Source organism: Stenotrophomonas sp. TWI819, from assembly GCF_039673075.1.
Taxonomy (GTDB): Bacteria; Pseudomonadota; Gammaproteobacteria; order Xanthomonadales; family Xanthomonadaceae; genus Stenotrophomonas; species Stenotrophomonas rhizophila_B.
In genome coordinates this window covers 1-57671 of record NZ_JBDJKY010000007.1, presented here as the reverse complement: position 1 = coordinate 57671, position 57671 = coordinate 1, and the positions used below count along the sequence as shown (strand labels likewise).

The following is a 57671-nucleotide window of genomic DNA, read 5'->3' as shown; positions in this document are numbered from 1 at the left end:
GAGGCCTGGCCCGGGATCGGGTTGTCCGGGTGGGTCGGGCTGAGCACGGTGGCACCATCGCCGCTGTTGGCATTGACCGGGCCGCCGGGATAGCCCCAGCCACCGGACACGCCGGAAGGCGTGTTGCTGAAGGTGGTTTCTTTCTTCGAGTAGCCGATCTCGGTGTAGATCTCACCGCCCTCGCCAAAGGCGAAGCTGGCGCGGCCGAACACGTTGACGTACTTCTCTTCAGGGGTCAGGTCACGGTACAGCTGCGCGGGATCCCACAGGCAGCCCTGTTGCTGGGCAGTGACATCGTTCTGGCCGGGGATGGTGGTCAAGCCGGCGCAACCTGGCAGCGCGACGAGGAAGGCCGGATCGTCATCCGTGACCGCACGGTCGTCGAACACCGAACCGGTCGGGCCGACGCCGCCACGGGTACCGCCGGACAACGCGGCGCCGCCCAGGAACTGCGCATTGTTGCCATAGCCATACCGGCGGATGTCACCGGTGCCGATCCACTTGCGGTCCTTGCGGTCGCTGATCTTGATCGCGTCGGTCTTGCCGACGTCCAGGCTGAAGAACGCATTCCAGCCGTCGGTGGCCAGATCGCCGGTACCGGCGGTCAGGGTGGCCTTCTTGGCATCGCCGTCGCTGTCGCCGGACAGGCCGTAGGAGGCGCGCAGGATGGCGCCGTTGAAGTCGCTGCGCAGGATGATGTTGACCACGCCGGCGATCGCGTCCGAACCGTAGATCGCAGAAGCGCCGTCCTTGAGGACTTCAATGCGCTCGACCGCATCCAGCGGAATGGTGCTCAGATCGGTGAACACTTTCTGGCCGTCATCGGCCAGGCCATAGGTCGCCATGCGGCGGCCATTCAACAGCACCAGCGTGGAGCCGGCGCCCAGGCCGCGCAGCGAGATGCCTGCGCCACCACCGGCAAAGCCGTTGCCGAAGGTCTTGGGAATGGAGCCCGACCCATCCGCGGTCAGGGTCTGCAGGTACTCGGCGACAGTCGTCTTGCCGGTACGGTCGATCTCCTGGCGGGTGACCACCTGGACGGGGGAGGGGGTTTCGGTGTTGGTGCGGGGGATGTTCGACCCGGTGACGGTGATCCGGTCAAGGTTGGTCGCCTGCTCCTGCGCGAACGCGGAGGACGACGCCATGGCACCCACCAGCAGCAGGGCGCCGCCGGTAAGGATCGTGGAAATGGAGGTGGCCAGGCTGGTGCGGCGGCTGTCGTCGCGGCGTTGGATCGGGTGTTTCACAGCATCTCTCCTGACTGGGAAAACCTAGATGTCAATAAGTCGACACCAGGACGGTGGCAACGGCGCCAATCTAGGTTTGCTGCAGGTGACGCAAGAGTGAAAAATTGCTTAATTGGGGAAAGAAGCTGCGCGTCTCATTGTGTGAATGGGGAGCCCCGTCACGGGGCTCCCGGATCACTCAGCGCGGCAACGTAAAATCGATGGGCACCAGGCCATCGGCCGCAACGGTCTGCCCATCAACGATGGCCGGCACGAAGCGCCAGCGGCGCAGGACCTGCTGGCGGGCCGCCTGGTCAAGCACCCGCGAGCCGCTGCTCTTCTCGATGCTCACCGACAGCGGGTTGCCCTCCGTATCGACCCGGATGCGCAGCAGCACGGTTCCCTGCTGGCCGAGGCGGATCGCTGCGACCGGATACGGCGGTGGAGGTGCGCTGCGGTACTGGAGCTGTGCACCGGCGGCCGGTGCGGGTGCTGCGGGGGCCGACGCCAGTGACGGTGCGGCGGTCTCGCTGGCCGGTAGTGGTGCCACCGCCGGTGCATCATCGAAGGTGGCGGTCGGGGGCGGCAGCGGTGACGGCACGCGTTGCGTGTTCACCGGCACGGTCCGGGGCGGCACCGGGTCCGGATGGCGAGGGGTCAGATCCATCGGTGGCGGTGGCGGAAGCACCCACCTCACCTGAAGGCGTTCGCGCGGTGCCTTGATCAGCGGCTGGGTGGCGGGGATCAACAACAGCATCAGGGCCAGCGCGTGGACAGCGATGGCGGTGCTCCACCCGAGCACGCGGGAGGCGTCGAGATGCAGCGGGACAACCGGGGACGGCGTACGGACCATGCTCCACTTTCCTTGCCAGATGTGCGGGAACATCAACGTGCCTGCGCGGCGCATGGGGTCAGACGGGGCCGCGCAATGACAGCAATACCCGAGCGCGGCGTGGGCCGGAAGTCAGGAGCCGGGTGGGGAGTTGGCTGGCAGTCAGCATCGGGAAGCGCACAGCATGACGGCGCCTTTCGGCGCCGTCATGGAGGACTGACCGGGGCGCGGATCAGCGGCCCAGATCGAACACCACGTCCAGGTTGACCGACACGGTCGATTCGCCGGGCGATACCGGGGTGGATTCGTCGGCGGACATCGGCGCGGCGGCCGCGCGCATCATCATCATCGGGCGGACGTTGCCGCCACTGCCCTCGGAGATGCTCACGATCCGGCGCACGCGCAGACCCAGCGCCTTGGCGTAGGTCTCGGCACGCGCCTGCGCCTTCTTCAGCGCAGCCAGGCGAGCCTCGTCATAGACCGGCTCGGGCTGGTCGATCTCGAACTGCGGGCCGTTGATCTGGTTGGCGCCCTGCGCGGCCAGCACGTCGAGCACCTTGCCGAGCTTGGCGATGTCGCGCACCTTCAGGCTGACCGTGTTGCTGGCCTGATAGCCGGTGATCTTCGGCGCTTCGTTGTCGGCGTAGCGGTACTGCGGGCTCAGGTTGACGCCGCTGGTCTGCACGTCGCGCTCGGCGATGCCGGCAGCCTTGATCGCGGCGAGCACCTTGGTCATCTGCTCGGCGTTCTGGCGCATGGCGCTGTTGCCGTCCACGGCCTGGGTGACCACGCCGGCCGAGAGCGTGGCCACATCCGGCACGCGCTTGGCGTCGGCATTGGCCGAGATGTTGAGCAGGGTGCCGTCAGCCGGTGCGGCGATGGCGGGCAGGGATTGGGCGTGGGCGGTCATCGACGCTCCCAGGGCAAGGGACAGAGCGAGCAGCAACGGGGACAGGGACGGGCGGCGCATGTACATCTCCTTGTGAAGACGTTGAGGTTGGTGTCGGGGCGATGAACGCGTGGTGAGGTTTGATGGGGTTGATCACGATTCGAGCGTGTTGCTCGCGATTCAGACAGTAGGCACAGGTTATGCTTCCTCGATGCTTTATCTTGCCTCTCGATCCCCCCGACGGAACGAACTGCTTGCGCGCCTGGACCGACCGTTCCGGGCGCTCGATCTCGACGTGCCCGAACACCGTGCCGCCGACGAATCGGCGGCCGATTACGTGCAGCGGGTCGCCGCCGACAAAGCGCGCGCCGGGCTGGCCCTGGTCGCGGAGGACCCGGAGGCGGTCGTGCTGGGTTCGGACACCGAAGTGGTGCTCGACGGGCGCGTGTTCGGCAAGCCGGTGGATGCCGCCGACGCCTGCGCGATGCTGCGCACCCTGTCCGGGCGCACCCACCAGGTGATGACCGCCGTGGCGCTGGTCGCTGCGGGCCGGGAGCAGGGCGTGCTGGTGGTCTCGGAGGTGACGTTCGCGGCGATCGATGACGATCGGATCGCGGCCTACGTGGCCAGCGGCGAGCCGATGGACAAAGCCGGTGCCTACGCGATCCAGGGGGGCGCTGAACGATATATCCGCCATCTGGCGGGAAGCTATTCGGGTGTGATGGGTTTGCCCCTGCAACAGACCGAGCAGTTGCTGCAGACGTTCGAACTGAAGGGAGTCGCCCATGTCTGAAGAAATCCTGGTCAATGTCACCCCGCGGGAAACCCGCGTCGCCGTCATCGAAAATGGCATGCTGCAGGAACTGCACATTGAACGTGGCTGGCGCCGCGGCGTGGTCGGCAACATCTACAAGGGCAAGGTGCAGCGGGTCATGCCGGGCATGCAGGCGGCCTTCGTGGAGGTGGGGCTGGAACGCGCGGCGTTCCTGCACGCCAACGATGTGATCCGCCCGGCGCCGGTGGCCAGCCCGGATACCGAAGGCACCACGTTGCCGCCGCCGTCCTCGGTGCCGATTGTCGAGCTGCTGCGCGACGGCCAGGACATCGTGGTGCAGGTGGTCAAGGACCCGATCGGGACCAAGGGCGCCCGCCTGACCACCCAGATCAGCATTCCCTCGCGTTACATGGTGCTGCTGCCGCAGTCCAAGGTGGTGGGCGTGTCGGCGCGGATCGAGGACGAGGCCGAGCGCGCCCGCCTGAAGACCCTGGTGACCGAACTGTCGGCCCAGCACGGGGGCTACGGCTACATCGTGCGCACCAATGCCGAAGGCCAGCCGGCCGAGGCGATCGCCGAAGACGTGGCCTACCTGTCGCGGGTCTGGAACGTGGTGGAGCGCCGTGGCCGCGATGCCGCCCCGCTCAGCGTGATCTATGAAGACCTGAGCCTGCCGCTGCGCTCGGTGCGCGATCTGATCCGCAAGGACGTGGACAAGGTCAAGGTCGATTCCAAGGAGACCTTCAACCAGTTGCAGGCGTTCGTGGCCAAGTACATGCCGGTGCTGGCCGAGAAGCTGGAGCTGTACAGCGGTGATCGCCCGATCTTCGACATGTTCGGGGTCGAGGACGAGATCGGCCGCGCGCTGGACAAGCAGGTCCCGCTGAAGTCGGGCGGCTATCTGGTGATCGACCAGACCGAGGCGATGACCACGATCGATGTGAACACCGGTTCGTTCCTGGGCCAGCGCAACCTCGAAGAGACCGTGTTCCGCACCAATCTGGAGGCCGCGCAGGCGGTGGCGCGCCAGCTGCGGCTGCGCAACCTGGGCGGCATCATCATCATCGACTTCATCGACATGGACGATGCCGAGCACCGCCGCCAGGTACTGCGCACGTTGGAGAAGGCGTTGGCCCGCGACCACGCCAAGACCACCGTCTACGACTTCTCGCCGCTGGGCCTGGTCGAGATGACCCGCAAGCGCACCGTGGAAAGCCTGGAGCGCCAGCTCTCCGAGCCGTGCCCGGAGTGCAGTGGCCGTGGCTCGATCAAGACCGCCGAAACCGTCACCTACGAGATCTTCCGCGAGATCACCCGCGCGGTCCGTCAGTTCGATGCGGCGCGCCTGCTGGTGATCGCCTCCTCCAAGGTGGTCGCGCGCATCACCGACGAGGAATCCACGGCGGTGGCCGAACTGGAGGAGTTCCTCGGCAAGAGCATCCGCTTCCAGGCCGATGAGCAGTACCTGCAGGAGCAGTTCGATGTCGTGCTGCTCTGATCGCGGCCGGTCCGGCAGTCCCACGTTCCGATGAGCACACCGCTGCGCCTGCGCCTGCGCCGGATCCGCCGCCATGCTGTGTATGCGGTGGCGATCCTGCTCGTGGGCGTGGCCCTGCTGGTCGGCACTGCCAGCCAGCTGCTGCCGCTGGCTGAGCGTCACCCGGACAGGGTGGCGGCCTGGTTGAGCGCGCGCGCCGGTCAGCCGGTGCGCTTCGATGCGCTGGAGACCGCCTGGACCCGGCGCGGCCCGCTGCTGCAGCTCAAAGGGCTGCGCATCGGTGAAGGGCAGGGCCTGCGCATCGGCGAGGCCGAAGTGCTGGTGTCCATGTATGCCGGCCTGCTGCCGGGCCACTCGCTGACCGAGCTGCGGTTGCGGGGTCTGGCATTGGTGCTGCAGCGGGCAGACGATGGCCGCTGGTCCGTGCAGGGCCTGCCGCAGCCCAGTGCGGGTGACCCGCTGGAAACACTGCGCCGCTTGGGCGAACTGCAGGTGATCGGTGGGCGCTTGAGCGTCGATGCCCCCTCGCTGGGCGTGAAGGCCGATCTGCCGCGGATCGACCTGCGCCTGCGCGTCAATGGCCAGCGCCTGCGCGTCGGCGCGCGGGCCTGGGCCGACCCGGCCGCACAACCGCTGACGGCGGTGCTGGAGTTCGAGCGCAAGCGTGGCGATGGTCAGGCCTGGTTCTCGGCCGACCCGGCCGATTTCCGGGCGTGGTCCTCGCTGCTGCAGTTCGGCGGCATCGGGCTGCAGCAGGGCACCGGCGAGTTCAATGCCTGGGTGGATCTGCGCGATCACCGGGTGGTGATGGTGACCACCGATGCGGATCTCCAGAATGTCCAGGTGCGCGGCGTCAAACTTGCTGACGGCACCCACCCGCAGCTGGCGCTGGACACGCTGGAGCTGCGCGCGCGCTGGCGCTGGGTGCAGGGTGGCTGGCGCGCTGATGCGCCACGCCTGCGGATCGGCATGGAAGGCAGCACCCAGCAACTGGATGGGCTGCTGCTGGCCGGCGGGCAGCACTTCGCGCTGGCCGGCGACAACATCGATGCCACCGCGCTGCTGCGCGGCCTGGCGCTGACCGACCGGATCGATCCCGACCTGCGCGAGTGGCTGCACGAGGCCGCACCGCAGGTGCGCATGACCCGCGTGCGCGTGGCCGGCGAGCAGGGCGGGCCGCTCTCTGTGGAAGGGGATCTGGAAGACATCCGCTTTGCTGCCGTCGGCCATTCGCCCGGGCTCAGCGGTGTGGGCGGGCGCTTCAACGGCGATGCCGATGGCTTCACCCTGGATCTGCAGCCGCAGCAGGTAATGCATTTTGATTGGCCGAGCGGCTTTGGCGAGCGCCACGACGTGCGTCTGGCCGGCCAGCTGGTGGGCTGGCGCGACGAGGCCGGTGGCTGGCGGATCGGCACCCCGGCGCTGCGCGTACAGGGCACCGATTACGCGGCCGATGTGCGCGGCGGCATCTGGTTCCAGAACAACGGCACGCGCCCGTGGCTGGAGTTGGCGGCCAAGATCGACGATGTGCCGATGACCGCCGCCAAGCGTTTCTGGATCCATTCCAAGATGAGCAAGGCCGCCACCGATTGGCTGGATGCCGCGCTGGTCTCCGGGCAGGTGCGCGATGGCGTGGGCCTGGTGACCGGTGATCTGGAAGACTGGCCGTTCGACAAGAACAATGGGCGCTTCGAAGCGACCGGGCACATTGACAGCGGCAGCATCCGCTTCCAGCACGACTGGCCGGCGATGGACAAGGTGGATGCGGACATCGCCTTCATCGGGCCGGGCTTTGAACTGCACGGTAAAGGCGATCTCGCGGGCGTCGCGGTGGACCACTTCGACGCCGGCATTCCGGATTTCGGCGTGACTGCGCTGTACGTCAAGGCGACCAGCCGCAGCGATGCGGGTGCCCTGCTGGCCATGCTCAAGCAGAGCCCGCTGCAGGCCACCTATGGCGAGACCTTGACCAACCTCACCGCGAAAGGACCCGCAGCCGTCAGCTTCGATCTGCTGCAGCCGCTGCACCACGACGAAGGCGGCGGTCACCTGCAGGGCACGGTCGATCTCAATGGCGCGACGCTCACCGAGAAGCGCTTCGACCTGCTCTTCGAGAACATGCGCGGCAAGGCCCGTTATGGCCATGGCGGCTTCGATGCGGAGCGCCTGGCGGTACGTCACCAGGGCCAGGACGGGCTGCTCAGCCTGCGCGCCGGCGAGTTCGTGCGCGATCCGCAGCAGGCCTTCGAATCCGAACTGACCGCCTCGCTGGAGGCGGGGGCCCTGCTGGACCGCGCCCCGGAATTGAACTGGCTCAAGCCTTACATCCAGGGCACCTCGCGCTGGACCATCGGGGTGACCTTGCCCAAGGTCGCCGCCGGCAGCAAGGTCGAACCGCCGACGGTGCTCAAGCTGCATTCGGATCTGGTCGGCACCACGCTGGAACTGCCGGCGCCGCTGGACAAGCCCGCCGCTACGCCGTTGGCGACGGACGTCACCGCACAGCTGCCGATGGGCAGCGGCCGTGTGGATGTCGCCTTCGGCCAGCGCCTGGCCTTGGCCGCGCGCACGCATGACAACCAGACCGGCGTACAGGTCACCCTCGGCAGCGACCGCGTGGATCGCGATCCGCCGGCCAGCGGGCTGGTCGTGAACGGTCGCAGCGGCTCGCTGGATGCGCTGGAGTGGATCGCGCTGGCCCGCTCGCCGGACGGTGGCGACGGCAAGGACCCGATGCCGCTGCGGCAGGTGGACGTGCAGGTCGGCCAGCTGCTGCTCGCCGGCGGTGTCTTCCCGCAGACCCGGCTGCAACTGCGCCCGACCGGCAACAGCGTGGACGTGCGCATGGACGGCCCCTCGCTGGCGGGCAGCCTGAGCGTGCCCAATGCCGACGGCGGCACCATCGTCGGCAAGCTCAGCCGCGTCCACTGGCAATCGCTGCCGACGCCGGTGAAGCCGCCCAGCGATGGCGCCCCGATCCTGCTGCCGCCGGACGTGGCCCTGCCGGCGCGGGTCCAGGCCAGTGCCAATGACACCAATCCGGCCAAGATCCCACCGCTGTCGCTGGATATCGACGACCTGCAGTTCGGCAAGGCCAAGCTGGGCCAGGCGGTATTGCGCACGCGGCCCATGGCCAACGGCCTGAGCGTGGATCAGCTGCAGTTCCGCGCGCCCAAACAGGAAATCGACGTCAATGGCCGCTGGATGGGCATGGGCGAGGCCGCGCGCAGTCAATTCAACGTGCAGGTCAAGAGCGAGGACCTCGGCGGGCTGATGCAGAATCTGGACTATGGCGGCCAGCTGCGTGGCGGCCAGGGCCAGCTGACCATGACAGCCGGCTGGCAGGGCGGCCCATCCGACTTCCAGCTCGGTGCGCTGCAGGGCCAGCTCGATGTGCAGGCCCGCAACGGCCAGTTGCTGGAACTCGAACCCGGTGCCGGGCGCGTGCTCGGTCTGCTCAGCGTGACCCAGCTGCCGCGCCGGTTGATGTTCGATTTCCGCGACTTCTTCTCCAAAGGCTTCGCCTTCAACCAGGTCGAGGGCAGCGTGGCGTTCGGCGACGGCATGGCCACCACCGACAAGGTCCTGATCGAAGGCCCGGCGGCGAACATCACCATCCGTGGCAAGACCGACCTGCGCCAGCAGCGTTTCGACCAGACCATCGACGTCAATCCGCGCGCGGGCAATCTGCTGACCGTGGTTGGCGCGGTGGCCGGCGGCCCGGTGGGGGCGGCGGTCGGCGCGGCCGCCAATGCGGTGCTGTCCAAGCCGCTGGGCGAGATCGGCGCCAAAACCTATCGCGTGACCGGCCCCTGGGCCGAACCCAAGGTCGATGTGATCGACCGCGACGCAGCGCCCAAGCCGGCCCCGGCCGCACCGGCGCGCTGATCCCTTTCCCGCGCCCGGGTTGCGATTGCGCCCGGCGCCCACAGATCAAAGAGCATGAACAACAACGCACTTTCGCTGGCCACCGACCGACTGCTGCTGCCCGCCGGGCTGGATGCGAACGGTCTGGAACGCACGTTCGGCACCCTGTTGGGCCCGGGCATCGATTTCGGGGATCTCTATTTCCAGCACGCGCGCCGCGAGAGCTGGAGCGTGGAGGACGGCATCGTCAAGGACGGGGCGCATTCGATCGAGCAGGGCGTGGGCGTGCGCGCCATCGCCGGTGAGAAGACCGGTTTCGCCTACTCCGACGACATCCACAGCGACGCGCTGCTGGCCGCGGCCAACTCGGCCCGCGCCATCTCCCGCGAGGGTGGGGCGCAGTCGGCCCGCTCGCTGGTGCGTGGCAGTGGCCGCGCGCTGTACCCGGCACTGGACCCCATCGATGGCATGGGCAACGAGGCCAAGGTCGAGATGCTCAAGCGACTGGACCGCTACCTGCGCGCCGCCGACCCGCGCGTGCAGCAGGTGATGGTCAGCCTGTCCGGCGGCGTGGACACGGTATTGATCGCGCGCAGCGATGGCGTGCTTGCGGCCGACATCCGCCCGCTGGTGCGCTTGAACGTGCAGGTGATCGTCGAGCAGCACGGCCGGCGCGAGTCCGGTTACTCCGGCGGCGGCGGTCGCTACAGCTATGAAGACCTGTTCGCCGAGGGACGCCCGGAAGGTTTCGCCCGCGAGGCCCTGCGCCAGGCGCTGGTGAACCTGGAGGCGATTCCGGCCCCGGCCGGGGTGATGACCGTGGTGCTGGGCCCGGGCTGGCCCGGCGTGCTGCTGCACGAAGCGGTCGGTCACGGCCTGGAAGGCGACTTCAACCGCAAGGGCACCAGCGTCTACGCCGGCCGGATCGGCGAGCGCGTGGCCGCACCGGGCGTGACCATCGTCGATGACGGCACCCTGGACGGACGCCGCGGCTCGCTGAACATCGATGACGAAGGCCACCCGACCCAGTGCACCACGCTGATAGAGGACGGCATCCTGGTCGGCTACATGCAGGATTCGCTCAATGCGCGCCTGATGGGCGTGGCCCCCACGGGTAACGGCCGCCGTGAATCATTTGCGCACATGACCATGCCGCGCATGACCAACACCTACATGCGCGCCGGCCAGCACGATCCGGAAGAGATGATCCGCTCGGTCAAGCGTGGCCTGTACGCGGTCAACTTCGGTGGTGGCCAGGTTGATATCACCAGCGGCAAGTACGTGTTCTCGGCCACCGAGGCCTATCTGATCGAAGACGGAAAAATCACCGCGCCGGTGAAGGGCGCCACCCTGATCGGCAACGGGCCGGAAACCATGCAGAAAGTGCGCATGATCGGCAACGATCTGGCCCTGGACGAGGGCGTGGGCATCTGCGGCAAGGATGGCCAGAGCGTGCCGGTCGGCGTGGGCCAGCCGTCCCTGCTGATCGATGGCATCACCGTGGGCGGCACCCAGGCCTGAGCCGGGATGCAATCGCCTGCGCTGCCTGATCACGCGGCCGCCAGCGGAGTGCTGGCGCCGCCGCGTGAGCGCCGGGACTCAGTCCTCGGCGTTCTCGTCGCTGTCGCTGTCCGTGTCGACCGCGTCGTCCAGCGCGTCTTCGGCGGCGGCATTCACGCCTTCCAGGCCGAGCGCGGCCGGCAGCAGCAGCGCACGCAGCAGCTGGAAGATCTCGCGGTAGGCGCGCGGCGGCTTGTTCTTGGCTTTTTCGGCCTGGGCATTGCGGACCAGCGTACGCAGCTGCTGGCGGTCGGCATGCGGGTACTCGTCCAGCAGCGCGCCCAGTGCCTTGTCGCCGTCCTTGAGCAGGCGCTCGCGCCAGTCTTCCACGCGGTGCATGGTCGCCACTTCACGGCGCGAGGTCTCGCTGTTGGCATCCAGCGCATCGCGGATCGCATCCAGCACGGCGTCGTCTTCGCGGCGCATGTGCTTGGCCAGGAACGCCAGCTGGCGCTTGTGGGCGATATGCGCGGTGATGCGCTTGGCCTCGGCGATGTGCGGCAGCAGATCTTCGGGCACCGGCAGGCGCGCCAGCTGGGCCGCGGTCAGCGAGACCAGCTTCTCGCCCAGGGCCAGCACGTCCAGCGCAGCCCGGCGGTTCTGGCTGCGGCTGATATCAAGGAATTCACCGGTTTCTTCGTCGCGTCCGCGCATCGTCTTATTTCCACATCCGTAAACTGTGCCGGCGTCGCGCCGGGCACTCACCTGTACAGGATAAAGCATTGAACGTGATCTCCCCTGAAGTCTCCCCGGCCGACGACAGCCTGCAGCGCCTGGAGCAGCTGGCCGACATCTCCCAGCGCCTTCTGGAGCGGGCCAAGGCCCTGGGCGCCACCCAGGCCGAAGTCAGCTGCAGCGATGAGCGCGGCCTGGATGTGAACGTGCGCCTGGGCGAGGTCGAAACGGTCGAGTCCACCCGTGACCGCGGCATCGCCGTGACCGTCTACTTCGGCCAGCGCAAGGGCAGCGCCAGCACCGCTGACCTGCGCGAGAGCAGCCTGGAGTCGACCGTGGCCCAGGCCTGCGCGATCGCCCGCCACACCGAGGACGACGAGGCCGCCGGGCTGGCCGAGGCGGCGCTGATGGCCCGTGAGTTCCCGGATCTGGACGGCTGGCACCCCTGGGAGCTCAGCGCCGATGCGGCGCTGGATCTGGCGCTGGCCTGCGAAGCGGCGGGTCGCGAGGCCGACACCCGCATCAGCAATTCCGACGGTGCCTCGGCGGCGACCGCGCAGAGCCTGTCGGTGTATGCCAACTCGCATGGTTTCATCGGCCGCGAGCGCAGCAGCCACCACTCGATCGGCTGTGCGCTGATCGCCGGGCAGGGCGATGGCATGCAGCGCGACGGCTGGTACAGCAGCGCGCTGGCCCGCGAAGATCTGGACGATGCCGCGTCGATCGGCCGCCGTGCCGCCGAGCGCACCGTCGCCCGGCTGGACCCGCGCTCGATGACCACGGCGCAGATGCCGGTGCTGTATTCGCCGGAGGTGGCCCGCTCGCTGATCGGCCATCTGCTCGGTGCCGTGTCCGGCGGCGCGCTGTACCGTCGCGCCAGCTTCCTGCTCGACAGCGTCGGCACGCGCCTGTTCCCGGACTGGTTCGGCATCGAAGAGCTGCCGCTGCTGCGCCGTGGGCTGCGCTCGGCCGCTTTCGATGGCGATGGCGTGGCCACGCGCAATTCGGCGCTGATCCGCGATGGCGTGCTGGAGCGTTACGTCCTCGGCAGCTACTCGGCGCGCAAGCTCGGCCTGCCGACCACCGCCAACGCCGGTGGCGTGCACAACCTCAAGGTCACCGCCAACGCAGGTGATCTGGTCTCCATTGCCCGGCAGATGGGCAACGGACTGCTGGTCACCGAACTGATGGGGCAAGGCGTCAACAGTGTCACCGGCGACTACTCGCGCGGCGCCGGCGGCTTCCGCGTGGAGAACGGCGAGATCAGTTACCCGGTCGATGGCATCACCATCGCCGGCAACCTCAAGGACATGTTCGCCAGCATCGAAGCGGTGGGCACCGACATCGACACGCGTTCGCACGTGCATACCGGCTCGATCCTTGTAGGACGAATGACCGTTGCCGGTAACGATTGACGTATTCTATGGGGGCTGCCCTGGCAGGCGGGGAGCCTGCCGCGTGCACTACCCATTACCTCGAACAAGGAGTTTCACGTGAGCGATTTCGACAACGTCACCACCCCGCCGCCGCCGGTGAGCGCACCGGCCCCGGCCGAACAGCGCACCATGGCCCTGGTGGCCCACCTGCTGGGTATCTTCACCTGGTTCCTCGGCCCGCTGATCATCTGGCTGATCAACAAGGACGACAGCAGCAAGAGCTTCGTCACCGATCAGGCCAAGGAAGCGCTGAACTTCCAGATCACGATCACCATCGCCATGCTGATCTGCATCGTGCTGACCATCGTCATCATCGGTGGCCTGCTGGCCCCGATCGTCGGCCTGCTCAACGTGATCTTCTGCATCATTGCAGCGGTCAAGGCCAACAACGGCGAAGCCTACCGCTACCCGTTCGCCCTGCGCCTGATCAAGTAATCGATCCGCAGCGCTGGAACGAAAAAACGCCCGGGATTCCCGGGCGTTTTTTTGTGTCCTGGCGTTGTAGGGCCACGCCATGCGTGGCGGCCTGCGTGATCGCTCAGTGATCCCGCTCAACCGCCAGCCTGGCCAGCGCACGCAGGGCATCGGCCGCCTCGCCATAGCCGGCCAGACCGTCGAACATCTGCTCGGTCAGGGTGCGCAGATGCGCCTTGGCGCCGTCCATGCCCAGCAGCGCCGGGAAGGTCGACTTGGCCTGCGCCTCGTCCTTGCCGGCGGTCTTGCCGAGCTGTTCGGAACTGGCTTCGACATCGAGGATGTCATCGCGCACCTGGAAGGCCAGGCCCAGCGCGGAGGCAACCGTATCCAGCGTCGCCAGATCAGCCGCGGGCGCCTGCCCACACAGCGCGCCCATGCGCACCGCAGCGCGGATCAGCGCGCCGGTCTTGAGCGCATGCATGCGTTCAAGATCCTGCAACGGCTGCTGATGGCCAGTAGCGTCGATATCCAATGCCTGGCCGCCGCACATGCCGGCAGCGCCGGAGGCGTGCGCCAGGGTCTGCAGGCAATCCACGCGCAGCTGCGCCGGCAGAGCCGCATCGGCCAGCAGGCTGAACGCACGCGTCTGCAGGGCATCACCGGCGAGGATCGCGGTGGCTTCATCGAACGCGATATGCGTGGTCGGGCGGCCGCGCCGCAGGGCGTCATCGTCCATCGCCGGCAGATCGTCGTGCACCAGCGAGTACGCATGGATCAGCTCCACCGCCATCGCAGGCGCATCCAGCGCGCTCTCGTCAGCGGTGAAGATCCGGCCGCTGGCATACACCAGCAGCGGTCGCATCCGTTTGCCACCACCCAGCACCGCATAGCGCATCGCCTGATGCAGACCACGCGGGGCGTCGGAGGGTGAGGGCAGGCGGGCGTCGAGCTGGTGTTCGATCCGGTCGCGCCACCGCGCGAACGTGGCCTCAACCGTCATGGCTGGGGCGGGTCGAAGGGTTCGGCGGTCTCGGGCTGGGCCGGATCGCTGAGCAGGCGCACGCGCAGTTCGGCCTGTTCCAGCGCCTGCTGGCACTGGCGGTACAGACCGACGCCACGTTCGTAGGCGCTGAGCGATTGTTCCAGGCTCATTTCGCCGGTTTCCATCTTCTCCACCAGTTGCTCCAGTTCTTCCAGCGACTGCTCGAAGTGGGCGACCGGGGAGGTTTCATTGGGGGACTTTTTTGCCATGCGACAAGTGTGGGCCGCTGGCCCGGCGGGGTCAATTCACGCCGCGCCCGGGGTCCACTGCAACTGCGCATGATGGGCCAGCAGCCACGGCTGCAGTGCCGCACCGATCACCCGGTCACCCGCGGCCAGCAGCGTGTCTTCATCGAACAGCAGTGGCAGCTGACGGCGCTGCCACGGTGGCAAGCCCTGCTGCTGCAGCAGATCCTTGAGTGCGTGGGAATGCGTGCGCCCCGGCAGCTGGATGCGCTCGCCGCCGCGACGGGCGCGGATCTGCACGGGCGTATCGAAACCGTCGGTGGTGCCGAGCAGGCGCAGCTCGCCGCCATCGGGCAGCGCAAGCGGCGCACGGCCATCCCAGTGCACGCTCCAGTCGGCCGGCAGCGCCAGACTGGCCGAGAGCAGGTGAAGCTGCCCGCGCCAGCGGCGGATGCGGGCACCCTGCCAGGCAAACTGCGCGTCGGCATGGTGCGCGGCCGGGAGCAGTTCGCGTTCGACCGCCTCGACCCCGGCGGCCGGCAGTGGCGGCAGTCCGCTGCCGCGCACCCAATGGCGCAGCAACCGCGCGCGCCGCTCGACCGGTTGGCGCATCAGGCGCGCGCAGTCGATCACGCCGGGGCCGACGCTGCAGCGTTCCAGCGCGTCGCGGTCGGCACTGTCGAGCAGATGCTGGGACTGTGCGGACAATGCCGCGCTGCGCGCGAATGCAGCGTCGGCCTGTGGCCAACGCTGACGCAGTTGCGGCAGCACGTGCAGGCGCAGGAAATTACGGTCGGCGTCATCGCTCGCGTTGCTGGGGTCTTCGATCCACTCCAGACCTTCGGCCTGCGCATGTGCGCGCAGGGCGCTGCGCGGAACCTCCAGCAACGGCCGCCACACGGTGCCGGCGCCGAATGCGCTGGTGACCTGCATGGACGCCAGCCCATCCACGCCGGAGCCGCGCAACGCCCGCAGCAGGAAGGTCTCGGCCTGGTCCTCGCGGTGATGGGCCAGTGCCAGCCGCTCGCCAGGCAACAGCTGTGAAGCGAATGCGTCGCGCCGGGCATGCCGCGCGGCAGCTTCCAGCCCCTGGCCCTGGTGACGGGGTACCTGCACGCGGATCACCCGCAGCGCAATGTTCCAGCGTGCGCAGACCTGCGTGCAGTGCACGGTCCATGCATCGGCCTGCTCCTGCAGGCCATGGTGGATATGCACGGCGCGCAGGCCGGCGGTGCGCTGGGCCGCCGAGGTGGCCAGCCAATGCAGCAGGACGGTGGAATCGAGCCCGCCGCTGAAGCCCACCAGCACGGGGTGGACGACAGAGGGCGGTGGCGGCAGCAGGGACGTCATGGGCAGTGCGATCTCAGGCAGACCGGCAGTATCGGTGCTGCGTGGCGACGATGCCACGCGCGGGGATCACGGCGCGTCGGCATCCATCGCCGGACGCCCCTGCCGATCGATGCGATACCAGGTGCCACCGACCATCGCGGTGTGGCCATGATCATCCGGCGTGCCTGGCCGGCAGCCTTGGCAGACCCGGGCGACCCCGTCATCGAACGCCCAGCCGAAATCGAACGTGCCCGGGAACGCCTGGCGCAGCTGCGTATCGAAATAGCCGATGCGCGCGCCCACGCGGCCGCGCACCAAGCCTTCCACGACGTAATCCGGGCCGTTGTCGAAGGTGATCACCGGCAGTTGACGGCCATCGGCACGGACATAGTGGAATCCACCGCCAGCGTAGACCGCTGCCAGCCCGTCCTGATCGTAGGACAGCGACGCCAACGCGTTGGTCTCAAGCGCAAGACGGCCGTTGAGCCACTGGCACCCGGCCAAGGGCTGCAGGCCGTCTTCCTCGGTGAAGGCGGTGCACGCGGTGCCGGCGCCCCAGGCCATGCCGGAGCCAAGCAGACCGGCCACCAGCAACAGGGGCCGCGCGAGGCGGCCCCTGTTGGTTGCGTGGCGAAGAAGCCCACGCATTACTTGCTGTCGCCGGCCGGGCGCTCGAACGCGGTCGGCTTGGGCAGCTCGACCGGCACGCCCTTGGCGTCGCAGGTGCCGGCATCGCACAGGCGCTGACGCAGGCGCGGTGTGGCCTGCACGATCATGTGGTAGATCGCGTTCTGCTCCATCGTGCCGCGCACGGCCTTGCTGCCCGGGCCACGTGCCCAGATGCCGACGTCTTCGCCGCCATGCGATTCGCTCTTGGCGGGTACCAGCGCTTCCTGCATGTAATCAGGATGCTCGGTATCCACCGCGGTCAGGTCCGGCCGGCCGGTGCTCGGATCGAAGCTGCTCGGGTTGTGCGGGTACTGCTTCGGGCCGACCGGCTGCTGGTTGGTGGCACCGGTGTAGCCCGGGCCGTTGGCGTAGGTCAGGGTGGTGTAGGGCAGGCCCAGGCCATCGCGGGCCAGGTCCAGCTTGCCGGCCCCGTCTTCGCCGCCCTTGTCCTTGACCTTGCCCAGGATCGGGTTGCCACGTGCCGGGTAACCGACGAAGTTCAGCGTGTGCGAATGGTCGGCGGTGACGATGATCAGGGTGTCCTGGTCGGAGGTCGCCTCGACGGCCGCGCGCACCGCATCGGACATCGCCACCGTATCGGTCAGTGCGCGGTAGGCGTTGCCGCTGTGGTTGGCGTGATCGATGCGCGCGCCTTCCACCATCAGCACATAGCCTTCCTGGTGGCGCGACAGGTTGGCGATCGCCGCCTGGGTCAGCTCGGCCAGGCTCGGCTCACCGGCCGGATCGTCCTTGCGCTCGGCCTCGTAACGCATGTGGTCCGGTTCGAACAGGCCCAGGATGGCCGGTGCCTTCGACGCGGCCTGCAACTGTTTGGCATTCCACACGTAGGCACCCTGCGGGTGCGCCTGCTGCCACTCGGTCACCAGGCTGCGCCCGTCCAGGCGCTGGCCGACCTTGTCGTCGTATTCCGGATCGCGTTCTTCAACCGTGGTGAATTCACCACGACCACCGCCGAGGGCGACCAGCGGGCCGCGCCCGAAGCGCGAGGTCGACAACAGCTGCTGGGCGATATCGCGGCAGCCGGCGGCCTTCGCCTCTTCCGGCACGTCGGTATCGTTTTCCCAGTTGCGCTCCGGCGAGTGGGCGTAGGTCGCCGCCGGGGTGGCATGGGTCAGGCGTGCGGTGGAGACCACGCCGGTCGCCATGCCGGCGCTGTCAGCCAACTGCAGCCAGGTCAGCAGCCCCTTGTTCAGGCTGTCGGCGCAGTCGTTGCGGGTGCCCGCGCTGACGCCGATCGCGCCCATGTGCGTCTTCACGCCGGTGGTGATCGCCGTCATCGTGCCGGCCGAATCCGGCGTCTGCGAATCGGTGTTGTAGGTCTTGCTGAACGCCGTGGCCGGGAACTGCTCCCAGGACAGCAGGTTTTCCTCGCCCGGGCGGCCATTGCGCTGGCCTTCGAAGATGCGCGCCGCCGCCACCGTGGTCAGGCTCATGCCATCGCCCAGGAACAGGATGACGTTTTTGGCCTTGCCGTCCATGGCCCCGGTGCTGGCTGCACGCGCCGCGCCGCTGCGGTACCACCACTGCGGGGTCTCCCCGGCGGGGTGGGCAATGGCCGGCACATCGACCTGGACCGCGCCAACAGCGGCGCTGGAGGAGGGAGCGGTACTGGCGCAGGCGCCGAGCAGCAGGGTGGTGACGGCGGCCACCAGAGGCGTGAAACGGGACATGGACGGGCAAATCTCGCATGTGAAACGGGCGTTCATTATGCAGAACGCCGCAAGGCACGCCGATGACACGCTGATTTTCCGTGTACGCCTCGTTCCAGCGCCCCGCTTGGGCTAAGGTGCCTAGCTGTCAAATCATCTCTGGAACGCGCATGAAGCTGGTCTCTGCCTGGCTGCGGATCCCCTTCTGGCAACGGGTCCTGGGCGGCTTCGTGCTGGGTGCCTTGGCCGGCTGGCTGCTCGGGCCCGCGGCTGAAACCTGGTTCGGCCCGCTGGGCGATCTCTACGTCACCCTGATCAAGATGATCGCGGTGCCGCTGGTGTTCTTCGCCGTGATCAATGCCATCTCCTCGCTGCACGGGCAGAAGTCCGTGGCGGCCCTGGGCGGGCGCACCTTCCTGTGGTTCATCATCACCGCCGCCCTGGCGGTCTGCGTGGGCCTTGGCGTCGGCACCGTCATGCAGCCCGGCAGCGGCGCGCTCAGTCTCAGCATGGACCACGGCTACACCCCGCGCGAAGTGCCCAGCGTGATCAAGGTGCTGATGGATGTCGTGCCCTCCAACGTGTTCTACGCGTTGACCGGCATCGGTACCCGCATCAACAGCGCCGGTGAAACCGTCCTGGCCGCCGGGCGCGGCTCGATCCTGCCGGTGATCTTCTTCGCCGGCCTGCTCGGTTTTGCGATGGTCAAGCTCGGCGACAAGGTCAGCGAAGCGCGCAAGCTGACCGGGCAGATGAGCGAGATCATGATCCAGGTGACCCGCTTCGTGCTGGAGATCACCCCGCTGGGCACCTTCGGCCTGATCGCCGGCCTGGTCGGCAGCTACGGCTTTGAAAAGCTGCTGCCGCTCGGCAACTTCGTCCTCGCCCTGTACATCGCCTGCGCCGTGCACATCGTCGTGGTCTACGGCAGCCTGCTGCTCATGCACGGCCTGAACCCGCTCAAGTTCTTCCGCGGCGCCGCCCCCGGCATGCAGGTCGCCTTCGTCAGCTCCTCCAGCTTTGCGGCCATGCCCGCGGCGATGCGCTCGATCACCCACAACCTGGGCGTCAACAAGGACTACGCCTCCTTCGCCGTTCCCCTCGGCGCCAGCATCAAGATGGACGGCTGCGGCGCGATCTATCCCGCCCTGTGCGCGGTCTTCATCGCCCAGTACACCGGCGTGCCGCTCACCCCCGAGCAGTACATCGTGGTCCTGATCGCCTCGGTCCTCGGCAGCTTCGGCACCGCCGGCGTCCCCGGCACCGCGGTGGTCATGGCCACCGTCGTGCTCAGCGCCGCGAACCTGCCGCTGGAAACCATCGGTTACCTCTACGCCATCGACCGCATCCTGGACATGATGCGCACCATGACCAACGTCACCGGCCAGATGCTGGTCCCGGTCATCGTCGCCAAAGAAACCGGCCTGCTCGACCGCGAGATCTACGACAACCCATCCACCAACCTCGGCGTGGATGAGGGCGAAGAACGAACGTCCTGATGCAGGCACGAACGCAGCACCCAAAGACCGGCGAGAGCCGGTCTTTTTTTCGGCTTGGGGTCGTCGCGAGCGTTACGCCCCGAAGCGACCGGCAGGCCCCTCGGCAAATGTCCCCCGGCCGCCGCCTGGCGGCGACGGCCTCCTCCTTGATTTTGCCCAGGCGCCTACCGGCCGCTTCGGGGCTCGTGCGCGGTGGTAGGCGTACTGCAAACCGGTTGCCGTGAGGCGCCAGTGACTGGACACGATGGGCCGCGCTGCGCTTGTGGGCGAAATCAAGGAGGAGGGGACGGACGCAGGCCGGCGCCGGGGGACATTCGCCGGCAAGCGTGGCGTGGCCCAGCGCTCGGCGCACCGGCCGCCTCCGCCAGTAAGTGAAGCGCTACGGTCGCCAGGAAACCACCCTGAACCCGCACCGTAAACCCCTGTATCACCCGGTGTAACACCCCTGATACACCCGCACCACGCTTGCCTGTCAGCACCACGTGATCACCGCATCACCCTATTCATTGCCTCGGACACCAACGTTGCTGTAACAGCAATGTTGCGCGCCATTAACCCGACTCCCACGAAAACCCCGGAAACACAGGCATCCGGAACTTGGCACGAATGCTGCTCCAACCCCTCGCATGTAATCGGAGGTCGCCATGGACAGCGTTGCCGCACACCGCACACGACACACCACACTCTGGCTGCTCGCCGTTGCACTCATCGTGCCGGCGGCCGCCAACGCCTCCGGCGCACGCCAGGGCGTCAAACCCCAGCCCGGCGAAATCGTCCTCCTGCGTGACGTCTCCGCACGGCCGGCTTACCGTCCGGCACCGCCCGGCATGGCGCTGATCGCCGACCCCTCGCCGCGGCGCGAAATCGGCCAGGCCCTCGGTACCTCCACCGGCATGGACGAACTCAGCGACGATGACTACGCCTCGCTCGGTTCCAACACCGGCGCCGGCATCCCGCGCAGCGCCACCACCATCGAGCGTGTCACCGGCCACACGGTCAGCGGCACCCTCGGCAAGGTCACCGACAGCGGCATGCTCTCCAGCGGCCAGCTCAGCAACACCATCGGCGGCCCCATGGGCGCGGTCGGCAACGCCACCCGCGGCATCGGCGACCAGGTCCGCGGCGCACTTGCCCAGTTCCCGCTCGGCCAGCCTGCAGGCGGACCCGGCAAATGAACACCGTCCTGCGCACTGCACTGCTGACCGGCCTGCTGCTCGCCCCGGTGGCCGCACACGCACAGCAGGCCAACGACTACGCCGCGATGCTCTCCTACCTCAATCAGAGCCGCATCGACGGCCGCACCCTGGCCGGCGCCGACGGCGCCATGACCGTCAACATGGTCGCCGGTGATCTCAACCAGCAGGCCAACCTGATGGGCATCGCCAACGGCCGCAACGCCAGCATCACCGTGGATGCGCGCCAGCAGCAGTCCAACAACCTCAGCCTCAGCGACACCGCCATGGACGCCAGCGCCACGCTCGGCGGCCAGGCACTCAACGGCGCCCGAGGCGTGGCATCGATCAACCAGGCCAGCGGCAACGGCAACGCGACGCTCAACGTCGTCACTGCCACGCTGGCGCAACAGGGCATACGCGAAACGAACGACGAGGCTTTGGCCGCGTCGGGCGCACTCGCGTCAGCAGGGGGGCAGGGGGCCGTCAACAGCGGTCGGTCGGCCGGAACTCGCAGGGTGGCGGTCGAAGCCTCCGCACTGCAGGGATTCGACGGCGTCCTGCAACTCAATCAGATCGCGGGATCCGGCAACGCCACCGCAAACCAACTGAGCATTTCGGTGCAGTCCACCCCGTGAGTAGTCACATCCACCCGATTGTCTGTGATGAGAGAGAGGGCACCATGAACACCAACATGAAACGGACCGTACTGGCCATCGCCGTCGCCGCTGCATCCGCCTCCGCCGGCGCCAATGGCTGGGGCAATGACCGCGACAACCAGAACCAGAGCGCCAACATCAACCACCTGCACAACGTGGCTGAAACGCGCACCAACACCAACACCGATACGAACACCGAAACCAATACCACCACCAACACCGATACCGATTCGCGCACCTGGAACCGGACCTGGAACAACACCCGCAACAACAACAGCACCACCAACACCACCATCAACGACAACGTGACGAGCAACACCAACGTCACCAGCAACCGCGACGTGACCAGCAACCGCAACGTCACCGAGAACGTCAACAAGACCAGCAACATCCAGGCCGACGAACGCCAGGAAAAGAACAACCACGGCGTTGACGTGAACATCGAGAAAGACCTGCGCCTGAGCTCGGACATCAGCTTCTCGGGTGATCCGGAAATCACCGGCTCGATCGATATCGACTCGGCCGCCATCGCCATCATCGACAACCGCCAGTCGGTCACCAACAATCTGGCCGGCAACACCCTGGTGACCAACAGCGCCTCGATCGCCGATGACGTCGGTGCCGATGCCTCCGGCAACCTGGGCTTCAACGTCGCCGCCGGTGACAACAACGCGCAGGACAACGCCGCGTCGCTGTCCGCGGCCGATGCGTCCTTCAGCTTCGGCATGGCCGATGCGGAGGTCTTCGTCAACCAGTACGGCGGTGGCAACACCACCATCAATTCGGGCGTGACCAACGCCGCGGGCCTGGGTGGCAATGCCTTCAGCGGTGCGTCCGGCAACATCGGCGCCAACGTCGCCTCGGGCAACAACAACGAGCAGAAGAACGCGCTCGCCGCCTCGGTCGCCACCAGCGCCTATGCAACCTCGAGCATCAGCTCCAACCAGGTGTCCTCCGGCAACACCGTCAGCAACGCCGGCTACCTGCAGTCGATGACCGACACCGTGGACGTGAACCTGAGCGGTCGCGTTGCCGGTGCCACGTTGGCCGTCGGTGCGGGCCGTTACAGCGGTTCGGGTAGTGCCTACCAGAAAGACAACTACTACCTGGATACCTGGAGTGGCGCGCTGGATCACCCGAGCGGCAGCGAAACCGGTCATATCGACATGGATAGCGATATCCAGAATGCCACGGCCAACCCGAATCGTCCGGGCGTAGGCGGCATTGCGTTCGACACCGAAGAGCGCGGCACCAGCCAGTTCGTTGAACTGGGCATCGCCGACCTCTACGCGAGCCTGAGCGGCACCGTCTCCACCACCCGCTGGGTGAACGTGGATGCCACCAACACCGCGGCATTGTCCGGCAGTGCGTTCTCCGGCGCCTCCGGCAACATCGGGGTGAACGTGGCCTCCGGTACCGGCAACCTGCAGGCCAACAGTCTGGCCCTGGCGGTTGCGCAGCCCTCCACCGGCGGCGGTGGTGGCGGCGGTCCGGAACAGTAAGTCTGTCCGTTTTCGCAAGCAGTACGCGTTGAGCGCAACAAACCCGGTCATCCGCCAATGACCGGGCTCCCCGGGAGCCCCTGTCCCTTCTCCCCCTTGGGGCAGGGGCTCCTTCCTGAGCCGGAGTACTACATGTCCAGTCGTATGCGCACGTGGATGCTGGTGTGGACACTGTCGATGCTGATGATGCCGATGGGCAGCGTACGCGCCGGCGATGTCGGCTTCAGTGGCGTACTGCCCAACGGGGCGGTGCTCACCCAGCGTGTGGAAAGCATGCAGGAACGGCGCTTCCGCAATGTCGTACGGCAACACACCGATTACAGCTGTGGCGCAGCTGCCCTGGCCACGATCCTGCGCTATGCCTACCACTTGGAGGCAGATGAGAGCACGGTGATCGAAGGGATGATGGGGGTCTCGGATCCACAACTGGTCCACCAGCGCGGTTTCTCGCTGCTGGACATCAAGCGTTACGTCGAATCGATGGGCATGCGTGGACGCGGCTACCGCGTCAATGAAGAGCGCCTGCGCTCACTGCGCGTGCCCGGGCTGGTGCTGATGGATGTGCGGGGCTTCCGCCACTTCGTGGTCCTCAAACAGGTCCGTGGCGATGTGGTGGATGTGGCCGACCCGATCCTGGGCAACCGCAGCATTCCCGTCAGCGAATTTCTTCAGGCGTGGCCGTCGCGCGCCGTGTTTGTCGTGATCGGCAGTGACTTCGATCGCAACACGGCACTGCTGCAGCCCGGCGAACGGCCGAGTGCCCGTTCGCTGTATGCCAGGCAGGGGCCGATCACCGACGCGGAACTGGTCGATTTCGGATTCACCCATGCCGATCTGTTTTAAGGAGGCACCATGAACATCGCAACCTGGACGCCCGGCATTATGTTGCTCGCCCTGCTGGGCACCGCGCCGGCGCATGCCGACGAGAGCCGACCCGGCAAGGGGTTGAGCGAAATCCCCGATCCGGAATTGAATCTCATGCGGGGGCGCTACACCGTCGGTGGCAACACCGTGGCGTGGTTCGGCGTCACCATGGTCTCGCAATGGCAGACCTCCGGTGGGCAGTCCGCACAGAGCGCGCTGAAGCTGGGCATGGACTTCAGCCACGGCGGCAGCACACCGAAGATCAGCTTCGCACCGAGCGTGAGCGTGACCGCCGCTGATGCGCCGCTGCCGGTGACACCCGGGCGCAGCGTGGATTCCACCGGGCTGCAGAACGTGGCCGGCCTCAGTCAGAGCATCCAGGTGGCCGGTGACGGCAACCTGGCCAGCAACGCCACCCAGCTCACCGTACGCGATGGCGTGGCACCCACGCCTACCGGCGAAGGCGTGAACCTGGCCAGCGTGCAGCAGGGCGGCGTCAGCGCGCTGGCCCAGCTGGAAGGCAACACGGCCAAGGTGCAGTTGCAGATCGAGGGTGTCGGTGCGGTCCAGCAATGGATCCGCAATGGCAGCGTCGGCCAGAGCATCGCGCTGGGCAGTGATGGACAGTCGGTCACCAACCGGCTGCAGATCGACCTCGTGAGGCAATCGCTGGCCAACAACGTTCCGCTCAACCAGAACGTGGCGCAGGCGATGACGCTGGTACGCGGCGTAGGCATGGGACCGGGCCAGTGATCCATCGGCCCGGCAGGGGGGAGCGTCAACACAACAGTGGGCCAAGGCAATGCACACGATGATCCGCGCGACACCGCTGGCGCTGGCGGCGCTGGCACTCATGGCGGCTGCGTCCGCCCAGGCACAGGCGCAACAGCCTGCGCCCAATGACGAGGCCGATGTCAGGGCACTGATGGCGCAGCTGGAAAGCCTCAAGGCCAACTATGCGCAGGAAGTGCGACGCCTGCGCGAGCTGGACATGCAGGTGCAGGCGATGCAGGCAAGGCTGACCGGCAAGACCGCGCCGGTCGCCGGTGCCGCACCTCCACCGCAACAGGCCTTGCCGGCTGGCACGCCTGCAGCACCGGCCAGCGCCGACGGTTACGCCAGCTCGGCGGCCGAAGCGCAGCAGGCCAAACAGGAATCGCGACGCAGCGTGGATGACGTCAAACAGCAGCAGGCCGCGCTGTTCAGCCGCCGCTTCACCATCGAAAACAGCCTGTCCTATGCGCGCTATGACCGCAAGCAGCTGAGCCTCAACGGCTTCCTCGCGCTGGACGCGATCTTCCTGGGCAACATCGCCATCGAGAATGTCGAGTCGGACACGCTCACCTACAACCTGGCCGCGCGCTGGGGCGTCAGCCCACGGCTGACCTTGAATCTTGATGTCCCGTATCTGGCGCGCAAGACGGTGTTCCAGAAGGGCGGTGCCGGCGGTTCTGCGGCCGCCATCGCGCAGGAGGAAACGACCGGCAATGGTATCGGCGACGTTGGCGTGAGCGCCAACTACCGGCTGTTCGCCGAGCGTGGGCGGCTGCCGGAAACCGTGCTGACCGTGGGCGCGACCGCGCCGACCGGGCGTGCGCCGTATGGGCTGGACTGGAAGGTGCTCGAACGCGATGACGATGACTTCATCCGCTTCGCCGTGCCCGAACAGCAGCCCACCGGCAATGGCGTCTGGCAGGCCAACGTCGGCCTGTCGGCGGTGAAGACGGCCGATCCGGCGATCCTGTTCGCCAACATCGGCTACATCCATTCCTTCCCGCGCAGCTTCGATGACATCGACGCCAACCCGGACACCACCAACCCGGGGGATGTGAAGCTCGGCGGTTCGTATTACTTCGGTGCCGGCGTGGCGTTCGCGTTCAACGAGCGCACCAGCCTGAGCATCTCCTTCAGCGACAAGCTGAGCGCGCGCGCGTCCACGCGGTACAAGAACGGACAGTGGCTCAAGGTGATCGGCAGTGATGCCAACGCCGCTACGCTCAACCTGGGCATCACCTACGCGCTGAACCAGAAGACCACGTTGGTGAGCCTGCTGGGTATCGGCCTGACCCCCGATGCACCGGACTTCACCCTGGCCTTCAAGGTGCCGTATAGCTTGTGAGCCAACGGCAGGGTCGCGCAGTCCACGGGTTCTACGCGACGGTCCGCGGGTCAGCGCAGTTCGGGTAGTGCCAGTTGGTGCTTGCGGCAGAGCCGGTAGACGGTCACCCGGGAGACCTGCATCTGGCGGGCGCAGGCGGTGATGTTGAAATCCGCCTGGCGCAGCGCATGCAGCAACGTCTCGCGTTCGGCCACCTGCTTTGCGCCTTGCAGGCCGCGCTCGGCGGTGGCCATCAGCGGTTGCGTCAATTCCAGGTCCGCTGCGGTGATGAGCTCGGCATCGCTGACGATCGCCGCACGCTGCACCCGGTTGAGCAGCTCGCGCACATTGCCCGGCCAGCCGAACCGCTCCAGTGCCTGGACCGCATCGGCGGTGAATCCGCGCGCACGGGTGACATGGCGGTGCCGGAAGCTGGCGAGGAAATGGTGGGCCAGCAACGCGATGTCGCTGCCGCGCTCGCGCAGCGGCGGCAGTGGCAGGCGCAGTACATTGAGGCGATAAAAGAGGTCGCGACGGAAGTGGCCTTGTTCGACCGCCTTCTCCAGATCCACGTGGGTGGCCGCGAGCACGCGCACATCCACTTCCAGCGGCCGGTTGCTGCCGACGCGCTCGACGGTCCCTTCCTGCAGCACGCGCAGCAGATTGGTCTGCGCATCCAGCGGCAGATCGCCGATCTCATCCAGGAAGACGGTCCCACCACTGGCCGATTCGAACAGGCCCAGCCGACGGGTCGCTGCACCGGTAAAGGCGCCGCGCTCGTGGCCGAACAGCTCGGACTGGACCAGCGCTGCCGGGATCGCGCCGCAGTTCACCGCCAGGAACGGACGCGCATGACGTGCGGACAGCGCGTGCAGGGCCTGGGCGGCCAGTTCCTTGCCGGTGCCGGTTTCGCCGGTGATCAGCACCGGCAGATCCACCGGCGCGTACTTGCGGATTGCCGCGCGGGTGACCTGCAGCACGGCGCTGTCGCCGATCAGGGACTGCGTACCGTGGGTGGCGGGCAGGGGCTCGGCACCCGCCAACTGCTGCAGGCGTTGGACGACGCGCGGCAGATCGATCGGCGCGGTGTAGGTATCCACGCAGGCGGCGAGCAGTGCATCCAGCACCGGCGAGGGACGCAGTGGGGCGGCCGGCAGCAGGGCCAGCAGGCTCATGTGACGGTGGTCCACCAGTAGCTGCTGCAGATGGGCCAGGTTGGCCGGGACCACGGTGCGCAGGTCCAGCAGGCCCACGACCTGGTCGCTGCCGCGCATGCCGATGCCCGCGCATTGTTCCGGGGCCACGCCCCGCACCTGCCAGCCGGCCGCAGCCAAGGTGGCCCGTTCAAGCGGGAGAGGTTGCCCAAACCAGATCACACACCGGGCAGGAAAATCGGGGACAGCCGCCATGCGTCACCTTGTCGACGAGAAGCTCGGGCGGTGTCTGCTGCCTGATCGGTTGCCGCGCACGTGCCGCCCCACGTCCGGGTCCGTCCCCCGCCGCAGCGCACAGGCGCCCGGCGTGTCGCCGGCCGGGAAATAGACGGTGACAGAGAAGGGAACGCGGATTGGGTGGGTCAGCGGCCATCGCCGGGCAGCCCAAAGAAAAAGGCCGCTGCGGGGCAGCGGCCTTCGATCTGTGGGTTCAGCAGGGCGCGTCAGAGATCGACGCGGCGGGCCTGCATGAACTTGCCGCCCCAGTAGCCGCTGACCAGGCTGTCGACGCGGACGTCCTTGCCGGTGCTCGGGGCATGCAGGAAGCGACCTTCGCCGACATAGATGCCGACATGATCCACCCGGCCCTTGCGGCCGAAGAACACCAGGTCGCCAGCAGCCAGGGCGTTGCGGTCATTGATCAGCTCGGCGGCGCCGTCATGGGCCATCTCGCGCGACACGCGCGGCAGCTCGACGCCCAGCGCGGTCCGGAACACATAGCCAACCAGGCCGCTGCAGTCGAAACCACTGTCCGGCGAGGTGCCACCCCAGCGGTACGGGGTGCCGAGCAGGGTCATCGCACGGCGCAGCAGGGACTGGACCTTGCCGTTTTCGGCGGCGTCGCCGGCCACGGTAATGGCGCCGGTGCTGGCGTCGTAGTTGGCGAGCAGGCGGCTCAGATCACCGGCGAACATCGCCGAGCGATCCATGAGCGGGATGGTGTCGTTGGCCGCCAGGTGCGGAAGCAGGGCGGCGAGGGTGGCGCTGGCAGCGGCATCGGCCTTGCTGCGGGCCGGCGCATCAGCCTTGGGCTTGGCCGGCGCGGGTGACTCGGATGCGACAGTAACGGGGGTTGCAGCGACCTCGGGGGCCGTCGTCGGTGCGGACTGGGCCCATGCCGGAAGGCTGGCCAGGCAGAGCGCTGCGGCGATGAAGGCGGGTCGGGCGCGACGCCGAAGGGCGGCGGTCTGGCCTTTGCAACTCAGGTCGTCTGTCGTCACGCGGCGGTCACTGAATAAAAACGATGGGTGATGATGCCGTGTAAGCGCAGTGATTAGGTACAAATTCCGTTAATTTTTCGTTTACAACTATGTGATCTATGTCACAAATTTAGCCCTTACCCCTGTTCAGCTTAGTTAAGGACGCGTTTCGCCCCGGTGTAGTGGTCCTTCCAGTAAGGTCCGCCCAGCGAATCCAGCCGGACCGTGCCACCGGTGCTGGGGGCGTGCACGAAGCGGCCTTCACCCACATAGATGCCGACATGGAAGACGTTGCCCTTGTTGCCGAAAAACACCAGGTCGCCTGGTGCCAGGCGCTTGGGCTCGATCTTCGGTCCCTGCACGGCGGCCAGATCACGCGAGGTGCGGGGCAGGCGCAGATCCAGCATCTCGCGGTACACGTAGGCGACCAGGCCGCTGCAGTCGAAGCCGGATTCCGGGGTGTTGCCGCCGTAACGGTACGGCGTGCCCACCAGTCCGATCGCGCGCATCAGCACCGCGTTGGCCGCCTGCGGGTCGTTCGGGGTCACGCTGGGCCAGACCTGGGTGGAGGCGGGCGGTGGGGCCGGGCGGGTGGTCTTGCCGCCGCCACAGGCACTCAGCAGGGCGATGATCGCCAGCAGGGCCAGGCGGCCGGGCAGGCGGGTCAGGCGCGAAACTGGCGTCATGTGCATGTTGTCCGGATAATGCGCGACCTTAGAAGGCCGTCATGATGGCGGCGTATCCGGCAGGCCACAACCCGCCTCACCCGTCTGCCCTCGGCAGTCTCCAGACCAGAGTTGCGCATGAAGATCGAAAAAGACCGCGTCGTCCGTTTCCATTACACCGTCGCCGAGCAGGGCCAGGAGCCGATCGAGAGCTCCAAGGACCGTGATCCGCTGGCGATCCTGATCGGCCACGGCAACATCATCCCGGGCCTGGAAAACGCCATGATGGACAAGGAAGCCGGCGCCACCTTCGAGGTGGACGTCAAGGCGACCGACGCCTACGGCGAGCGCCGCGAAGGCCTGACCCAGCGCGTGCCCAAGAAGCACTTCGGTACCTCCAAGCTGATCCCGGGCCAGCAGGTCGTGCTGCAGACCAACTTCGGCCCGCGCGCCGTGACCGTCGAGAAGGTCGGCATGAGCGTGGTCGACGTCGACCTGAACCACCCGATGGCCGGCAAGGACCTGCACTTCAACGTCGAGATCATCGACGTGCGCGAAGCCAGCAAGGAAGAGATCGAGCACGGCCACGTGCACGGCGACGGCGGCCACCAGCACTGAGTGCTGCGACCCCTCGTTGATCCAACGGCCCGCTTCGGCGGGCCGTTTTCGTTTGTGCGGCAGGCCCTCGTGCGCACGGCATAATGGCGGCCCTGGTCAGCGGATTGCCTGTGAACGCAGCTTCTTCTCCTTTGCAGCCGGTGGGTGCCCACGAGCGCATCGCCGTCATCGACATCCTGCGCGGCTTCGCATTGCTGGGCATCCTGCTGATGAACATGGAGGCGTTCAGCGGTCCGCTGGACCTGTCCTTCACCGGCATCGATCCGCATTGGCAGGGCGCGGACTATTGGGCCGATGCGGCCATTTACGTGCTGGTCCAGGGCAAGTTTTTCACCCTGTTCTCGCTGCTGTTCGGCGCGGGGTTCTCGGTCATGGCGCAGCGCGCCGAAGTGGCTGGCCGCGCATTCGCACCGTTCTATCTGCGCCGCAGCGCGGCCCTGCTGTTGATCGGCCTGTGCCACGCGCTGCTGGTGTGGTCCGGCGACATCCTGGTGATTTACGCGTTGATCTCGATGCTGTTGCTTGCCTGTCGCGAGGCACCGCGCAGCTGGCTGCCGGCGATGGGCGCCATCAGCTATCTGGGCGCAGCCGCCCTGGTGATGTTGCTGGGCGCGTTGATGAGCTGGATGGCCAGCATGGAGCATGCCCAGGAACCCCTGCGCGAGGCCATTGCCCAGGCTCAGCGGACGATCGAACTGCAGCGGCAGGCCTACGCGCACGGCAGCTGGGGCGAGGCGGTCGGCCAGCGCGTGCGTGACCTCGGCGCGATGCTGTCGGGCATCTTCGTGATCGGCCCGGAAGTGCTGGGCATGTTCCTGATCGGCAGTTGGTTTGCCCGCAGTGGCGCGCTGGCCGCGCCGGATCGTTTCGCGCGGCTGTATGCACGGCTGCGCTGGATCGCGTTGCCGGTGGGCCTGGTGCTGATGCTGGGCAGTGCGATCTGGCACCCCTATCAGGCGCCCGGCACGCTGGATCTGCGTGGCGGCGTGGCGTATGCGATCAGCGCGTTGGCCGGGCTGCTGATGTGCCTGGGCTACCTGGCCTGGATCGTGCACTGGCGCGCGCGCCTGCAGGTGCTGGCACCGATGGGGCGGATGGCGCTGACCCATTACATCGGCCAGTCGCTGGTCTGCACGTGGGTGTTCTATGGATACGGACTTGGCGTGTTCGAGACGATGCCGCGGCTGTGGCAGATTCCGTTCGCGCTGGCGCTGTTCGCGCTGCAGGTCCTGATCAGCCATGTATGGCTGCGCTACTTCCGCTTCGGGCCACTGGAATGGTTCTGGCGTGCGATGACCTATCTGCAGTGGCCGCCGCTGCGCCGGGCCTGAACCCGTGGGCGCCCCCGCGGCACCCTCACGTCTGGATCGCGGCCGGCCATGGCATGCTCGGAACGCGCATGCGCGTCGGCACCGGCCAGTGGACGGCATAGCTGATCCACGGCCGCACGCCGACGATCGATCCTGCCCCTTACCGAGTTGAGCGATACCAATGACGACGCACTACGACTATGACCTGATCGTGCTGGGCGGCGGTTCCGGCGGGCTCGCCGCGGCCTTCCGCGCGGCGCAGCACGGCCAGCGCGTGGCGATGCTGGAGCCGGGCGAACTGGGCGGCACCTGCGTCAATGTCGGCTGCGTGCCGAAGAAGGCGATGTGGCTGGCGGCCGATCTTTCCGGCCGTATTGGTCTGGCCGCCGCAATGGGCTTCGATGTGCCGGTGCGCCCTTCGCTGGACTGGAAAGAACTGGTGGTGCATCGGCAGGCCTACATCGCCAACATCCATGCCAGCTATCTCAAGCGACTCAATGAGAACAAGGTCGTGCGTGTACCGCGCCGTGGTCGGTTGGTGGATGCGCACACCGTGGAGTGCAGCGATGGCGTGCGCATCAGTGCGGCTCACATCCTGATCGCGACCGGTGCGTATCCGCAGCGGCCGGAGATTCCCGGGGCCGAGCTGGGCCTGGTGTCCGATGACTTCTTCAACCTGTGCGGCGCGCCCGAGCGCGTGGCCATTGTCGGCGGTGGTTACATCGCGGTGGAACTGGCCGGGCTGCTGCAGGCGCTGGGTAGCCGGGTGACACTGCTGGTACGTGGCGAGCGGCTGCTGGAGCGCTTCGATGCAGAACTGACCGCACAGCTTGCCGAGAACCTGCGCCACCAGGGCGTGCAGATCCATTTCGGTTACCGCCTGCGCGAGCTGCAGCGTGACGGCGATGCCGTGGTCGCACTCGGCCATGATGGCCCGGCCGATGCGCATTTCGATGCGGTGTTCTTTGCCACCGGCCGACGCGGCAACAGTGCCGATCTGGGGTTGGAAGCGCTCGGCGTGGTGATCGGTGACAAGGGCGAGGTCGAGGTCGACGCGTGGCAGACCACCGCGGTACCCAGCGTGCACGCGGTGGGCGACATCGCCGGCAAGGTTGGCCTGACCCCGGTGGCGATAGCCGCGGCGCGCAAGCTGATGGACCGCCTGTTCGGTGGCCAGCCGCAGGCCAAGATGGACTATGAGAACGTGGCCAGTGTGGTGTTTTCACACCCGGCGCTCGGTGCGGTGGGCTTGAGCGAAGAAGAGGCCTGCGCGAAGTACAGCGACGTCCGTGTGTACCGCAGCAACTTCCGCCCGATGCTGCAGGCCTTGGCCGATGGCACCCAACGCAGCCTGTTCAAGCTGGTCTGCGTGGGCGAGGACGAGCGCGTGGTCGGCGTGCACCTGCTTGGCGAGTCTGCGGATGAAATCCTGCAGGGGTTCGCGCTGGCGGTGAAGATGGGCGTGACCAAGGCCCAGTTCGACGACACCGTGGCGATCCATCCAACCTCGGCAGAAGAAGTCGTACTGATGCGTTAGCCGTGGGTGTGGGGCATGCGACAATTGCAGGCCCCCCTGCTGCCCAGCCGCCTCCGCGCGGCTGTCCGTCGTCCTGATGACTTCACCCGCCTCCTCGCTGCCCACGTCCTCCAGCCGCATCGCCGCCGGCGGCATCGCCTTGGCCGCGATCGGCGCGATCGCGGCCTCGGGCAAGGCGGTCATCGTCAAACTCGCGTATCGGCATGGGGTGGATGCCACCACGCTGCTGGCCCTGCGGATGCTGATGGCGTTCCCGCTGTTCGCGGTGCTGGCGGTATGGTCGGCGCGGCGTGCGCCGGCATTGTCATGGGGCGACCGCGGGCGCGTGATGTGGCTGGGCTTCACCGGCTACTACCTGTCCAGCCTGCTGGATTTCCAGGGCCTGCAGTACATCAGCGTCACCCTGGAACGGCTGATCCTGTATTTGAACCCCACGCTGGTGCTGCTGATCAGCCTGGTCCTGCTGAAGAAGCGCCCTGGTCGCTGGCAGGTGGCGGCATTGGTGCTCAGCTATCTCGGCGTACTGCTGGCCTTCGGCCATGACCTGCAGCTGGAAGGCGGGCGCATCGTGCTGGGCAGTGCACTGGTGTTCGCCAGTGCGCTGAGCTACGCGCTGTATCTGTTCGGCAGTGGCCAGGTGGTGGCGCGGATCGGTGCGATCCGCCTGACCGCCTATGCCAGCTGCGTGGCCTGCGTGTTGTGCGTGCTGCACTTCGCGGTGCTGCACCCGATGTCTGCGCTGGGCCAGGCACCCACACCGGTGTATTGGCTGTCGCTGATCAACGCGACGGTCTGCACGGTGCTGCCGGTGATGGCGATCATGCTGGCGGTGAAGCGGATCGGCTCGTCGCTGGCCGCCCAGGTGGGTATGCTCGGTCCGGTCTCCACCATCGTGATGAGTCTATGGCTGCTCGACGAACCCATGGGACCGTGGCAGATCCTCGGCACGGCCCTGGTCCTGCTCGGCGTGCTGCTGGTCAGCCGGGTCCGCGCGTGAACGCGGCCGCCGTGGGCGATGACCCGGCGGCGCAGGCGCGTGCACGGATTCTGGCGGTGATCCATGCGATCCCGCGCGGGCAGGTGATGGGCTACGGTCAGGTCGCCGCCAAGGCGGGGCTGCCGGGCAGGGCGCGGCTGACCGCGCGCGTGCTGGGCATGAATGACGACCCGGACCTGCCGTGGCACCGCGTGCTGCGCTCCGACGGGCGCATTGCAATGCCCGAAGGCTCGGCTGGCTGGAAGGAACAGAGCCAGCGGCTACGCGACGAGGGCGTGGTGATCGAACGGGGGCGGGTGAAGGGCATGCCGGTAGCCGGCGCCAACGATCTGGATGCCGCCCTGTGGGGACCGGGCTGACGCTGCCTGCCGGTTGAACGCGGGCGCCGCCGCGCAGATGGCGGCCGGGCGCTGCGGCTATGATGGGTGCAGTTCCAAAGGATGCCCCCATGTTTCCGCGACTGCCTACCGTCACCAAAGCGTTGTTGATCGCCAACGCCGTGCTGTTCCTGCTGCAGCAGCCGTTCCTGCTCGGCAACGGCACCTTCGAGCCCTTCATGCTGCAGCCGTTGGGCGGCGGCTTCGATCCGTTCTCGCCGGGCGGCAACTTCCAGCCGTGGCAGCTGCTGACCTACGGCTTCCTGCATGGCAGCTTCGGCCATCTGTTCTTCAACATGCTCGCGCTCTTCATGTTCGGCGCGCCGTTGGAGCAGACCTGGGGCGAAAAACGTTTCCTCATCTATTACCTGACGTGCGTCGCCGGTGCCGGTCTGTGCCAGCTGGTGGTCGGCATGATGCTGGCCGATCCGGCCACGGTGCTGGGTGCTTCGGGCGGCGTGTTCGGTCTGCTGCTGGCCTACGGCATGCTGTTCCCGAACCAGCGGGTGATGCTGCTGTTCCCGCCGATCCCCATGAAGGCACGCACGTTCGTGATCGTGTTCGGTGCGATGGAGCTGATGCTGGGCGCCACCGGCTGGCAGCCGGGCGTGGCCCACTTCGCGCATCTGGGCGGCATGCTGTTCGGCTGGCTGCTGATCCGCTACTGGCGCGGCCAACCGCCGTTCAACAACCGACGGCCGCCGGGTCCGCCGAAGCGACCCAATCACCTTCGCAGCATCAAGTGAGGCGTTGAAGTTGCGATGCGCCTTGCGCCCGGACTGGCGTAAGGCGGCATCGTCGTGTGCGCCGTCCTGCACATTGATGCTGCTCATCATCGGGCGGGCCTGATCCGCAATCAAATGATGGAAAATGTGAGGGGCGTCTCATAATGAGATAAACAAGTGAGACTTATTATCTCAACATGCCTCGGATTATGGTCGGGAATCGCCTGTTTACATTAAGTTTATTTAGTAAAAGGCTTTTGATTCAATGGCTTGTGATCTTATTCAGCTTGGATTGCATCTCGCGAAATAGTGAAATTAAGATCGGGTTCAGTTGCGGAAAACGTCATCCAGCCGCAACGCTGTTGACATCTCTGTATGCAACCCCGACTCAAGGACACTCCATGACACGCAGCATCCCGGCCAACCGGCTGAAGCGCACGGCACTGGCCGTTCTCCTGACCTCTTTCATCGGTGCCGCCGCCGCGCAGAGCACCACCGGCTCCGTCTACGGCACGGTGCCGTCCGCCTCGGGCACCACGGTTGTCGTGCAGAGTGACACCGGCCTGCGCCGCTCCGCCACGGTCGATGCCAACGGCCGTTACACCTTGGGTTCGCTGCCGGTGGGTCGCTACACAGTGACCCTGCAGCGCGACGGCCAGGTCGTGGAGAAGCGCGACAACGTGCAGCTGATCGTCGGTGCCGGTACCGAAGTGTCCTTCGGGGGGGGCGGTGGCAACGCCGGCGGCGAGGCAACCAACCTCGGTACCGTCAATGTGACGGCATCCAACGTGCCCAAGATCGACGTGAGCAACACGGTGTCCCGTTCGGTGATCACCTCCGAGCAGCTGGATGTACTGCCGCTGGGCCGGAGCGCGGAGGCCATCGCGCTGCTGGCGCCGGGCGTGGTCGGGGGCAGCGGTGCCTTCGCCAACGGCTCGCGCTCGGTACTTTCCTTCGGCGGCTCCAGCGTCAGCGAGAACGCGTATTACCTCAATGGCTTCAACGCGACCAACCCGCTGAACAACCTGGGGGGCGTCAGTCTGCCCTACGGTTCGATCGATCAGCAGGAGACGTTCACCGGCGGCTATGGCGCAAGCTACGGCCGCTCCACCGGCGGTGTGATCAATCAGCTCGGCAAGCGCGGCACCAACGAATGGCATTTCGGCGTCCAGACCACCTGGCAGCCGGATTCGCTGGCTGAATCGCCCCGCGACATTCTGTATCCGGATCGCGCGCTGCAGGAAGGGTATGAGTTCCAGGATGCCTCGCTGCCCGGGACGCTGTACCGCTCGCGCCGTGGCGACAAGGCGACCCGTACTACCTACAGCGGCTATGTCAGTGGCCCGCTCATCGAAGACCGGCTCTTCATTCACCTGGCGGCCGAGCAGGATAAGTCCGACGGCGTGTCCACCGCATCCATCGAGTCGGCGCAGCAGTCGCGCAGCCACTACACCATCGATACACCGAAGTTCTACGGCAAGATCGACTGGAACATCAATGACAGCAACACGCTGGAATACACGCGTCTCCAGAACACGGACCGCTACGATGCCTATTACCGGGACTACGATTACGAGACCCGCAGCGAGGGCGAGCGCACGGGTACGTTTGCCAATACGACGAAGCTGAAAGATACCTACGACATCTTCAAGTTCACCAGCTACCTCACCGACGACCTGACGCTCAGCGCATTGTGGGGGCGCAGTAAGCAGGACAACCTGGACTCCAATCCGCTGAGCTCGGGCAACCCGTTCATCAGCGGCGCCAACAGCCAGGATCCGTCGATCACCGGTGGTACGCCGATCCGCAACGATCAGCCGGCGATCAATGACAAGGCCGACAACGCGGGCAGCATTTCGCGTGGGCTGCGCGTGGATCTGCAGTACCGCATCGGCGATCACGAGATCACCGGTGGTATCGACAACATGACCTTCCAGGGGAACAACGAAGGTGAGGCGATGACCGGCCCCGGCTACGCCTGGATCTACTCGCGCATCGCCCCGGGTTCGTCACCGGCACCTGGCTTCGATATCACCCCGCCCGGTGGCGAGGGTTACTTTGTGCAGAAGTACATCTACTCCACCACGACCAGCATGTCGCTGAAGCAGAAGGCGTACTACCTCGAAGACCGCTGGCAGGTGACGCCGAACTGGCTGCTGACCCTTGGCGTGCGCAATGACAAGTTCACCAACTACAACAGCGCGGCCGTGGCGTATGTCGAAAGCGGCGACCAGTGGGCCCCCCGCCTGGGCGCGGCATGGGACGTGTTCGGTGATTCATCGCTGAAGGTGTTTGCCAACCTGGGCCGCTATTACCTGGCGCTGCCCAACAGCGTGGCCGTCCGCGGCGCCTCGGCGTCGACCTATACCCGCGAGTACTTCACCTACACAGGTATCGACGCCAATGGGAATCCGACCGGTCTTGGCGCACTGGGGCCGGGCCCGGTCTCGGCCAACAACGAGTATGGACAGACGCCGGATCCGCGCAGCGTGGCGCCGAGCGATCTGAAATCGCAGTACCAGGACGAGTTGATCCTCGGCTTCGAGAAGACCCTTGGCGCGTCGTGGAACAGTGGTGCGAAGGTCACCTACCGTCGCCTGCAGACCGCGATCGACGATACCTGCGATTCGAACCGCATCAATGACAAGCTGGATGCCATGGGCGTGGATTCCAGCAATCTGGAGGTGCCCGGCTGCGTGATCTTCAACCCGGGCAAGACCAACACCTTCCTGGTCAAGAAAACCGACGGCTCCGGCTACGTGCCGGTGAGCATGAGCGCGGCGGACTGGGGGCTGGGCAGCAACAAGGCCAAGCGGGATTACGTGGCCGTCGATCTGTTCGTCGAACACCCGATGAGCAACAACTGGTATGGCCGTCTCGACTACACCTGGTCGCGCAGCTTTGGCAACACAGAGGGGCCGGTCAAGTCGGATATCGGGCAGGACGACGTCGCCAAGACGCAGGACTGGGACTCCTCGTACCTGATGGAATACGCCGGCGGCTATCTGGCCAACGACCGTCGTCACCAGTTGAAGGGCTACGGTGCCTACCAGTTCACGCCGGAGTGGACGGCTTCGGCGACGCTGCGCGTGATGTCCGGTGCGCCGAAGAGCTGCCTGGGGTACTACGGCGCTGACCAGGGTGACCCGATCAACTACGGTTCGTCCTACCACTACTGCAATGGCAGTCCCTCGCGTCCGGGTGATGCCGGCCGCCAGCCGTGGACGACGCGCGTGGATCTGGGCGTGATGTATCGCCCGGCATTTGCCGAGCAACGCCTTGGTTTCGCGCTGGATGTCTTCAACGTGCTGAATCAGCGCCGCCAGCTGCAATCAGACGTGACCTACCAGGAAGGCCCCAACACGGTCTCCAACCTCTATGGCATCGGGACCTACTTCACCGCGCCGCGTTCGGTTCGGCTGACGGCGTCCTACGACTTCTAACGTACCGCGTTCCTCTCCAAGGCTTGTCTTCGACCCCGGCGCTTGCCGGGGTCTTTTTTGCCTGATCACGCGGTGCTTGGACACAGAAAAGGCGCCCCGGAGGGCGCCTTTCTGGTCAAACGCTTCAGCTCAGTACAGGTCCAGACTCAGCGCCAGACCTTGATCTGATCGTTGTCCACGCGCTGCATCGGCTGGCCGGGCTTGCAGGTGAAGGTGGCACCGAAGGCCGGCAGGTTGGACAGCGGGCCGTTGGTGCGCCAGCGGCCCGGGGCCAGGATGTCCGAGGTCAGGCGCTGAGCGGCGACGTTCGGCGACAGCTGCTGCGGCCACAGGCTCGCCCAGCCACGGAAGAAGCCCTGCTGCGCGGCCGGCTTGGCGGCCGGTTCGACCGCCTTGTAAGCCTCCCACGCCAGTTCGAGGCCAGCCAGGTCGGCCAGGTTCTCTTCGCGGGTGAGTTCACCGTTGACCTTGGCACCCTTCACGCCCGGGTAGTCGTAGCCGCTGTACTGGGCGGCCACGCGGTTGCCGAACAGGGTCCAGGCGGTCTTGTCGGCCGGGGTCCACCAGCTGCGCAGTTCGCCCTTGGCGTCGACCAGCGCGCCCTTGGCATCGATCGCGCGGGTCAGTTCATGGGCGACCAGCGCACCGTAGCTGCCAAACAGCTCGGCGGTATCGCCCTTGGCGTTGAACACCGGGCTCTGCAGCACGGCGGCGGTGACGATCAGGCGGTTCTGCGCGATGTCATACGCCAGTGCCGGCTGCTGCGGCAGCACGTCCCAGCGGCGGTCGGCGTTGCCCTTGCCGATGCGCTTCATTTCTTCGCGGTGGCGCCAGGTGGAGGCGATCAGCATGTTGCCGCCGAAGCTGCCGCGGCCCATCGGCTGCACGGTGTAGTCCAGATCGCGCAACGGGGTGCCGATCTCGATCTTCAGCGCGGCCAGCTTGGCCTGTGCTTCGGTCTTGGCCTCATCACTCATCCAGGTGCTGCGCTTGACCGCATCGATCTGCACTTCGCGGATCTTGTCCACCACCAGCGCTGCCTTGCGACGGTCGTCGGCCGACAGGTGCTTGGCCGCATATTCGCGGCCGACCATCGGGCCGGCAGCGACGTTGATCGCATCCAGCACCTGCTCCCAGCGCGCCGGCGGCAGGGTCTGGCCACGGATCACCCGGCCGCGGAATTCGAATTCGGCATCGCGGTAGGCCTTGGACAGGTACGGGGCCATCGCATCACCCACGCGCCAGCGCAGGTAGACCTTCCACTGTTCCGGCTTGAGGCGGGTGACCATGCCATCGAGCTGCTTGAACAGTGCCGGATCGGACAGCGAGACCAGGTCGTCGTTGACGCCCTGCGCCTTCAGGAAGGCCTCCAGCTGCAGGTTGCGGTAACGGCTGTTGAGCTCCTTGGTGGAGATCGGCGCGTAGTTGTTGAACGGGTTGTTGATGCCCGCCAGCGACTGCGCATTGCGCGCCAGTTCGGTTTCCAGGGCGATCACCGACTGCGACTCGGCATCGAGCTTGTCGGCCGGAGTGCCGGTCAGTGCCAGCACCTGCTTGACGTAGTTGCGGTAGCGACCCATCAGCGCGACGGTGTCGGCATCGGTCCGGGTATAGAACGCCGGGTCCGGCAGGCCCATGCCGCCCTGCATGAAGTAGCCGATGTGGCGGTCCAGCGCCTTCAGGTCCACGTCCGGGGCGAAGTTGAAGGCCACCGGGATGCCGACCTGGTGCAGCGCGGCGATCGACGCCGGCACATCCTTGGCCTTCTTGATCGCATTGATGCGGGTCAGCAGGGGGGCGATCGGGTTGGACCCGTCGGCTTCCACCGCGGCCTCGTCCAGGCCACTGGCCCAGAAGTCGCCCAGCAGCTTCTGCACGTTGCCCTGCGGCGCGGTCATCGCGCCATCCAGCAGCGCGCGCTGCTGCTGGCGGGTGCGGTCGGCCAGCTGGCCCAGCGCGGTGGTGGCGCCAGTCTGCGGCACCGGGTTGGCCTTCAACCAGGTGGCGTTGGTGGCTTCGTAGAAGTCGCTGCACTGGGCGCTGACCGCCGGCGCGCGGGCGGCGGCCTTCTTCTTCGGCGCGGCGTGCGCATCGGGAGCAGCGACCAGGGTGAGCAGGCTGATGCCCAGGGCGATGGCAAGCGGACGGAGGTTGGACATGTAAAGCGAATCCAGCGGAATTGGGATCGCGCGAGTGTACCAAGCAAAGCGAAACGAGCGTGATGGGCAGCATGCGCCCCAAAAGCAAAGGCCCGGGAGATCCCGGGCCTTTGCATGCATCACCTCACGCGTGGGCGCGATGGCTTACCAGATCACGACCTGCTGGTCGCCGGCGCGCACCATCGGCGAACCGGCTTTGCACTGGAACGCAGCGGCAAAGGTCGGCAGGTTCGACGGGGCACCCATCGCACGGAACTGCGCCGGGGCATGCGGGTCGGTCGCCAGACGGACCTTCATGTTCTCCGGGGTGTACTTGGTGCGCCACACGGTGGCCCAGTTGAAGAAGAAGCGCTGGTCGCGGGTAAAGCCGTCGACCTTCGGGTCTTCCTTGCCGGCCGAGGCCTTCTGCAGGGCGTCGTAGGCGGTGGCCAGGCCACCCAGGTCGGCGATGTTCTCGCCCAGGGTCAGCTTGCCGTTGACCGGCTGGCCGTCCACCTTGTAACCGTCGAACTGCTTGATCAGCTTGCCGGTCAGGCCGCTGAAGTTCTTGGTGTCCGCCTCGGTCCACCAGTTCTCGAAGTTGCCGGTCGGCCCGAAGCGGCTGCCCTGGTCGTCGTAACCGTGGGTCATTTCGTGGCCGATCACCGCACCGATGCCGCCGTAGTTCAGCGCATCATCGGCCTTGGGGTCGAAGAACGGCGGCTGCAGGATGGCGGCCGGGAACACGATCTCGTTCTGCAGCGGGTTGTAGTAGGCATTGACCGTCTGCGGGGTCATGCCCCACTCGGTCTTGTCCACCGGCTGGCCGATCTTGGACAGCGCGAACTTGTAATTGAATTCGTTCGCCGCGCGCACGTTGCCCAGGTAGCTGTCGCGACCGGTGGTCAGGCCGCTCCAGTCACGCCACTTGTCCGGGTAGCCGATCTTCGGGGTGAAGGTTTCCCACTTGGCGATCGCCTTGGCCTTGGTCTCGTCGCTCATCCAGGTCAGGCCCTGGATGCGCTCCTTGAGCGAGGCGGCCAGGTTCTTGACCAGTTCTTCCATCTTGGCCTTGGCTTCCGGCGAGAAAGCGACCTTGACGTACAGCTGGCCGAACGCATCGCCGGCATCGTTTTCGATGGTGCCCAGCACGCGCTTCCAACGCGGCTTCTGCTCCTTCTGACCGTTCAGGGTCTTGCCGTAGAAGTTGTAGTTCTCGTTGACGAAGGCATCGGCCAGGTACGGCGAGGCGCCGTCCACGGTGTGGAAGCGCAGGTAGGCACGCCACACCGACGGATCGGTGTCGCCCAGTGCCTTGCTCACTTCCTGGTGGAAGCTCGGCATGGCCAGTGAGAACTTCTCCGGGGCGGCGATGCCCTGGGCCTTGAAGAATTCGGTCCAGCTGAAGTTCGGGGTCAGCTTGTCCGCATCGGCCACGGTGACCGGGTTGTAGAACAGCGAGACATCGCGCGAGAGCTCGACGCTGGACTTGGAGGCCTTGGCCAGGCGGGTTTCGAACTTGACCACATCGGCGGCCTGCTTTTCAGCATCGGCCGTGGCCACGCCTGCCAGTTCCAGCACCTTGGCCACGTGGGCCTGGTAGGCCTTGAGCTTGTCGGCGTTCTTGGCGTCGGTGTAGTAGGTGGTGTCGGGCAGGCCGAGGCCGCCCTGGCTGGCGTAGGCCAGGTTCATGCTGGAATTCTTGAAGTCCGCTTCCGGACCGAAGCCGAACAGCACGTTCTCGCCCTTGGCCGCGCTGGTGCGCAGGTAGTTGGCGATCGCGTCCTTGTCCTGCAGGCCGTCGATGGCGGTCAGCTCGGCCTTGATCGGCTCGATGCCCTGGGCATTGATCTTGGCCTCGTCCATGCCGGTGGCCCAGAAGTCGCCGACGATCTTTTCGATGCCGACCGGGTTCTTGACCGCCGCGACCTGCTCGGCGAGCTGGTGCTGCACGGCGACCGAGCGCTCGTCCAGGATGGTGAAGGCGCCCCAGCTGGTGCGGTCGGCCGGGATTTCATTGGCGGCCAGCCACTTGCTGTTGACGTAGTCACCGAACGCACCGCAGGCGTCCATGCTGGTGTCCAGATCGGACGGGTGGAAGGCGTTGTAGGCCGGCAGTTTGCTCTCGTCGAGCTTGTACTCGGTGGCGGCCGGTGCCGCCGGCGCGGCGGTGGAGGCTGCGCTGTCCGTGGCCGGGGTTTCGTTCTTGCCGCAGCCGACCAGCGCGGCCGAAACGGCCAGGGTCAGCAGTACCAGTTTGGGTGTACGAGTCACTTTGTTTGGCCTCCAGGCCGCGTCATAGCTGAGAAAGGCCCCGCAGGGGCCGTAGGGCGGACGATACGCCTCCAACCCTGCCCGCAAGGGTGTCGAAGGTCATGTTGGGACGCAAGTGGACCGATGGACAGGGTCGGCAAAGCGGCGACGTACTCCGCTTGACTTGCGCCCATGAAAAAAGGAGGCGACCGGGGGTCGCCTCCTTCAGGTGTCACACTGCGATGCCTATCAGAACTTGTACTTCAGACGCACGTACGGGGTGCGGCCGTAAAGATCGTACTGAGTGGCGAAGGCAGCCGTGTTGCCGTAGCGCGTACCGGCGCCGGTGGAAATCAGCGCGGGCTTGGTGTTGAACACGTTGGACACGCCCACCAGGATTTCCCAGTCCGACTGCTCGTAGCTCACCGAGGCGGTGTGGTACAGGCGAGCATCGGCAGTCAGGTCGCGGTAGGAATTCGGACGACCTTGGTAGGTGAACACATTGTTCAGATCCTTGTTCTCGGTCGAACCGATGTACTGGGTCAGCCAGTTGTAGCTCCAGTCACCGCGGGTCAGGGTCAGGCCCAGATTGGCCACGATGTCCGGTCGGCCGATGTAGCCCAGCTGATCCGAATCTGCCAGGCCACTGGCCTCGGCCGTGTCGAAGATCTGTGCCACGTCCTCGATGGTGTAGGTGACCTGGGTGTCGATTGCTACCGTACCGAAGCCGAACTCGCGCTCCCAGTTAGCCGTCAGGTCCCAGCCACGCGTGCGCTGCTGGTTGATGTTGAGGTACTGGGCGTAGATTTCGCGGATCGAGTTGGCATCCGGACCGGTGGTCGGGTTGCGCACCAGCAGTTCGCAGTAGCGGTTCGGGTAGCTGGCGGAGGCGTAGCAACCATCCACGATATCGGCCGATCCCAGCGCGGTGATCTGACCATTGACCTTGTAGTCGAAATAGTCGATCGCAATGCTCAGGTCGGTGAACGACGGCGTGAACACAATACCCGCACTCTTGGCCCGCGAGGTCTCCGGCGAGAGGTTGCCCGCGCCGCCGCTGGTGAACACCGTGGCGCTGGAGCCTGCACCGGTGTAATCCGACGGAATGCCTGCCGCGCCGCAGTTGGTCTGCAGGTTGGTGTTGCTGCTTTCGCCCCAGCGGATGCATGGATCGATCGACGTCTGAGCCTGGAAGCCGGTCTGGTTGCCCAGATACAGCTCATAAAGGCCCGGTGCGCGATACGACGTGCCCAAGGTCCCGCGCACACGGAGGGCGGAGTTGATCTGCCAGTTCAGGCCCAGCTTCCAGACGGAATCGCTGCCATCGACCGAGTCGTATTCGAAGATACGGCCGGAGGCGTTGGCGCTCAGCGATTCGATGCCGGTGATGCCCTTCAGCAGCGGAATGTCGAACTCGACGAAGGCTTCCTTGACCTTGTCTTCGCCCTTGGTCTGGTCAGCGGTGGATGCGCCCCACAGATCCTTGTACTCAACGCCCGGCTGATCGTTGATCTTGTAGTTGCGGTACTCAAAGCCGATCGCCGTACCCACGGCACCTGCCGGCAGGTTGAACAGCTCGCCAGTGAACACTGCATTGATGCTGTACTGGTCGTAGGTGGTCTTGCCCGGGGCCCACACACCCAGAATGTCGACCAGCTCATCAACCTTGGCACCGCTCAGGTAGCCCGGGTCGAAGTAGTTGGCTGCCGGCGTTTCGCCCGCGCCTTCAGTGAGCAGGTCACCGGTGATCGAGTTCTTGATGCCCAGGGTGTTGTACTTGCCACTGGAACGGCTGTAGTTGCCGTTGACTTCCCAGCCCCACGTATCGGTGCCCTTGAACAGGCCGTCGAACTTGGTGGCGCCGTAGAAGTAGTCGACTTCCGTGTGCGACTGCGACTTGAACGGCAGGACCGGCTGGGCGTAGCCGTTGGTGGTGCCCGGCGCTTCCACGGTCGGGAAGAACTGGCGCCACTGGAAGTTGTCAGTGGTGCGATTGTTGTAGAGGAACTGGGTCTTCCAGTTGAACGAATCGAAGCCGAAATCGGTGGCCAGGTAAGCCGACTTGCGCTCCTGGCGGTTCATGATGTGGCTCTCGCCCCAACGCGAGAAGTTCAGCGGTTCCTGGTAGAACGCAACCGGGTTGCCACCGGCATAGGTCTGGTTGGCACGCGGGCGATAACCGGCGAACGGGCCGACCGTGCTGCCATCGGCAGAAGGCACGTAGCGGATCGGCGAATCGTATTCGTCGATGACGTTGTGCAGCATGTTGTTGCAGTTCGCCAGCGGGGTGCCGGCGTTGATCGAACGATCCTGGCGATCAATACGGTTGCCGTCGGCATCCTTGATCAGGTCTTCGCCGCACTTCAGGTAATCGCGGTCACCGCGGGTCAGCTCGTTGTGGCGGTACCATTCGACCGCAGCGACGACGCTGCCGGTTTCGAAGTTCCAGCCATTGGCCAGCGACGCGGCGAACACTTCACCGCCACCCTGGGTCGGGATGCGCGAGGTCACGGTCAGTTCCGGACGATCGAAATTCTTCTTGGTGATCAGGTTGACCACGCCGGCGACGGCGTCGGAACCGTAGATCGAGGACGAGCCGTCCTTCACGATCTCGGCGCGCTGCAGCACAGCGGTCGGGATCACGTTCAGATCGAAGGCGCCGACGGCGCCGCGGGTGCCGGCCGGACCAGGACGCTGGCCGTCGAGCAGCACCAGGGTACGGTTCGCGCCGAGGCCGCGCAGCGAGAACGTCTGTACGCCCGTTCCGCCGTCGACGACGAAGCCGCCGAACTGGTGGGTGATCTGCGTTTCCGCCGCGCCGATGGCCGAGCGCTGCAGGAATTCGCCAACGTTCACCTGGCCCTGAGCGGCATTCTTCTCAGTGTCGATGGTGAACACGGGGGAGGAGGTCTCGTAATCCGCACGGCGGATCAGAGAGCCGGTGACAGAAACTCTGTCCAGATCCCGGGTCGTCGGCTGAGAGGTGGCGGCCGTTGACGTAGGCGTGTTGCTCTGATTGCTCTCCTGCGCGAAAGCAGGGGTGGCGCTGAGGCAGGCCAGCACGGCGAGGGTCAGAGGGACACGGCTTGGCGAGAGGTGGCGATTGGCTTTGCGCATTGCGTTGACTTCCCAGTTGTTATGCTCCGGTTAACCGAGTCTATGTGCGGATTTAGTTAAATGCAACGTAAATGTTCTAACATTTTCATCACAGTGTCGTAATCACCAATTCAGCTTCACGGACAAAAAAAGCTCCGGCGAGGTGCCGCCGGAGCTCTTGATCTTTCGATGTTGCTGCCAGATGAAAGTTATAGGCCGCCCGGGCCACAGTCCTTGGCCAGGAAGTCGGACATCAGCGGCAACGTTTTCTCATAGTGGCTGGGATACCAGGGCATGCTGTGCGGCATGTCCGCGATCAGCTCGAACTTGGCAGGCACTTTGCCCTGTACCGCGTTATAGAAGCTGCGCGCGTGGAAGGACGGCGTGCGGACATCGCGGTCGCCTACGTACAGGAGCACGGGGATGGTGGCTTTCGCAGTGTTCTGCATGGGATCCATGCCCTTCACTGTCTGGCCTTGCAGGATCCGCTGCAGGCGGTTCTCGCTCCAGGAAACGCCCAGCCGCGCCAGGTCGGTCACCGGTGCACCGGCGATCGCACATTGGTACGGCGAGGGGCTGCGCACGGTAGCCGCTGCTGCGGCGAATCCTCCGTATGAGTAGCCGAAGATCGCAATGCGCTCCTTCGCCGCGATGCCTTGCTCCACCATGTACGCTGCAGCGTCGTCGTTGTCGTCCTGCATCTTCTGGCCCCACTCGCGGTCACCGGCAATCCAGTGCTCACGGCCGAAACCGGTCGAGCCGCGGTATTGCGGACGGATCACCGCATAGCCGCGCGAAGTGAAATAGGGCACCCATCCCGAGCGGTCCCAGCCGGTGTAATCGCGCGCCCACGGCCCGCCGTGCGGATGCACCAGCGTGGGCAGCGCGGTGCTGCCTTCTTTCCAGCCGACCGGTAGGTCGATGATGGCAGGAATCTTGCGGCCATCACGTGCGGTGTAGGTCACCCAGCGCTGCTCGCCGATCTGCTTGCCATCGACCCACGGCCGTTCGCTGCCAAGCGTGGTCACGCTCTTATGGTCGCGTAGTACGTAATAGCTGACTGGCGACTGCGCACTTTCGGTGGTGAACAGCACGCGCGAGAGATCGTCGTTGTAGCCGGTGATGGTGACATCCAGGCCGGGGTACGCCTGCTTCAGTCCATCCTGCAGCGCTTTCATCTGTGGGTCGACGTAGATCGTTTCCCGCGTTGGGCCGTCCACATGGAAGCCAAGTACCTGGTTGAAGTTGCTTGGGCGAGTGCCCAGCACCAAGCCTCCGATCGGATAGGTGGGATGCGCGGCCAGCGGCTCCGGATCGAACTTGCGAGTGGAGGGGTCGTACAACCGCGCCTGTACCTGAGGGGAAAACCGGTCGGTCAGGATGTACAGCTTCCTCGACGCTTCGTCGATGCCGATGACATCCATGGTGTAACGATCGGTCAGCTTGGTGGTCAGTGGATCGTGCTTCTCGAACTGCCCTGAGGTTGGGTTCTTGATCAGGATCTGCTGCTCATACTCATTGGTGCCAGCCGGCTCGATCTGCACGCGGGTCAGTAATTCACCATCGCGTGGATTGAACAGGCCAGGCGAGGATCGTGCGCCGCCGCGGAACAGTAGCTCGGTCTTGCCGGTGCGCAGGTTGAACAGGTAATAGTTGGCCGACAGGGTGGTCTGGTTTACCTGGGAAATGACGACCTTGTCCGGGTCCAGGGGCAGTGCATGTACCAGCGAGGCGGAGCCGGCGATTTCCAGGCAGCGCTGGGTCTGCTCACTGATGCCCAGCTTGCGGGTGTTGTCGGCGAAGGCCTCGTCGAACTTGACCTGGCTGGCGTCGGTCAGATATGCCTTGGTCAGGAAGGTCTTGGTGGAGCCGATTGAGTTCCCCTCGCCGCAGCCGGCAAGCTGCGCGGTGAGTTCCTGCCGGCTCAGTACCAGATTCTTGCCAGCTTTCAGCGCACTGGCAGCAACGAATTTCATTCGGTCTCCGGAGGGAGTGATTGCCACCGGCCCGGCATCGAGCTTGTCCATATCCCAATTGGCTAGCGCGGTATCGCCGTTATTGCTGCCCGGAGCGGCGATGATGGCCACCAGTTGCTTGCCATCAGCGCTCATGGTGACCGACTGAATGGCCGGGATTTTTGAAAAATCACCGACCGGCAGCGGGGAAGCTGTCGCGACTGAGACAGAGAGGGCGAGCAGCGACACGGCGGCGCTGAAACGCAGCGTACGGTTGTTGCGCATGTAAGGCGTCCATTGCAATGATGTGGCGAAGATGAACGATGCGTGAGTGTGAGTCAACGTTCTTTGGGGGCAGGCCGGACGCCGTGGACCTGGGGAGTGTTGCAAACGGATGAACAGGCCCCGGCCCGCGTATCATCTCCCGGCCGTCCCTTTTTCACGGAGCACCCGCAGTGAGTACCAGCCAGACGCGTCGCCCCCACGCCAGCCAAGTGCAGAAGGGGTTGTCACCGCATCCGCGCGTCCGCAACGTGATCGCGGTGGGCTCGGGCAAAGGCGGCGTCGGCAAGTCCACCACGGCGGTCAACCTTGCGGTCGCGCTGGCCAAGCTCGGCGCACGCGTGGGTCTGTTGGACGCTGATATCTATGGCCCCAGCGTGCCGGCCATGCTCGGCCTGAGTGGCCGTCCGGAAAGCCCGGACAACAAGTCGATCGAGCCGATGCGTGCGTTCGGGGTGGAGACCATGTCGATCGGTTACCTGATCGAGGACGAGACGCCGATGATCTGGCGCGGTCCGATGGCGACCTCGGCGATGACGCAGTTCTTCAACGACACCCTGTGGGACGACCTGGACTACCTGCTGATCGATCTGCCGCCGGGCACCGGCGACATCCAGCTGACCCTGACCCAGAAGATTCCGCTGGCCGGTGCGGTGATCGTCACCACACCGCAGGACATCGCCACGCTGGATGCGAAGAAGGCGCTGAAGATGTTCGAGAAGGTGGAGGTGCCGGTGCTGGGCATCGTCGAGAACATGGCCGTGCACACCTGCAGCAACTGCGGCCAGGTCGAGCATCTGTTCGGCGAAGGCGGCGGCGAGCGCATGGCCGCGCAGTACGGCGTGCCGCTGCTGGGGTCGCTGCCGCTGGAAATCGGCATCCGCGAGCAGGGCGATGCCGGTACGCCGATCACCGCCGCCGCGCCGGAATCCCTGGCGGCCCAGGCCTATCTGCGCGCCGCGGAGCGCCTGATCGAGGAAGTGGCCAAGCGCCCGCGGGCCAGCATTCCGATCCTGTCCTCGCTGATCTGAGCCGGGGCGGTCGCCGCAGCGGCCCCGCCTACGCGTGCCGGGGCAGGGGGGCTGCGGCATAATGGCGGGCCCGAACCGGCGCAGCCCAGGACCCCCTTACATGAGCATCAAGAGTGACCGCTGGATCCGTCAGATGGCCGAGCAGCAGGGCATGATCGAGCCGTTCGAAGCCGGCCAGGTCAAGCAGGCCAACGGCCAGCGCATCGTCAGCTATGGCACCTCCAGCTACGGCTACGACGTGCGTTGCTCGCGCGAGTTCAAGGTGTTCACCAACATCAACTCCACCATCGTGGACCCCAAGCACTTCGATCCGGGCAGCTTCGTGGATATCGTCGGTGATGAGTGCATCATCCCGCCCAACAGCTTCGCGCTGGCGCGCACCGTGGAGTACTTCCGCATCCCGCGCGACACCCTGGTGGTGTGCCTGGGCAAGAGCACCTACGCGCGCTGCGGCATCATCGTCAACGTGACCCCGCTGGAGCCGGAGTGGGAAGGCCACGTCACCCTGGAATTCAGCAACACTACGCCGCTGCCGGCGCGTATCTACGCCAACGAAGGCGTGGCACAGATGCTGTTCTTCCAGGCCGACAAGGACGATATCTGCGAGACCTCGTACAAGGATCGCGGTGGCAAGTACCAGGGCCAGACCGGCGTCACCCTGCCGCGTACCTGATCCCACGTCCCGGTGGTGCCGGCAAACCTACCGGTAGTGCCAGCCCACCTACCAGTAGTGCCGGCCGCTGGCCGGCACCAGACAGCACACAAGAGAAAAGCGCGGATCGCTCCGCGCTTTTTTCGTTTCCATCTTCCCGGCAGGCGTTATTTGCCGCGGCCGAACAGCAACCCGATGCCAACGGCCACCAGCACGACCGGCCACCAGGTGAGGATCAGCTTCCCCATGTTCATGTTGGTCCAGCCCAGGTTGCTGGCCAGCAGGAACAGGCCGACGAGGATCAGGACGATGGCAGCGACAAGGTTGGAACGCATCAGGGGCAGGGTCCGCTAGGGCTGGGGCGAATATCCTAGCCGTTCCTTCCAGTGTGCGACACGCTCGGCCAACACCTCCGGATCAAAACGGTGCGCCTGCCCCTGGCCCCAGACGGGGCCCGGCCATGCCGGATCGCCGACATGGCGCCCGATCACATGGAAATGCAGCTGGCGCACGATGTTGCCCAGCGAGCCGATGTTGATCTTCTCGACCCCATCGGTGCCTTTGAGCGCCTTGCATGCCCGGTTCAATTCGGTGCGCAGCTTGTCCTGCTGGTCACCGTCCAGCTCGATCCACTCGGTCACGCCACTCAGGCGCGGGACCAGGATCAGCCAGGGATACCTTTCATCGTTCATCAATCGCACTTGCGATAACGGCCCTTCTGCGACCAGTACGCTGTCGGTGGCCAGGCGTGAATCCAGTTCGAACTCGCTCATCCAAGATGCTCCGCAAAGAAGTCCAGGGTGCGTTCCAGCGCCAGGTGGGCGCTGTCTGGATCATACGCATGTCCGACGCTGCGGTTGAAGGCGTGATCGGCCGGGTAGACGAAGGTGGCCATCTGCGGGAGCTTCTCGCGGTGGGCCTTGATCGCCTCCGGCGGGATGCTCTTGTCCTGCGCGCCGAAGTGGAACATAACCGGCGCTTTGGGCGTCTCGTCCAGGTATTTCACGTTGCGGGCGCCGTAGTAGCTTACCGAGGGCAGGCCCAGGCGCAGGGCAGAAAGCAGGGCGATGCTGCCGCCCCAGCAGTAGCCGACGGTGCCGACCTTGCCGGCCGGGGCCAATCTCGAGGCGGCGGCCCGCACGATCTCCAGCGCCTTTTCGACCCCGAGCTCGTCGACCATGGCCAGGCCGGCGGCCACGCCATCGCTGTCGTAAGGCAGTTCCGGCGGTTCGGTGCTGTCCGGGGTCGATTCGGCCAGATCGAAGAACGAGGGGGCCAGCACCGCATAGCCCTTGGCGGCGTAATCGTCGGCCACCGCGCGGATGTGCGCGTTGGCGCCGAAGATCTCCTGGATCACCACCAGACCCCCGCGCGGTTTGCCTTCCGGCGTCGCCTGCCAGGCGCGGACCGGTCCGTAATGCGTATCGAGTGTGATCCACTCACCCATGGTGCGAGACTCCCGTTGGTTCAGGCATTCATTATCGGCCCCGCGCGGGTTAGGGCGATGTCAGCGGGCATGCCGGGTCTGGCGGGATCAATCCGATCCGGTTCAGGGGCGCGGGCTGAACGCCGGTATACTTGCCGCCGTTTCCGGCCCCAGGTCCCCACGCCATTCCGGCATGGGCCCAGGCCCCCAGAGTCCTTGCGATCCATGTCCCAGCTGAACCCCAAAGTCGGCTTCGTCAGCCTTGGCTGCCCGAAGGCCCTTGTCGATTCCGAGCGCATCCTCACCCAGCTGCGGTCCGAGGGCTACGACATCGTTCCCTCCTACGATTCGGCCGACGTGGTGGTGGTCAACACCTGTGGCTTCATCGATTCGGCCGTGACCGAGTCGCTGGACGCGATCGGCGAGGCGATGAACGCCAACGGCAAGGTGATCGTCACCGGCTGCCTGGGCAAGCGCCCGGAGCAGATCCGCGAGGCCTACCCGAACGTGTTGGCGGTCTCCGGCCCGCAGGACTATATGAGCGTGATGGAGGCCGTCCACGCTGCGCTGCCGCCCAAGCACGATCCCTTCGTGGATCTGGTGCCCGACTACGGCATCAAGCTGACCCCGCGCCACTACGCCTATCTGAAAATTTCCGAAGGCTGCAATCACAAGTGCAGCTTCTGCATCATTCCCTCGATGCGTGGCAAGCTGGTCTCGCGCCCGGTCGATGAGGTGCTGCGCGAAGCCGAGCGGCTGGTGCGTGGTGGCGTCAAGGAACTGCTGGTGGTCTCCCAGGACACCTCGGCCTATGGCGTGGATGTGAAGTACGCCGAGCGCATGTGGCGCGACAAGGCCTACCAGACCCGCTTGAAGGCGCTGTGCGAAGGCCTGTCCGAGCTGGATGCGTGGACCCGCATGCACTACGTGTACCCGTACCCTCACGTGGACGAGATCGTGCCGCTGATGGCCGAAAACCGGATCCTGCCGTACCTGGATATCCCGTTCCAGCACGCCAGCCCGCGCATCCTCAAGCTGATGAAGCGCCCGGGCGCGGTCGACAAGACCCTGGAGCGCGTGCAGCGCTGGCGCCAGCTCTGCCCGGACATCACCGTGCGCTCGACCTTCATCGTCGGCTTCCCGGGTGAGACCGATGCCGAGTTCGAGGAGCTGCTCAGCTTCCTGGTCGAAGCGCAGTTGGACCGCGTCGGCGCGTTCGCCTACTCGCCGGTCACCGGCGCGACCGCCAACGATCTGCCCGGTGCGGTGCCCGAAGAAGTGAAGCAGGAACGCCTGGCACGCTTCATGGAACGCCAGGCGGAGATCTCCGCCGCGCGCCTGGAAGCCAAGATCGGCACCGTGCAGCAGTGCCTGGTCGATGCCATCGAAGACGGTATCGCGGTGGCACGTTCGAAGGCCGATGCGCCGGAGATCGACGGCCTGGTGCATATCCAGAACGCCGATGACGCCAAGCTGCGTGTCGGTCAGTTCGTCGATGTCGAGATCACCGAGAGCGACGATCACGACCTGTTCGGTGACGCGATCATCGCGGCAGAAGCGCGCAAGCCGTTCGATCTGCAGGTGCTGTGATCGTAGTGGCGACGGCTGCCGATATCGGCGGTCGTCGCCGTTTCGTCGCACCGCCGCGCGAGGCGGTGGATGCGGCCTGCTTCGCGCAGCCGATCTACGCGGGGTTGGGCGGGTTCCAGGACCTGATGCTGGCGCCGAGCTGGCCCACCATTGCATCGCTCGATGCGCGCCTCGCGCTGCCGGACACGCATCTGGCGGAGCAGAACGAGATGCTGCTGGCCGACGGCCTGCACTATGAAACCCGCATTGCCGAGCGCGGCCAGATCGCCACGCGTGCGGACAACTGGCACGACCTGTTCAACGCCCTGATCTGGGTGCGATACCCCGACATCAAGCGCGCGCTCAACGGGCAGCAGTGCCGGCACATCGCGGCGATGGCGCCAGGGCAGCGCAACCGCGCGCAGGCGGCGTTGACCCAATTTGACGAGAGCGGCGTGATCGTGCGCGTGCGCGAACCGGCGCTGCTGCGCGCGTGGGATCAGCACGATTGGGGTGCGCTGTTTGTGAACGGGGCAGGGCAGTGGCGACGTGGCGACATCGCCGTCGCGGCGGTGATCGGGCATGCGTTGCTGGAGCAGGCCTTGGTGCCGGAGCGCCTGCTGGTCGGCAAGTGCGTGGCGGTGCAGGGCGATGACGATGCCACCGCGGTTGCGGCGGTCGCGCAGGCCATCGCGGACGGTGTGCTGCTCAATGATCCTCTGGAACTGCGGCCGTTGCCGCTGGCGGGGATACCCGGGTGGCGCGCGCGGCAGGAGGCGGCCTTCCATGCGCGGGCCGACTACTTCCGCCCGTTGCGCGAAGGCCGTGTGTATCCCGCAGCGCTGGGGTGATGCGGCGGCTGCTCTACCCCCGCTGGTTGCTGGCGTCACGTGTAGATCCACGCCATGCGTGGATGCACACCCTTTCAGCCCGGGTATGCCACCGACAGGATCGCGAACCCATGGCGGCCGCTGGGCAGCTCCACCTCGAACTCATCGTCCACCCGCTTCTTCAGCAGAGCGCGGGCCAACGGCGAATCGATGCTGATCCAGCCCGCACCGGCATCGGTCTCGTCCGGGCCGACGATGCGATATACGTGGATGTCGCCCGAGTCGACGTTCTCCAGCTCGATCGTCGCGCCGAAGAACACCGCGTTCGGATCGGTCGGCGCGGTATCGACAATGCGCAGTGCTTCCAGCCGTTTGGTCAGATAGCGCACGCGCCGGTCGATCTCGCCCAGCTGCTTCTTGCGGTAGGTGTACTCGGCATTCTCTGAGCGGTCGCCTTCCGCTGCGGCGGCCGCCAGTGCCTTCACCACTTCGGGGCGCTTGTGCCGCCACAGTTCGTCCAGCTCGGTCTTCAGCCGCTGGTGGCCCTGTGCGGTGATCAGGGCCGTGCTTTTTTCCGCGGGGGGACGCCAACGCGACATCAGGTCTGCTTGTGCTCGTCAAAAGGTGCCGCGCCACAGGGCGCGACACGAAGTATCAGCGCTTTCCGCCGAAAATACCGCCGAGCAGGCCGCGCACGATCTGGTTGCCCAGCTTGGTGCCGACGGTGCGCGTGGTCTGCTTGGCCATGGTTTCGATCATGCCCTGGCGGCGCTTGGTGCCGAAGATCGCATCCTTGATGCTCTGGCCGAAGCCACCTTCCTGCGCCTCATCCTGCTGGCGTGTCCGGGCTTTCGGTGCATCGGTCTGCTCGACGGTCTTCTGCGCACGCTGCGCCAACAGTTCGGCTGCCGATTCGCGGTTGATCGCGGTGTCGTAACGGGTGCCCACCGGGCTGCCGGCGCGCACCTGCGCACGTTCGGCCGCGGTGATGGCGGCCATCCGGCAGCGCGGCGGCGCGATCTGGGTCTGCTGCACGGGCGAGGGAATGCCCTTGTCCTGCAGCGTGGATACCAGCGCTTCGCCGGTACCCAGCTTGGCCAGCGTCGCAGCCACGTCGAGTTTGGGATTGGGCACGAAGGTTTCGGCCGCGACCTTCACCGCTTTCTGGTCGCGCGGGGTGAACGCACGCAGCGCGTGCTGCACGCGGTTGCCGAGCTGGCCGAGAATGTTGGCCGGCACGTCATCCGGGAACTGCGAGCAGAAGTACACGCCCACGCCCTTGGAGCGGATCAGCCGGACCACCTGCTCGATGCGCTGCGCCAGCGCCGGCGGTGCGTCGTCGAACAGCAGGTGCGCCTCATCGAAGATGAAGACCAGCTTCGGCTTCTCCAGATCGCCCACTTCCGGCAGCGTTTCGAACAGCTCCGAGAGCAGCCACAGCAGGAAGGTCGAATACAGCCGCGGCTTGAGCACCAGCTGGTCGGCGGCGAGGATGCCGATCACGCCGCGGCCATCGTGGTTGACGCGCATGAGGTCGGCCAGCTCCAGCGCAGGCTCGCCGAAGAACGCTTCGCCGCCGTCCTGTGACAAGCGCAGCAGCGAACGCTGGATCGCCGCCACCGTCTGCGCGCTGACCAGGCCGTATTCGGTGGAGATGTCCTTGCGCTCCTCGGCGACCAGGCCGAGCAGGGCGCGCAGATCATCCAGATCAAGCAGCAGCAGGCCGCGGTCGTCGGCGAGCTTGAACACGATGTCCAGCACACCGGCCTGGGTGTCGTTGAGTTCCAGGATGCGGGCCAGCAGGGTCGGGCCCATTTCACTGACCGTGGTGCGTACCGGGTGGCCGAGCTTGCCGTACAGATCCCAGAACACGGTCGGGCTGGCAGCGGGCGCGTAGTCGGTCACGCCGAGGTCGGTCGCGCGCTGCTGCAGGGCGTCGGTGCCGGCACCGGGCACGGCCAGGCCGGACACGTCACCCTTCACATCGGCCAGGAACACCGGTACGCCGATCCGCGAGAAGCCTTCGGCCAGCGTCATCAGGGTGACGGTCTTGCCGGTGCCGGTCGCGCCGGCCACCAGGCCGTGGCGGTTGCCCAGCCGCGGCAACAGGGTCACGGGGATGTCGTCGGTGATGCCTTTGCCGAGCAGAATCGGATCCATGGTCAACTCGCAGTGTGAATAGGCGGGATTCTAAACGTCGGCATGGGCTGGCCGGCAGACGGGTTGCCCCGATGCAAGCGGCGCGGCTACTCTGCCCCATCGTTCGCACACAGTGCCAAAAATGCCCGTTCCTGTCTTGCTTGTCCGTGGTTGGCCGCTGTTGGCCGTTGCCGCGATGCTGTCGATCGTCCCCGAGGCCCATGCCCAGCGCGTCTCCGCCCGCGACAAGGCCAAGGTGGAGGCGCTCGACCAGCGCATGACAGCCGCCGAGAAGCGCTACAACGCGGCGCTGGTGCTGGTGAACAATGCCGACCCCAAGGGCACCAACGAGGCCGACGCCGCGCTGGAGGACATGGAGGATGTGATCAGCGCCTGTGTGGCCCAGAAGGGCTGTCTGGTCAGCAATCTGCTGCCGACCTACAAGCGCCTGCTCAAGAGCAACGCCGACAGCCAGCAGGACAGCGAGGACGGCACGGCCATCGCCGACGGCACCCTGCTGGAGGCCGACCCGGACCATGTCGGCCCGCTGGCCGCCGATGTGCCCGAAGCCGCCCGTGCCGCCGCGCTGCTCAATGACAAGCGGCACGCCTTCGACACCATGGTCGAGTACAACCCGGCCGTGCAGGCCGGCATCCGCCGCTGGCTGACCGACATGCGTCCGGCGCTGCTCACCAGTTACGAGAATTACCAGAACCTGCGTGCGGTGATGTGGCCGGAGTGGGAAAAGCGCGGCCTGCCCGAGGCGCTGCTGTTCGGGATCATGGCCAAGGAATCCAACGGCCGCGTGCACGCCTCCTCGCGTGCCGGCGCCGCCGGGCTGATGCAGTTCATGCCCGCCACCGGGCGTCGCTTTGGTCTCGGCCCGGACGGCACCGGCTTTGATACGCGCTTCGATGCCCGCAGCGCGGCCGAGGCCAGCGCGACCTACCTCAACGAACGCATGCGTGAGCTCAACAACAGCGTCGAACTGTCGCTGGCCGGTTACAACGGCGGTGAAGGCCGCGCCATCCGCGTGTTCCGCCAGTACCCGGGGCAGGGCTTCTGGACCGACAGCGTCTACAACCAGTTCCCGGGCGAGACCAAGGACTACGTGCCGATGGTGATCGCCGCGGCGTGGATCTATCTGCATCCGCAGCAGTACGGCGTGGAGTTCCCGAAGATCAGCGCGCAGCCGGCCACCATCCGCCTGGCCAAATCGACCACGATCTACGAGCTGACCATCTGCCTGGGCAGCGCCGGTACCCGTGACGGCTACATGCGCGCGCTGCGCAACCTCAACCCGCGCTATGAGGCCGACGGCTGGATTCCGGCCGGCACCACCATCAACGCGACCACCCGCATCGCCGGCCTGTACAACCGGTTCTGCGTCAGCGGCCCGCGCGCCGATCTGGCCCGCACCCTCATCACCGCCGACCTCAATGCGGCGATCGTTCGCCCCACGGCGGTCAGCTACACCGGCAACGTGGCGGTGGGCAGTGTGGTCCCGGTCGCACAGGCGCAGGCCATGCCCGCAGTGACCCCGGTCGCGCCGGTAGCCGTGCCGGCCGCCAAGCCCAAGGCCAAGCCGGCGCGCAGCTACAAGGTCGGCAAAGGCGAGACGCTGGGCAGGATCGCGGCCAGGTTCCAGTGCGATGTGCCGACTCTGGCCCGGGCCAACGGCCTCAAGGCACCGGCCTATTCGCTCCGGCAGGGCCAGAGCATCAAGCTGCAGGGCTGCGACAAGTAAGCCATAACCGGGTAGGCTCGCCGGCATCACGCCTGCGGCCGCCCGGCCCAGCACATCCATCGCAGCGTCGGCCACGTGCCGGCGCTCACCGCAACACGCATACAGGACAGCAAGATGGATATCACCGCAATCAACGAGATGTTCGCCAACATCCGTGAAAACACCGATTGGGACCTCAACGGCCCGATGCTGTGGGGCTACTTCTTCGTCAACACTACCCCGGAGCCGCTGCACGGCCTGGGCGAGAAGCTTGTTGAACTGGGGTATACCCTGGTGGAAGTGTTCGAACCGGACCTTGAAGAAGGCGAAGACCCGTACCACGTGCTGCACGTAGAGCGCGCCGAGGTGCACACCGAAGCCTCGCTGGATGCCCGTAACCATGAGCTGCAGGCCCTGGCCGAAGCGAACGGCGTGGAAGACTACGACGGCATGGACGTCGGCCCGGTCGAGATCTGATCGGCGCGATCCGATCGAACCGGACACAACGAAAAACGCCCCGAAAAACCGGGGCGTTTTCATTGGTGCGGATCGCATGGTCTACCGGTAGTGGGGGGGGGGGGGGGGGGGCCCCGCCCGCCAGACATTAGAGAGACCCGCCCCCCAC

At 66.2% G+C, this 57671-nt stretch carries 47 protein-coding genes and 1 pseudogene (1 of these 48 running past the window's edge); 27 read left to right on the top strand and 21 right to left on the bottom strand.

The window, feature by feature from the left end; translation table 11 throughout:
• The 3 genes from ABE463_RS11250 to ABE463_RS11240 form a co-directional block, all read right to left on the bottom strand.
• Positions 1 to 1247, bottom strand: the beginning of a protein-coding gene (locus tag ABE463_RS11250; RefSeq protein ID WP_346468222.1) for a TonB-dependent receptor. It extends 1588 nt beyond the left edge of the window; the window shows 1247 of its 2835 coding nt (coding positions 1–1247); the start codon lies at positions 1245 to 1247; its stop codon lies off the left edge, out of view.
• 178 nt (positions 1248 to 1425) lie between these two features.
• The gene (locus ABE463_RS11245; protein ID WP_346468221.1) at positions 1426 to 2079 is read right to left on the bottom strand and encodes a TonB family protein; all 654 of its coding nucleotides are present in this window, start codon (positions 2077 to 2079) and stop codon (positions 1426 to 1428) included.
• Positions 2080 to 2290: 211 nt separating this feature from the next.
• Positions 2291 to 3028, bottom strand: a complete 738-nt coding sequence (locus ABE463_RS11240; RefSeq protein WP_259259587.1) for an SIMPL domain-containing protein — start codon at positions 3026 to 3028, stop codon at positions 2291 to 2293.
• 130 nt (positions 3029 to 3158) lie between these two features.
• Between ABE463_RS11240 and ABE463_RS11235 the strand changes: the two genes are divergently transcribed.
• Genes ABE463_RS11235 through tldD form a run of 4 tightly spaced genes read left to right on the top strand, consistent with a single transcriptional unit; the run spans position 3159 to position 10608 of the window.
• A complete protein-coding gene (locus tag ABE463_RS11235) occupies positions 3159 to 3740 on the top strand; it encodes a Maf-like protein (protein ID WP_346468327.1) in 582 nt (193 codons plus the stop codon).
• Positions 3733 to 5220 (top strand): ribonuclease G, encoded by a 1488-nt coding sequence (gene rng, locus ABE463_RS11230; RefSeq protein WP_259259588.1) that lies wholly within the window; start codon positions 3733 to 3735, stop codon positions 5218 to 5220. The genes ABE463_RS11235 and rng overlap by 8 nt, the downstream gene beginning before the upstream one ends.
• Positions 5221 to 5250: 30 nt before the next feature.
• A complete protein-coding gene (locus ABE463_RS11225; protein WP_346468220.1) occupies positions 5251 to 9108 on the top strand; it encodes a YhdP family protein in 3858 nt (1285 codons plus the stop codon).
• A gap of 54 nt (positions 9109 to 9162) precedes the next feature.
• Entirely contained in the window at positions 9163 to 10608 is a 1446-nt protein-coding gene (gene tldD / locus ABE463_RS11220; protein ID WP_259259590.1) for a metalloprotease TldD, read from the top strand.
• Between the two features lie 78 nt (positions 10609 to 10686).
• On the opposite strand, the gene yjgA is transcribed toward tldD, so the two are convergent.
• Positions 10687 to 11301 (bottom strand): ribosome biogenesis factor YjgA, encoded by a 615-nt coding sequence (gene yjgA, locus ABE463_RS11215; RefSeq protein WP_346468219.1) that lies wholly within the window; start codon positions 11299 to 11301, stop codon positions 10687 to 10689.
• 68 nt (positions 11302 to 11369) lie between these two features.
• Here yjgA and pmbA point away from each other — a divergent pair, with 68 nt between their 5' ends.
• Together pmbA and ABE463_RS11205 are read left to right on the top strand one after the other, a co-directional pair.
• Positions 11370 to 12737: a metalloprotease PmbA gene (gene pmbA, locus ABE463_RS11210; RefSeq protein ID WP_346468218.1), complete on the top strand. Its 1368-nt coding sequence runs from the start codon at positions 11370 to 11372 to the stop codon at positions 12735 to 12737.
• A gap of 78 nt (positions 12738 to 12815) precedes the next feature.
• Complete coding sequence (locus ABE463_RS11205) at positions 12816 to 13193, top strand: DUF4870 domain-containing protein (protein ID WP_088434456.1); 378 nt, start codon at positions 12816 to 12818, stop codon at positions 13191 to 13193.
• Between the two features lie 103 nt (positions 13194 to 13296).
• On the opposite strand, the gene ABE463_RS11200 is transcribed toward ABE463_RS11205, so the two are convergent.
• From ABE463_RS11200 to ABE463_RS11180, 5 genes are all read right to left on the bottom strand, one after another.
• A complete protein-coding gene (locus tag ABE463_RS11200) occupies positions 13297 to 14175 on the bottom strand; it encodes a farnesyl diphosphate synthase (RefSeq protein WP_259259593.1) in 879 nt (292 codons plus the stop codon).
• Positions 14172 to 14426: an exodeoxyribonuclease VII small subunit gene (locus ABE463_RS11195; protein WP_123730589.1), complete on the bottom strand. Its 255-nt coding sequence runs from the start codon at positions 14424 to 14426 to the stop codon at positions 14172 to 14174. Before ABE463_RS11195 ends, ABE463_RS11200 begins: the two co-directional genes overlap by 4 nt.
• Positions 14427 to 14462: 36 nt before the next feature.
• Positions 14463 to 15752, bottom strand: coding sequence for a tRNA lysidine(34) synthetase TilS (gene tilS, locus ABE463_RS11190; protein WP_346468217.1), 1290 nt, complete (start codon positions 15750 to 15752; stop codon positions 14463 to 14465).
• A 66-nt stretch (positions 15753 to 15818) separates the two neighbouring features.
• Positions 15819 to 16379 carry a WG repeat-containing protein gene (locus tag ABE463_RS11185; RefSeq protein ID WP_346468216.1) on the bottom strand — a complete coding sequence of 187 codons (561 nt, stop codon included), beginning with the start codon at positions 16377 to 16379 and terminating at the stop codon, positions 15819 to 15821.
• Positions 16379 to 18091: an alkaline phosphatase gene (locus tag ABE463_RS11180; RefSeq protein WP_346468215.1), complete on the bottom strand. Its 1713-nt coding sequence runs from the start codon at positions 18089 to 18091 to the stop codon at positions 16379 to 16381. Before ABE463_RS11180 ends, ABE463_RS11185 begins: the two co-directional genes overlap by 1 nt.
• Before the next feature lie 149 nt (positions 18092 to 18240).
• Here ABE463_RS11180 and ABE463_RS11175 point away from each other — a divergent pair, with 149 nt between their 5' ends.
• The 7 genes from ABE463_RS11175 (at position 18241) to ABE463_RS11145 (ending at position 25885) form a co-directional block, all read left to right on the top strand.
• Positions 18241 to 19569 (top strand): dicarboxylate/amino acid:cation symporter, encoded by a 1329-nt coding sequence (locus ABE463_RS11175; RefSeq protein ID WP_259259599.1) that lies wholly within the window; start codon positions 18241 to 18243, stop codon positions 19567 to 19569.
• Between the two features lie 644 nt (positions 19570 to 20213).
• Positions 20214 to 20744, top strand: coding sequence for a hypothetical protein (locus ABE463_RS11170; RefSeq protein WP_123730593.1), 531 nt, complete (start codon positions 20214 to 20216; stop codon positions 20742 to 20744).
• Positions 20741 to 21379 (top strand): hypothetical protein, encoded by a 639-nt coding sequence (locus ABE463_RS11165; RefSeq protein ID WP_346468214.1) that lies wholly within the window; start codon positions 20741 to 20743, stop codon positions 21377 to 21379. The genes ABE463_RS11170 and ABE463_RS11165 overlap by 4 nt, the downstream gene beginning before the upstream one ends.
• Before the next feature lie 56 nt (positions 21380 to 21435).
• Positions 21436 to 22902, top strand: a complete 1467-nt coding sequence (locus ABE463_RS11160; protein WP_259259601.1) for an adhesin — start codon at positions 21436 to 21438, stop codon at positions 22900 to 22902.
• A 156-nt stretch (positions 22903 to 23058) separates the two neighbouring features.
• A complete protein-coding gene (locus ABE463_RS11155) occupies positions 23059 to 23745 on the top strand; it encodes a C39 family peptidase (RefSeq protein ID WP_260232283.1) in 687 nt (228 codons plus the stop codon).
• Between the two features lie 9 nt (positions 23746 to 23754).
• Entirely contained in the window at positions 23755 to 24519 is a 765-nt protein-coding gene (locus ABE463_RS11150) for a hypothetical protein (RefSeq protein ID WP_346468213.1), read from the top strand.
• Positions 24520 to 24568: 49 nt separating this feature from the next.
• Entirely contained in the window at positions 24569 to 25885 is a 1317-nt protein-coding gene (locus ABE463_RS11145; protein WP_123730598.1) for a hypothetical protein, read from the top strand.
• A 50-nt stretch (positions 25886 to 25935) separates the two neighbouring features.
• Here the strand turns inward: ABE463_RS11145 and ABE463_RS11140 are convergent, their stop codons facing one another.
• The 3 genes from ABE463_RS11140 to ABE463_RS11130 form a co-directional block, all read right to left on the bottom strand.
• Positions 25936 to 27273 carry a sigma-54 dependent transcriptional regulator gene (locus tag ABE463_RS11140; RefSeq protein WP_346468212.1) on the bottom strand — a complete coding sequence of 446 codons (1338 nt, stop codon included), beginning with the start codon at positions 27271 to 27273 and terminating at the stop codon, positions 25936 to 25938.
• 248 nt (positions 27274 to 27521) lie between these two features.
• On the bottom strand, positions 27522 to 28283 hold the full coding sequence (locus tag ABE463_RS11135) for an NlpC/P60 family protein (RefSeq protein WP_346468326.1): 762 nt from the start codon (positions 28281 to 28283) through the stop codon (positions 27522 to 27524).
• A gap of 146 nt (positions 28284 to 28429) precedes the next feature.
• A complete protein-coding gene (locus tag ABE463_RS11130) occupies positions 28430 to 28969 on the bottom strand; it encodes a C40 family peptidase (protein ID WP_259259603.1) in 540 nt (179 codons plus the stop codon).
• Between the two features lie 111 nt (positions 28970 to 29080).
• On the opposite strand from ABE463_RS11130, the gene ABE463_RS11125 reads away from it, so the two are divergent.
• From ABE463_RS11125 to ABE463_RS11090, 8 genes and pseudogenes are all read left to right on the top strand, one after another.
• Entirely contained in the window at positions 29081 to 29560 is a 480-nt protein-coding gene (locus ABE463_RS11125) for a peptidylprolyl isomerase (protein WP_346468211.1), read from the top strand.
• An 83-nt stretch (positions 29561 to 29643) separates the two neighbouring features.
• Positions 29644 to 30891 (top strand): DUF418 domain-containing protein, encoded by a 1248-nt coding sequence (locus ABE463_RS11120; protein WP_346468210.1) that lies wholly within the window; start codon positions 29644 to 29646, stop codon positions 30889 to 30891.
• 8 nt (positions 30892 to 30899) lie between these two features.
• Positions 30900 to 31055 (top strand): annotated as a pseudogene (locus tag ABE463_RS11115) (amino acid dehydrogenase); the annotation flags it as partial.
• Positions 31052 to 32407: a glutathione-disulfide reductase gene (gene gorA, locus ABE463_RS11110; protein WP_346468209.1), complete on the top strand. Its 1356-nt coding sequence runs from the start codon at positions 31052 to 31054 to the stop codon at positions 32405 to 32407. The pseudogene ABE463_RS11115 and the gene gorA, both read left to right, overlap by 4 nt.
• A 76-nt stretch (positions 32408 to 32483) precedes the next feature.
• Positions 32484 to 33404 (top strand): DMT family transporter, encoded by a 921-nt coding sequence (locus tag ABE463_RS11105; protein WP_346468208.1) that lies wholly within the window; start codon positions 32484 to 32486, stop codon positions 33402 to 33404.
• Positions 33401 to 33763 carry an MGMT family protein gene (locus tag ABE463_RS11100; protein ID WP_346468207.1) on the top strand — a complete coding sequence of 121 codons (363 nt, stop codon included), beginning with the start codon at positions 33401 to 33403 and terminating at the stop codon, positions 33761 to 33763. The genes ABE463_RS11105 and ABE463_RS11100 overlap by 4 nt, the downstream gene beginning before the upstream one ends.
• An 89-nt stretch (positions 33764 to 33852) precedes the next feature.
• The gene (locus tag ABE463_RS11095) at positions 33853 to 34527 is read left to right on the top strand and encodes a rhomboid family intramembrane serine protease (RefSeq protein WP_346468206.1); all 675 of its coding nucleotides are present in this window, start codon (positions 33853 to 33855) and stop codon (positions 34525 to 34527) included.
• 380 nt (positions 34528 to 34907) lie between these two features.
• Positions 34908 to 37949: a carboxypeptidase regulatory-like domain-containing protein gene (locus ABE463_RS11090; protein WP_346468205.1), complete on the top strand. Its 3042-nt coding sequence runs from the start codon at positions 34908 to 34910 to the stop codon at positions 37947 to 37949.
• 146 nt (positions 37950 to 38095) lie between these two features.
• Here the strand turns inward: ABE463_RS11090 and ABE463_RS11085 are convergent, their stop codons facing one another.
• The 4 genes from ABE463_RS11085 to ABE463_RS11070 form a co-directional block, all read right to left on the bottom strand.
• Positions 38096 to 40108, bottom strand: a complete 2013-nt coding sequence (locus ABE463_RS11085) for a M13 family metallopeptidase (RefSeq protein WP_346468204.1) — start codon at positions 40106 to 40108, stop codon at positions 38096 to 38098.
• A 144-nt stretch (positions 40109 to 40252) separates the two neighbouring features.
• Complete coding sequence (locus ABE463_RS11080) at positions 40253 to 42361, bottom strand: M13-type metalloendopeptidase (protein WP_346468203.1); 2109 nt, start codon at positions 42359 to 42361, stop codon at positions 40253 to 40255.
• Positions 42362 to 42589: 228 nt separating this feature from the next.
• On the bottom strand, positions 42590 to 45457 hold the full coding sequence (locus ABE463_RS11075; protein WP_346468202.1) for a TonB-dependent receptor: 2868 nt from the start codon (positions 45455 to 45457) through the stop codon (positions 42590 to 42592).
• Between the two features lie 188 nt (positions 45458 to 45645).
• Entirely contained in the window at positions 45646 to 47676 is a 2031-nt protein-coding gene (locus ABE463_RS11070) for a prolyl oligopeptidase family serine peptidase (protein WP_346468201.1), read from the bottom strand.
• A 170-nt stretch (positions 47677 to 47846) separates the two neighbouring features.
• On the opposite strand from ABE463_RS11070, the gene apbC reads away from it, so the two are divergent.
• Both apbC and dcd read left to right on the top strand, forming a co-directional pair.
• Positions 47847 to 48704, top strand: coding sequence for an iron-sulfur cluster carrier protein ApbC (gene apbC / locus ABE463_RS11065; RefSeq protein ID WP_346468200.1), 858 nt, complete (start codon positions 47847 to 47849; stop codon positions 48702 to 48704).
• Between the two features lie 100 nt (positions 48705 to 48804).
• Positions 48805 to 49377 (top strand): dCTP deaminase, encoded by a 573-nt coding sequence (dcd, locus tag ABE463_RS11060; RefSeq protein ID WP_088433273.1) that lies wholly within the window; start codon positions 48805 to 48807, stop codon positions 49375 to 49377.
• A gap of 146 nt (positions 49378 to 49523) precedes the next feature.
• Here dcd and ABE463_RS11055 read toward each other — a convergent pair whose 3' ends face one another.
• The 3 genes from ABE463_RS11055 to ABE463_RS11045 are packed head-to-tail and all read right to left on the bottom strand — an operon-like array spanning position 49524 to position 50803.
• Positions 49524 to 49691 carry a DUF5668 domain-containing protein gene (locus ABE463_RS11055; protein WP_019182647.1) on the bottom strand — a complete coding sequence of 56 codons (168 nt, stop codon included), beginning with the start codon at positions 49689 to 49691 and terminating at the stop codon, positions 49524 to 49526.
• A 15-nt stretch (positions 49692 to 49706) separates the two neighbouring features.
• Positions 49707 to 50129, bottom strand: coding sequence for an HIT family protein (locus ABE463_RS11050; protein WP_346468199.1), 423 nt, complete (start codon positions 50127 to 50129; stop codon positions 49707 to 49709).
• Positions 50126 to 50803: a dienelactone hydrolase family protein gene (locus tag ABE463_RS11045; RefSeq protein ID WP_346468198.1), complete on the bottom strand. Its 678-nt coding sequence runs from the start codon at positions 50801 to 50803 to the stop codon at positions 50126 to 50128. Before ABE463_RS11045 ends, ABE463_RS11050 begins: the two co-directional genes overlap by 4 nt.
• A 204-nt stretch (positions 50804 to 51007) precedes the next feature.
• Here ABE463_RS11045 and rimO point away from each other — a divergent pair, with 204 nt between their 5' ends.
• Both rimO and ABE463_RS11035 read left to right on the top strand, forming a co-directional pair.
• On the top strand, positions 51008 to 52372 hold the full coding sequence (gene rimO, locus ABE463_RS11040; RefSeq protein WP_346468197.1) for a 30S ribosomal protein S12 methylthiotransferase RimO: 1365 nt from the start codon (positions 51008 to 51010) through the stop codon (positions 52370 to 52372).
• A gap of 5 nt (positions 52373 to 52377) precedes the next feature.
• Positions 52378 to 53202 (top strand): DUF3025 domain-containing protein, encoded by an 825-nt coding sequence (locus ABE463_RS11035; RefSeq protein ID WP_346468196.1) that lies wholly within the window; start codon positions 52378 to 52380, stop codon positions 53200 to 53202.
• A 74-nt stretch (positions 53203 to 53276) separates the two neighbouring features.
• Here ABE463_RS11035 and greB read toward each other — a convergent pair whose 3' ends face one another.
• Positions 53277 to 53780 carry a transcription elongation factor GreB gene (gene greB, locus ABE463_RS11030; RefSeq protein ID WP_121038490.1) on the bottom strand — a complete coding sequence of 168 codons (504 nt, stop codon included), beginning with the start codon at positions 53778 to 53780 and terminating at the stop codon, positions 53277 to 53279.
• A gap of 55 nt (positions 53781 to 53835) precedes the next feature.
• Positions 53836 to 55341 carry a helicase HerA-like domain-containing protein gene (locus ABE463_RS11025; protein ID WP_346468195.1) on the bottom strand — a complete coding sequence of 502 codons (1506 nt, stop codon included), beginning with the start codon at positions 55339 to 55341 and terminating at the stop codon, positions 53836 to 53838.
• A gap of 121 nt (positions 55342 to 55462) precedes the next feature.
• On the opposite strand from ABE463_RS11025, the gene ABE463_RS11020 reads away from it, so the two are divergent.
• Positions 55463 to 57067 carry a transglycosylase SLT domain-containing protein gene (locus tag ABE463_RS11020; protein WP_346468194.1) on the top strand — a complete coding sequence of 535 codons (1605 nt, stop codon included), beginning with the start codon at positions 55463 to 55465 and terminating at the stop codon, positions 57065 to 57067.
• Between the two features lie 114 nt (positions 57068 to 57181).
• Complete coding sequence (locus ABE463_RS11015; protein WP_121038480.1) at positions 57182 to 57523, top strand: ribonuclease E inhibitor RraB; 342 nt, start codon at positions 57182 to 57184, stop codon at positions 57521 to 57523.
• The last annotated feature ends 148 nt before the right edge of the window (positions 57524 to 57671 follow it).

Coding starts and splice junctions, on each gene's coding strand:
- ABE463_RS11245 (WP_346468221.1), bottom strand. CDS start 2,079: ATGGTCCGTACGCCGTCCCCGGTTGTCCCGCTGCATCTCGACGCCTCC.
- ABE463_RS11240 (WP_259259587.1), bottom strand. CDS start 3,028: ATGCGCCGCCCGTCCCTGTCCCCGTTGCTGCTCGCTCTGTCCCTTGCC.
- ABE463_RS11235 (WP_346468327.1), top strand. CDS start 3,159: ATGCTTTATCTTGCCTCTCGATCCCCCCGACGGAACGAACTGCTTGCG.
- rng (WP_259259588.1), top strand. CDS start 3,733: ATGTCTGAAGAAATCCTGGTCAATGTCACCCCGCGGGAAACCCGCGTC.
- ABE463_RS11225 (WP_346468220.1), top strand. CDS start 5,251: ATGAGCACACCGCTGCGCCTGCGCCTGCGCCGGATCCGCCGCCATGCT.
- tldD (WP_259259590.1), top strand. CDS start 9,163: ATGAACAACAACGCACTTTCGCTGGCCACCGACCGACTGCTGCTGCCC.
- yjgA (WP_346468219.1), bottom strand. CDS start 11,301: ATGCGCGGACGCGACGAAGAAACCGGTGAATTCCTTGATATCAGCCGC.
- ABE463_RS11200 (WP_259259593.1), bottom strand. CDS start 14,175: ATGACGGTTGAGGCCACGTTCGCGCGGTGGCGCGACCGGATCGAACAC.
- ABE463_RS11195 (WP_123730589.1), bottom strand. CDS start 14,426: ATGGCAAAAAAGTCCCCCAATGAAACCTCCCCGGTCGCCCACTTCGAG.
- tilS (WP_346468217.1), bottom strand. CDS start 15,752: ATGACGTCCCTGCTGCCGCCACCGCCCTCTGTCGTCCACCCCGTGCTG.
- ABE463_RS11185 (WP_346468216.1), bottom strand. CDS start 16,379: ATGCGTGGGCTTCTTCGCCACGCAACCAACAGGGGCCGCCTCGCGCGG.
- ABE463_RS11180 (WP_346468215.1), bottom strand. CDS start 18,091: ATGTCCCGTTTCACGCCTCTGGTGGCCGCCGTCACCACCCTGCTGCTC.
- ABE463_RS11175 (WP_259259599.1), top strand. CDS start 18,241: ATGAAGCTGGTCTCTGCCTGGCTGCGGATCCCCTTCTGGCAACGGGTC.
- ABE463_RS11170 (WP_123730593.1), top strand. CDS start 20,214: ATGGACAGCGTTGCCGCACACCGCACACGACACACCACACTCTGGCTG.
- ABE463_RS11165 (WP_346468214.1), top strand. CDS start 20,741: ATGAACACCGTCCTGCGCACTGCACTGCTGACCGGCCTGCTGCTCGCC.
- ABE463_RS11160 (WP_259259601.1), top strand. CDS start 21,436: ATGAAACGGACCGTACTGGCCATCGCCGTCGCCGCTGCATCCGCCTCC.
- ABE463_RS11155 (WP_260232283.1), top strand. CDS start 23,059: ATGCTGGTGTGGACACTGTCGATGCTGATGATGCCGATGGGCAGCGTA.
- ABE463_RS11150 (WP_346468213.1), top strand. CDS start 23,755: ATGAACATCGCAACCTGGACGCCCGGCATTATGTTGCTCGCCCTGCTG.
- ABE463_RS11145 (WP_123730598.1), top strand. CDS start 24,569: ATGCACACGATGATCCGCGCGACACCGCTGGCGCTGGCGGCGCTGGCA.
- ABE463_RS11140 (WP_346468212.1), bottom strand. CDS start 27,273: ATGGCGGCTGTCCCCGATTTTCCTGCCCGGTGTGTGATCTGGTTTGGG.
- ABE463_RS11130 (WP_259259603.1), bottom strand. CDS start 28,969: ATGCACATGACGCCAGTTTCGCGCCTGACCCGCCTGCCCGGCCGCCTG.
- ABE463_RS11125 (WP_346468211.1), top strand. CDS start 29,081: ATGAAGATCGAAAAAGACCGCGTCGTCCGTTTCCATTACACCGTCGCC.
- ABE463_RS11120 (WP_346468210.1), top strand. CDS start 29,644: ATGGCGGCCCTGGTCAGCGGATTGCCTGTGAACGCAGCTTCTTCTCCT.
- gorA (WP_346468209.1), top strand. CDS start 31,052: ATGACGACGCACTACGACTATGACCTGATCGTGCTGGGCGGCGGTTCC.
- ABE463_RS11105 (WP_346468208.1), top strand. CDS start 32,484: ATGACTTCACCCGCCTCCTCGCTGCCCACGTCCTCCAGCCGCATCGCC.
- ABE463_RS11095 (WP_346468206.1), top strand. CDS start 33,853: ATGTTTCCGCGACTGCCTACCGTCACCAAAGCGTTGTTGATCGCCAAC.
- ABE463_RS11090 (WP_346468205.1), top strand. CDS start 34,908: ATGACACGCAGCATCCCGGCCAACCGGCTGAAGCGCACGGCACTGGCC.
- ABE463_RS11085 (WP_346468204.1), bottom strand. CDS start 40,108: ATGTCCAACCTCCGTCCGCTTGCCATCGCCCTGGGCATCAGCCTGCTC.
- ABE463_RS11075 (WP_346468202.1), bottom strand. CDS start 45,457: ATGCGCAAAGCCAATCGCCACCTCTCGCCAAGCCGTGTCCCTCTGACC.
- ABE463_RS11070 (WP_346468201.1), bottom strand. CDS start 47,676: ATGCGCAACAACCGTACGCTGCGTTTCAGCGCCGCCGTGTCGCTGCTC.
- dcd (WP_088433273.1), top strand. CDS start 48,805: ATGAGCATCAAGAGTGACCGCTGGATCCGTCAGATGGCCGAGCAGCAG.
- ABE463_RS11055 (WP_019182647.1), bottom strand. CDS start 49,691: ATGCGTTCCAACCTTGTCGCTGCCATCGTCCTGATCCTCGTCGGCCTG.
- ABE463_RS11050 (WP_346468199.1), bottom strand. CDS start 50,129: ATGAGCGAGTTCGAACTGGATTCACGCCTGGCCACCGACAGCGTACTG.
- ABE463_RS11045 (WP_346468198.1), bottom strand. CDS start 50,803: ATGGGTGAGTGGATCACACTCGATACGCATTACGGACCGGTCCGCGCC.
- rimO (WP_346468197.1), top strand. CDS start 51,008: ATGTCCCAGCTGAACCCCAAAGTCGGCTTCGTCAGCCTTGGCTGCCCG.
- greB (WP_121038490.1), bottom strand. CDS start 53,780: ATGTCGCGTTGGCGTCCCCCCGCGGAAAAAAGCACGGCCCTGATCACC.
- ABE463_RS11025 (WP_346468195.1), bottom strand. CDS start 55,341: ATGGATCCGATTCTGCTCGGCAAAGGCATCACCGACGACATCCCCGTG.
- ABE463_RS11020 (WP_346468194.1), top strand. CDS start 55,463: ATGCCCGTTCCTGTCTTGCTTGTCCGTGGTTGGCCGCTGTTGGCCGTT.
- ABE463_RS11015 (WP_121038480.1), top strand. CDS start 57,182: ATGGATATCACCGCAATCAACGAGATGTTCGCCAACATCCGTGAAAAC.